At 67.2% G+C, this 54227-nt stretch carries 58 protein-coding genes (1 of these 58 running past the window's edge); 20 read left to right on the top strand and 38 right to left on the bottom strand.

The genetic code is table 11. From position 1 onward, the window contains the following. Positions 1-253, top strand: partial view of an MlaC/ttg2D family ABC transporter substrate-binding protein gene (locus tag HMH01_RS14460; RefSeq protein ID WP_171326468.1) — the 3' portion only. It extends 365 nt beyond the left edge of the window; only the last 253 of its 618 coding nucleotides appear in the window; its start codon lies off the left edge, out of view; it ends in the stop codon at positions 251-253. A 24-nt stretch (positions 254-277) separates the two neighbouring features. On the opposite strand, the gene HMH01_RS14455 is transcribed toward HMH01_RS14460, so the two are convergent. Continuing rightward, positions 278-2344, bottom strand: coding sequence for a transglycosylase domain-containing protein (locus HMH01_RS14455; protein WP_171326467.1), 2067 nt, complete (start codon positions 2342-2344; stop codon positions 278-280). 283 nt (positions 2345-2627) lie between these two features. Between HMH01_RS14455 and HMH01_RS14450 the strand changes: the two genes are divergently transcribed. Continuing rightward, positions 2628-2966, top strand: a complete 339-nt coding sequence (locus HMH01_RS14450; protein ID WP_171326466.1) for a P-II family nitrogen regulator — start codon at positions 2628-2630, stop codon at positions 2964-2966. 49 nt (positions 2967-3015) lie between these two features. Continuing rightward, positions 3016-4371 carry an ammonium transporter family protein gene (locus tag HMH01_RS14445; RefSeq protein WP_171326610.1) on the top strand — a complete coding sequence of 452 codons (1356 nt, stop codon included), beginning with the start codon at positions 3016-3018 and terminating at the stop codon, positions 4369-4371. A gap of 74 nt (positions 4372-4445) precedes the next feature. Here HMH01_RS14445 and HMH01_RS14440 read toward each other — a convergent pair whose 3' ends face one another. Further along, complete coding sequence (locus HMH01_RS14440; RefSeq protein WP_171326465.1) at positions 4446-5054, bottom strand: DUF2238 domain-containing protein; 609 nt, start codon at positions 5052-5054, stop codon at positions 4446-4448. 84 nt (positions 5055-5138) lie between these two features. Between HMH01_RS14440 and HMH01_RS14435 the strand changes: the two genes are divergently transcribed. After that, complete coding sequence (locus HMH01_RS14435) at positions 5139-5609, top strand: GAF domain-containing protein (RefSeq protein WP_171326464.1); 471 nt, start codon at positions 5139-5141, stop codon at positions 5607-5609. Between the two features lie 89 nt (positions 5610-5698). Here the strand turns inward: HMH01_RS14435 and HMH01_RS14430 are convergent, their stop codons facing one another. The 4 genes from HMH01_RS14430 to lgt form a co-directional block, all read right to left on the bottom strand. Further along, complete coding sequence (locus HMH01_RS14430) at positions 5699-6283, bottom strand: ATP-dependent Clp protease proteolytic subunit (protein ID WP_171326463.1); 585 nt, start codon at positions 6281-6283, stop codon at positions 5699-5701. A gap of 79 nt (positions 6284-6362) precedes the next feature. Beyond that, entirely contained in the window at positions 6363-7124 is a 762-nt protein-coding gene (gene pgeF / locus HMH01_RS14425; RefSeq protein WP_171326462.1) for a peptidoglycan editing factor PgeF, read from the bottom strand. After that, positions 7124-8158, bottom strand: a complete 1035-nt coding sequence (locus HMH01_RS14420) for a class I SAM-dependent methyltransferase (protein ID WP_343035322.1) — start codon at positions 8156-8158, stop codon at positions 7124-7126. The genes pgeF and HMH01_RS14420 overlap by 1 nt, the downstream gene beginning before the upstream one ends. Further along, positions 8155-9051 carry a prolipoprotein diacylglyceryl transferase gene (lgt, locus tag HMH01_RS14415; RefSeq protein WP_171326461.1) on the bottom strand — a complete coding sequence of 299 codons (897 nt, stop codon included), beginning with the start codon at positions 9049-9051 and terminating at the stop codon, positions 8155-8157. Before lgt ends, HMH01_RS14420 begins: the two co-directional genes overlap by 4 nt. A 130-nt stretch (positions 9052-9181) precedes the next feature. On the opposite strand from lgt, the gene HMH01_RS14410 reads away from it, so the two are divergent. From HMH01_RS14410 to proC, 3 genes are all read left to right on the top strand, one after another. After that, positions 9182-9436: an accessory factor UbiK family protein gene (locus HMH01_RS14410; protein ID WP_171326460.1), complete on the top strand. Its 255-nt coding sequence runs from the start codon at positions 9182-9184 to the stop codon at positions 9434-9436. Positions 9437-9656: 220 nt separating this feature from the next. Beyond that, entirely contained in the window at positions 9657-10160 is a 504-nt protein-coding gene (locus tag HMH01_RS14405; RefSeq protein ID WP_171326459.1) for a type III secretion system chaperone family protein, read from the top strand. 108 nt (positions 10161-10268) lie between these two features. Then, complete coding sequence (gene proC, locus HMH01_RS14400; protein WP_171326458.1) at positions 10269-11093, top strand: pyrroline-5-carboxylate reductase; 825 nt, start codon at positions 10269-10271, stop codon at positions 11091-11093. Between the two features lie 11 nt (positions 11094-11104). Here proC and ubiG read toward each other — a convergent pair whose 3' ends face one another. Further along, positions 11105-11809, bottom strand: coding sequence for a bifunctional 2-polyprenyl-6-hydroxyphenol methylase/3-demethylubiquinol 3-O-methyltransferase UbiG (gene ubiG, locus HMH01_RS14395; protein ID WP_171326457.1), 705 nt, complete (start codon positions 11807-11809; stop codon positions 11105-11107). A 44-nt stretch (positions 11810-11853) separates the two neighbouring features. Continuing rightward, a complete protein-coding gene (locus HMH01_RS14390; protein WP_171326456.1) occupies positions 11854-12681 on the bottom strand; it encodes an SDR family oxidoreductase in 828 nt (275 codons plus the stop codon). A 106-nt stretch (positions 12682-12787) separates the two neighbouring features. Between HMH01_RS14390 and HMH01_RS14385 the strand changes: the two genes are divergently transcribed. Then, entirely contained in the window at positions 12788-13054 is a 267-nt protein-coding gene (locus HMH01_RS14385) for a hypothetical protein (protein ID WP_171326455.1), read from the top strand. Here HMH01_RS14385 and dapB read toward each other — a convergent pair. Further along, the gene (gene dapB / locus HMH01_RS14380; RefSeq protein ID WP_171326454.1) at positions 13051-13866 is read right to left on the bottom strand and encodes a 4-hydroxy-tetrahydrodipicolinate reductase; all 816 of its coding nucleotides are present in this window, start codon (positions 13864-13866) and stop codon (positions 13051-13053) included. The genes HMH01_RS14385 and dapB overlap by 4 nt on opposite strands. Positions 13867-13970: 104 nt before the next feature. On the opposite strand from dapB, the gene rbfA reads away from it, so the two are divergent. Continuing rightward, complete coding sequence (gene rbfA / locus HMH01_RS14375) at positions 13971-14411, top strand: 30S ribosome-binding factor RbfA (RefSeq protein WP_171326453.1); 441 nt, start codon at positions 13971-13973, stop codon at positions 14409-14411. 5 nt (positions 14412-14416) lie between these two features. Beyond that, complete coding sequence (gene truB / locus HMH01_RS14370) at positions 14417-15325, top strand: tRNA pseudouridine(55) synthase TruB (RefSeq protein WP_171326452.1); 909 nt, start codon at positions 14417-14419, stop codon at positions 15323-15325. 258 nt (positions 15326-15583) lie between these two features. Here the strand turns inward: truB and aspS are convergent, their stop codons facing one another. Further along, positions 15584-17569 (bottom strand): aspartate--tRNA ligase, encoded by a 1986-nt coding sequence (aspS, locus tag HMH01_RS14365; protein WP_171326451.1) that lies wholly within the window; start codon positions 17567-17569, stop codon positions 15584-15586. An 84-nt stretch (positions 17570-17653) separates the two neighbouring features. Continuing rightward, positions 17654-18319 (bottom strand): CPBP family intramembrane glutamic endopeptidase, encoded by a 666-nt coding sequence (locus HMH01_RS14360; protein ID WP_171326450.1) that lies wholly within the window; start codon positions 18317-18319, stop codon positions 17654-17656. Between the two features lie 79 nt (positions 18320-18398). Between HMH01_RS14360 and HMH01_RS14355 the strand changes: the two genes are divergently transcribed. Together HMH01_RS14355 and carB are read left to right on the top strand one after the other, a co-directional pair. After that, on the top strand, positions 18399-19634 hold the full coding sequence (locus tag HMH01_RS14355; protein ID WP_171326449.1) for an SAM-dependent methyltransferase: 1236 nt from the start codon (positions 18399-18401) through the stop codon (positions 19632-19634). 195 nt (positions 19635-19829) lie between these two features. Next, positions 19830-23117, top strand: coding sequence for a carbamoyl-phosphate synthase large subunit (gene carB, locus HMH01_RS14350; RefSeq protein ID WP_171326448.1), 3288 nt, complete (start codon positions 19830-19832; stop codon positions 23115-23117). 50 nt (positions 23118-23167) lie between these two features. Here the strand turns inward: carB and HMH01_RS14345 are convergent, their stop codons facing one another. The 3 genes from HMH01_RS14345 to HMH01_RS14335 form a co-directional block, all read right to left on the bottom strand. Continuing rightward, positions 23168-23953 (bottom strand): DUF4435 domain-containing protein, encoded by a 786-nt coding sequence (locus tag HMH01_RS14345; RefSeq protein ID WP_171326447.1) that lies wholly within the window; start codon positions 23951-23953, stop codon positions 23168-23170. Positions 23954-23987: 34 nt separating this feature from the next. Then, complete coding sequence (locus HMH01_RS14340; protein ID WP_171326446.1) at positions 23988-25280, bottom strand: AAA family ATPase; 1293 nt, start codon at positions 25278-25280, stop codon at positions 23988-23990. A 130-nt stretch (positions 25281-25410) separates the two neighbouring features. Continuing rightward, positions 25411-25743, bottom strand: a complete 333-nt coding sequence (locus HMH01_RS14335) for a BrnA antitoxin family protein (RefSeq protein ID WP_171326445.1) — start codon at positions 25741-25743, stop codon at positions 25411-25413. A 246-nt stretch (positions 25744-25989) separates the two neighbouring features. Here HMH01_RS14335 and HMH01_RS14330 point away from each other — a divergent pair, with 246 nt between their 5' ends. Next, on the top strand, positions 25990-26592 hold the full coding sequence (locus HMH01_RS14330; protein ID WP_171326444.1) for a thymidine kinase: 603 nt from the start codon (positions 25990-25992) through the stop codon (positions 26590-26592). On the opposite strand, the gene HMH01_RS14325 is transcribed toward HMH01_RS14330, so the two are convergent. The 4 genes from HMH01_RS14325 to HMH01_RS14310 all read right to left on the bottom strand — a co-directional run bounded on the left by HMH01_RS14325 (position 26571) and on the right by HMH01_RS14310 (position 30036). Further along, on the bottom strand, positions 26571-27539 hold the full coding sequence (locus tag HMH01_RS14325; protein WP_171326443.1) for a 2-hydroxyacid dehydrogenase: 969 nt from the start codon (positions 27537-27539) through the stop codon (positions 26571-26573). The genes HMH01_RS14330 and HMH01_RS14325 overlap by 22 nt on opposite strands. Before the next feature lie 2 nt (positions 27540-27541). Further along, the gene (locus HMH01_RS14320; RefSeq protein ID WP_171326442.1) at positions 27542-27880 is read right to left on the bottom strand and encodes a tRNA-binding protein; all 339 of its coding nucleotides are present in this window, start codon (positions 27878-27880) and stop codon (positions 27542-27544) included. 107 nt (positions 27881-27987) lie between these two features. Beyond that, entirely contained in the window at positions 27988-28446 is a 459-nt protein-coding gene (locus tag HMH01_RS14315; RefSeq protein WP_171326441.1) for a phasin family protein, read from the bottom strand. A 96-nt stretch (positions 28447-28542) separates the two neighbouring features. Next, positions 28543-30036: a carboxypeptidase M32 gene (locus tag HMH01_RS14310; RefSeq protein ID WP_171326440.1), complete on the bottom strand. Its 1494-nt coding sequence runs from the start codon at positions 30034-30036 to the stop codon at positions 28543-28545. 144 nt (positions 30037-30180) lie between these two features. Between HMH01_RS14310 and HMH01_RS14305 the strand changes: the two genes are divergently transcribed. Together HMH01_RS14305 and HMH01_RS14300 are read left to right on the top strand one after the other, a co-directional pair. Further along, the gene (locus HMH01_RS14305) at positions 30181-30759 is read left to right on the top strand and encodes a nitroreductase family protein (protein ID WP_171326439.1); all 579 of its coding nucleotides are present in this window, start codon (positions 30181-30183) and stop codon (positions 30757-30759) included. After that, complete coding sequence (locus HMH01_RS14300) at positions 30759-31454, top strand: EI24 domain-containing protein (RefSeq protein WP_171326438.1); 696 nt, start codon at positions 30759-30761, stop codon at positions 31452-31454. The genes HMH01_RS14305 and HMH01_RS14300 overlap by 1 nt, the downstream gene beginning before the upstream one ends. A gap of 55 nt (positions 31455-31509) precedes the next feature. Here the strand turns inward: HMH01_RS14300 and HMH01_RS14295 are convergent, their stop codons facing one another. The 3 genes from HMH01_RS14295 to mce form a co-directional block, all read right to left on the bottom strand. After that, positions 31510-31698: a hypothetical protein gene (locus HMH01_RS14295; protein WP_171326437.1), complete on the bottom strand. Its 189-nt coding sequence runs from the start codon at positions 31696-31698 to the stop codon at positions 31510-31512. 136 nt (positions 31699-31834) lie between these two features. Next, positions 31835-32104 (bottom strand): DUF1467 family protein, encoded by a 270-nt coding sequence (locus tag HMH01_RS14290; RefSeq protein WP_171326436.1) that lies wholly within the window; start codon positions 32102-32104, stop codon positions 31835-31837. Next, positions 32101-32505, bottom strand: a complete 405-nt coding sequence (gene mce, locus HMH01_RS14285) for a methylmalonyl-CoA epimerase (RefSeq protein ID WP_171326435.1) — start codon at positions 32503-32505, stop codon at positions 32101-32103. The genes HMH01_RS14290 and mce overlap by 4 nt, the downstream gene beginning before the upstream one ends. Before the next feature lie 188 nt (positions 32506-32693). Here mce and HMH01_RS14280 point away from each other — a divergent pair, with 188 nt between their 5' ends. The 3 genes from HMH01_RS14280 to HMH01_RS14270 all read left to right on the top strand — a co-directional run bounded on the left by HMH01_RS14280 (position 32694) and on the right by HMH01_RS14270 (position 36541). Beyond that, positions 32694-33176, top strand: a complete 483-nt coding sequence (locus HMH01_RS14280; protein ID WP_343035339.1) for a (2Fe-2S)-binding protein — start codon at positions 32694-32696, stop codon at positions 33174-33176. A 187-nt stretch (positions 33177-33363) separates the two neighbouring features. Then, positions 33364-35736, top strand: a complete 2373-nt coding sequence (locus tag HMH01_RS14275; RefSeq protein WP_171326433.1) for a xanthine dehydrogenase family protein molybdopterin-binding subunit — start codon at positions 33364-33366, stop codon at positions 35734-35736. A 16-nt stretch (positions 35737-35752) separates the two neighbouring features. Then, positions 35753-36541 (top strand): FAD binding domain-containing protein, encoded by a 789-nt coding sequence (locus HMH01_RS14270; RefSeq protein ID WP_171326432.1) that lies wholly within the window; start codon positions 35753-35755, stop codon positions 36539-36541. A gap of 116 nt (positions 36542-36657) precedes the next feature. Here HMH01_RS14270 and HMH01_RS14265 read toward each other — a convergent pair whose 3' ends face one another. From HMH01_RS14265 to HMH01_RS14250, 4 genes are all read right to left on the bottom strand, one after another. Beyond that, a complete protein-coding gene (locus tag HMH01_RS14265) occupies positions 36658-37599 on the bottom strand; it encodes a DMT family transporter (protein ID WP_484496821.1) in 942 nt (313 codons plus the stop codon). Further along, positions 37592-38734: a succinyl-diaminopimelate desuccinylase gene (dapE, locus tag HMH01_RS14260; protein ID WP_171326430.1), complete on the bottom strand. Its 1143-nt coding sequence runs from the start codon at positions 38732-38734 to the stop codon at positions 37592-37594. The genes HMH01_RS14265 and dapE overlap by 8 nt, the downstream gene beginning before the upstream one ends. A 41-nt stretch (positions 38735-38775) precedes the next feature. Then, a complete protein-coding gene (locus tag HMH01_RS14255) occupies positions 38776-39768 on the bottom strand; it encodes a TIGR00341 family protein (RefSeq protein WP_171326429.1) in 993 nt (330 codons plus the stop codon). A 61-nt stretch (positions 39769-39829) separates the two neighbouring features. Next, entirely contained in the window at positions 39830-40486 is a 657-nt protein-coding gene (locus tag HMH01_RS14250; RefSeq protein WP_171326428.1) for an HAD hydrolase-like protein, read from the bottom strand. Positions 40487-40654: 168 nt separating this feature from the next. Between HMH01_RS14250 and HMH01_RS14245 the strand changes: the two genes are divergently transcribed. Further along, complete coding sequence (locus HMH01_RS14245; protein WP_171326427.1) at positions 40655-40918, top strand: hypothetical protein; 264 nt, start codon at positions 40655-40657, stop codon at positions 40916-40918. A gap of 4 nt (positions 40919-40922) precedes the next feature. On the opposite strand, the gene pncB is transcribed toward HMH01_RS14245, so the two are convergent. The 9 genes from pncB to HMH01_RS14200 form a co-directional block, all read right to left on the bottom strand. Then, positions 40923-42215: a nicotinate phosphoribosyltransferase gene (gene pncB, locus HMH01_RS14240; protein WP_171326426.1), complete on the bottom strand. Its 1293-nt coding sequence runs from the start codon at positions 42213-42215 to the stop codon at positions 40923-40925. Continuing rightward, a complete protein-coding gene (pncA, locus tag HMH01_RS14235) occupies positions 42212-42808 on the bottom strand; it encodes a bifunctional nicotinamidase/pyrazinamidase (protein WP_171326425.1) in 597 nt (198 codons plus the stop codon). The genes pncB and pncA overlap by 4 nt, the downstream gene beginning before the upstream one ends. Positions 42809-42857: 49 nt before the next feature. After that, on the bottom strand, positions 42858-43745 hold the full coding sequence (locus HMH01_RS14230; protein ID WP_171326424.1) for an NAD-dependent epimerase/dehydratase family protein: 888 nt from the start codon (positions 43743-43745) through the stop codon (positions 42858-42860). Further along, positions 43742-44578, bottom strand: a complete 837-nt coding sequence (locus HMH01_RS14225; protein WP_171326423.1) for a glycosyltransferase — start codon at positions 44576-44578, stop codon at positions 43742-43744. Before HMH01_RS14225 ends, HMH01_RS14230 begins: the two co-directional genes overlap by 4 nt. Before the next feature lies 1 nt (position 44579). Further along, on the bottom strand, positions 44580-45800 hold the full coding sequence (locus HMH01_RS14220) for an NAD-dependent epimerase/dehydratase family protein (protein WP_171326422.1): 1221 nt from the start codon (positions 45798-45800) through the stop codon (positions 44580-44582). Between the two features lie 90 nt (positions 45801-45890). Then, complete coding sequence (locus HMH01_RS14215) at positions 45891-46220, bottom strand: hypothetical protein (RefSeq protein WP_171326421.1); 330 nt, start codon at positions 46218-46220, stop codon at positions 45891-45893. A gap of 29 nt (positions 46221-46249) precedes the next feature. After that, positions 46250-47389, bottom strand: a complete 1140-nt coding sequence (locus tag HMH01_RS14210) for a hypothetical protein (RefSeq protein ID WP_171326420.1) — start codon at positions 47387-47389, stop codon at positions 46250-46252. Between the two features lie 19 nt (positions 47390-47408). Then, entirely contained in the window at positions 47409-48236 is an 828-nt protein-coding gene (gene dapD, locus HMH01_RS14205; protein WP_171326419.1) for a 2,3,4,5-tetrahydropyridine-2,6-dicarboxylate N-succinyltransferase, read from the bottom strand. Positions 48237-48321: 85 nt separating this feature from the next. Continuing rightward, positions 48322-49290 carry a threonine/serine dehydratase gene (locus tag HMH01_RS14200; RefSeq protein WP_425483614.1) on the bottom strand — a complete coding sequence of 323 codons (969 nt, stop codon included), beginning with the start codon at positions 49288-49290 and terminating at the stop codon, positions 48322-48324. A gap of 64 nt (positions 49291-49354) precedes the next feature. Here HMH01_RS14200 and HMH01_RS14195 point away from each other — a divergent pair, with 64 nt between their 5' ends. Continuing rightward, complete coding sequence (locus tag HMH01_RS14195; RefSeq protein ID WP_171326418.1) at positions 49355-50176, top strand: LOG family protein; 822 nt, start codon at positions 49355-49357, stop codon at positions 50174-50176. A 3-nt stretch (positions 50177-50179) separates the two neighbouring features. Here the strand turns inward: HMH01_RS14195 and HMH01_RS14190 are convergent, their stop codons facing one another. From HMH01_RS14190 to HMH01_RS14175, 4 genes are read right to left on the bottom strand one after another with little or no spacing between them, the layout of a single operon-like run. Then, positions 50180-51121 (bottom strand): esterase-like activity of phytase family protein, encoded by a 942-nt coding sequence (locus tag HMH01_RS14190; RefSeq protein WP_171326417.1) that lies wholly within the window; start codon positions 51119-51121, stop codon positions 50180-50182. Next, positions 51100-51954, bottom strand: coding sequence for a penicillin-insensitive murein endopeptidase (gene mepA, locus HMH01_RS14185; protein WP_171326416.1), 855 nt, complete (start codon positions 51952-51954; stop codon positions 51100-51102). Before mepA ends, HMH01_RS14190 begins: the two co-directional genes overlap by 22 nt. After that, complete coding sequence (locus HMH01_RS14180; protein WP_171326415.1) at positions 51951-53294, bottom strand: MFS transporter; 1344 nt, start codon at positions 53292-53294, stop codon at positions 51951-51953. Before HMH01_RS14180 ends, mepA begins: the two co-directional genes overlap by 4 nt. A 9-nt stretch (positions 53295-53303) precedes the next feature. Continuing rightward, positions 53304-54209, bottom strand: coding sequence for a DMT family transporter (locus HMH01_RS14175; protein ID WP_343035314.1), 906 nt, complete (start codon positions 54207-54209; stop codon positions 53304-53306). Positions 54210-54227 lie beyond the last annotated feature (18 nt).

Raw genomic sequence — 54227 nt, 5'->3', positions numbered from 1 at the left:
GTTCAACGTGACCGGCGCCCGCGACGAGGGCGACCGCGGCATCCTGGTCAGCGCGGCGGTGACCTTCCCCGGCAGCGCGCCGATCCGCGTGGACTGGCAGGTCAGCGACCGCTCGGGCAGCCCCAGGCTGTTCAACCTGTTCATCGAGGGCGTGTCGATGCTCTCGACCGAACGCAGCGAGGTGCGCGCCATCCTCGAGGCGAACCGCAACAGCATCGACGGCCTGATCGCGGACCTGCGCAGCCGCGGCTGAACCCGCCCTCGCGGCGCGTGCGGGTCAGTAAAGCCCGCTCGCGCCGAAGATGCCGCCGATGACCTGTTGCAGGATGTTGCCGGCCACAGGATCGTCGCCCATGTCGGGCAGCCGCGTTCCGGGCACCTCCGGCACCACCATCGGCAGCGGCGTGGGCGGCAACCCCTCGTGCACACGAAGCATCGTCTCGCGCCAGATCTCGGCGGGCAGCCCGCCGCCGGTAACGCCGCTCAGCGGCGTGTTGTCGTCATAGCCCATCCAGACGCCCGCGACGTAATCGCCGGTGAAGCCGATGAACCAGGCATCGCGCGCGGCCTGCGTCGTGCCGGTCTTGCCCGCCGCCGGCCGGTCGGGCAGTTGCGCCCGCTGGCCGGTGCCATTGGCGATCACCTCGGACATCATGTAGACCAGCATCCCCGCCGCCTCTGGGTCCAGCACCGGGATCGGGGCCTGGCGGTCGGTGCCCATCAGCACCGTGTTGTCGCCCTTCAGCCGCAGGTCGATCACCCCGTAGGGCATCGACCGCTGACCCTGGTTCAGGATGCCCGCATAGGCGCCGGTCAGTTCCAGCAGCGTCGCCTCGGACACGCCCAGCGCCAGGGACGGCCCGTCGGCCAGGGGCCGCTCGATGCCCAGGTCCTGCGCGATGGCGCGGACGCGGGTGCGCCCGACCTGTTCCGACACCTTGACCGCGACCGTATTGATCGATTCCCGGAAAGCCTCGGTCAGGGTGATCTCGCCCAGGTATTCACGGGTGTAGTTCTGCGGGCTCCATGGCCCCGAGCCGGGCACGTTCAGCGTGATCGGGCTGTCCACCACCATGTCGAGCGGGTGCATCCCCGCCATCAGGCCGGCGGCGTAGACGAAGGGCTTGAAGGCGGATCCGGGCTGGCGCAGCGCCTGCGTGGCGCGGTTGAACTGCCCCGCCTGCGCGGCCCCGGTGTTGCGCCCGCCCACCATCGCGCGCACCGCGCCGTCGGGCGACATCACCACGATCGCCGCCTGCGCCTTCGACCCCTCGCGCACCTTGGTGGAAAATATCTCGGCCAGCGCCGTCTCGGCCGCGCGCTGCAGGCGCGGATCGAAGGTGGTGCGCAGGACCACGTCCTCGCTGGTCTGGTTGGTCAGGAAGCTGGGCCCCGCCGACATGACCCAATCGGCGAAATAGCCGCCCGCCCGCGCCGATGCCGCGTCCGACAGCTGCGCCGGCAGGGCGCGCGCAAGCTCTGCATCCACCCGCGACAGGTAGCCCTGCTCCTCCATCAGCCCGATGATGACCTCGGCCCGGCCCTGCGCCGCCTCGATGTCGCTGGTGGGCGCATAGCGCGACGGCGCCTTCAGGAGCCCCGCAAGCATCGCCGCCTCGGCCGGGGTCACGTTGCGCGCCGACTTGCCGAAATAGCGCTGCGCCGCCGCCTCGAAGCCCTGTGCGCCCGCGCCCAGGTAGGCCCGGTTCAGATAGATCGAAAGGATCTCTTCCTTGGTGTACTTCGCCTCCATCGCCAGGACGTAGGGCACCTGCTTGATGTGCCGCTCCAGCGACCGGGTATTCTCGAAGAACAGCAGCTTCGCCACCTGCTGCGTAATGGTGGATCCGCCCTGCACCACGCGCCCGGCCCGCAGGTTCGCGGCCATCGCCCGCGCGATGCCGATGGGGTCCAGCCCGAAATGATCGTGGAACCGCCGATCCTCGGTCGCGATCACCGCGTTGACCAGGTGCGGGCTCGCCGTCTCGGCGCGGGTGGTGACGTATTGCTGCCCCCGCCAGGCAAAGGTGTTGCCTTCCCGGTCGAGCAGCGTCACCGAGCCGCGCTCGCGCCCGTCGAGCAGCGCCTCCGCTTCGGGCAACTGCGCATAGGCCCAGAGCGTCGCGCCGCCCAGGATGATGCCGCCGATCACGGCGGTGCGCAGCCCCAGCCACCAGAGCACCCGGACGATCAGCCCGAACAGCAGGAATCGCAGCACCCGCTCGAATAGGCCGGGGCCGGATGATCCCCGGCGTGCGGGGGCTGTCGCCTTGCGGGGGCGCGTCGGGGTGCGGCGCGGGCGCTTCGGCGCCCCGCCCCTGCCTGTGCTGTCGCGTCTGGCCATGTGACCGGCCTTTTCTCTGAGCTGCTCGTTTTGCGTGAGTCTATCCGTTCCGCCTGCCTTTGTGGAGAGGCAAGCACGCGGACATGATGTGCACACGAATTAGGCAATGCTGCATTTGTATGCACATTTTGGGCACGGAAACCCGGATTCTGTCGAATCCACCGCCGCGTTCCTGGGCAAATTTCTGGCCAACGGCGCAGTCCCGCTCTCTTTTCCGCCCATCACCCGATGGTGAAGGACGCGCGCCCGCCGAAAGGCAGCCGCCAATGAGCAAGGGGAAACGATGAAGCTGATCATTGCAGTGATCAAACCGTTCAAACTGGAGGAGGTCCGCGAGGCCCTCACCCGGATTGGTGTCCAGGGTTTGATGGTTTCTGAAGTGAAGGGGTACGGCCGCCAGGCTGGCCATACCGAAATCTACAGGGGCGCGGAGTACGTCGTGAACTTCGTTCCCAAGGTGAAGCTCGAACTCGTGGTGGCGGACGAGATGGTCGAGAAGGTGGTCGAAACGCTCTCCGGAACCGCCAAGACCGGCAAGATCGGGGATGGGAAGGTCTTCGTCCTCGACGTGGAACAGGCGCTGCGCGTCCGCACCGGTGAAACCGGTGACGAAGCGCTCTGACCTGCTGCGGGCACTCCAACAAGGATCTGGTGAAATGAACTCGAAAACGATGAAACTTCTGGGGCTTGCCGGTGCCGCGCTGCTGGTCGCCACGCCCCTTCTGGCACAGGATGCCGCCGTCGAGGCAGCCGCGCCGACCGGTGAGGCGGCCGAGCATACGGTCTTCATCTTCAACTCGCTGCTGTTCCTGATCGGCGGCTTCCTCGTGTTCTGGATGGCGGCCGGCTTCGCCATGCTCGAGGCGGGGCTGGTGCGCTCCAAGAACGTCACCATGCAGCTGACGAAGAACATCGCGCTCTTCTCGCTGGCCGCGATCATGTACTACCTGATCGGCTACAACCTGATGTATCCGCTGGGCAACTGGTCCATCGGCACCGACGAGACGGGCGGCTATCTCGGCGCCTTCGGCGTCGCCGTGCTCGAGGCCGTGGGCATCGCGGCCGAGGATGCGGACGACCTGTCCTACGCCTCCACCGGCTCGGACTTCTTCTTCCAGCTGATGTTCTGCGCGACCACCGCCTCGATCGTCTCGGGCACCCTGGCCGAGCGCATCAAGCTCTGGCCGTTCCTGGTCTTCACCATCATCCTGACCGGCCTGATCTACCCGATCCAGGCCTCCTGGAAATGGGGCGGCGGCTTCCTCGACAGCCAGTTCGGCTTCCTCGACTTCGCCGGCTCCACGGTCGTGCACTCGGTCGGCGGCTGGGCGGCACTTGCCGGCGCCATCCTTCTGGGCGCACGCAAGGGCAAGTACGGCGCGAACGGCCAGGTCAACCCGATCCTCGGCTCCAACCTCGCGCTTGCCACGCTCGGCACCTTCATCCTGTGGCTCGGCTGGTTCGGCTTCAACGGCGGCTCGCAGCTGGCGATGGGCACCGTGGGTGACGTGGCCGATGTCAGCCGCATCTTCGCCAACACCAACGCGGCCGCGGCCGGCGGCGCCGTCGTCGCCCTGCTGCTGACCCAGCTGGTCTATGGCAAGGTGGACCTTACCATGGTGCTGAACGGCGCCCTGGCGGGCCTGGTGTCGATCACGGCCGAGCCGCTGACCCCGACGCTGGGCATGGCCACCCTGATCGGCGGCGTGGGCGGCGTGATCGTGGTCTTCGGCGTGCCCTTCCTCGACAAGCTCAAGATCGACGATGTGGTCGGCGCGATCCCGGTGCACCTGTTCGCCGGCATCTGGGGCACGCTCGCGGTCCTGCTGACCAACTCGGACGCGACCTTCATGGGCCAGCTCATGCCGATCATCATCGTGGGCGTGTTCGTCTTCGTGGTCAGCTTCGTGGTCTGGACCATCCTCAAGGCCACGATGGGCATCCGCGTGGACGAGGAAGCCGAGGTCAACGGCCTCGACATGGCGGAACTCGGCATGGAAGCCTATCCCGAGTTCGGCAAGGGCTGACCCCGAGCCTCACCCGGCGCGGCACCGCCGTGCCGGATGCAACCCGGCCCCGGACCACATCGGTCCGGGGCCTTTCATTTGTCCCGCGCCGCGATCACCAGCATCGCGATCATGGCGCCCGCCGCGTTGAACACCAGGTCGAGCGAGGTGTTGACGTAGCCGCCCACATGCGTCTCCGGCACCGACAGCACGGCGGCGAACTCGATCATCTCGTTGAACGATCCAAGCCCCATCGCCCCCAGCACCGGATAGACCCGGATCGTGGTCGTGCCCCGCAGGTCCGGGAAATGCCGCGCCATCAGGTGCCACAGAAGCCAGGCCGTCACGCCAAAGCCATAGGCATGCACCAGCTGGTCGTACTTGAGGATCGTCATCTCCCCTTCCGACACCAGCGGCACCAGCTGCAACGCGTAAAGCACCGAGCCGTTCACCGGCACCGCACCCCCGGCCATGTGCGCAAGCCCCCAGGCCGACAGCGCCCAGAGCATCGGGCGCGGCCAGGCGGCGGTCCGCAGGCTCAGGCCCAGCAGGCCGATGAAGACCATCATCGTGCCCACATACACCATGAACTCCAGGTTCCCACGCGCAAGGAACCAGCTCGTGAACCCCGCGCCATAGGCCAGCGTGAAACCCAGCACCACCCAGTCGCCCGCCTCGAAACGTCTCGCCTGCGTGTCGCCCATCGCGCCCTCCCGCCTGATCTGCGCGCATGCTACGCCGGCGCGGCGCCGCTTGACAGCCGCCGCGCGCCAAGGCACCTGCGCATCATGGACCAGAACATCGCCCCGACCGACAGCGTCACCGCCCGCATCCACGCCCTCTGCGAAGGCGAGGACGACGCCATCGCGAAGATGGCCACCATCGCCTGCGAGCTCTACCACGCGTACGACCGCTTCGACTGGGTGGGGTTCTACCGGGTGACGGCGCCGGGGCTGCTCAAGATCGGGCCCTACCAGGGCGGCCATGGCTGCCTGGTGATCCCGTTCGCGCGGGGCGTCTGCGGCGCCGCCGCGCGCGAGGGGCGCACGCAACTGGTGCCCGACGTGGACGCCTTCCCGGGCCACATCGCCTGCTCGTCCTCGACCCGCTCGGAAATCGTCGTGCCGGTCTTCGACGCGGAAGGCCGCCTCATCGCCGTCCTCGACATCGACAGCAACCGCCCCGACGCCTTCACCAAGGACGATCAGGCCATGCTCGAACGCCTTATGGCGGATATCTTCGCAAGACCCGCCGCCTGAGCGCGCGGCCCCCGCCTTCCACTTTCTTCAAATATCCCCGCCGGAGGCATGCGGCGCCGCGACCCGCGCGGCGCCCGGGGATCAGCGCGTCACTTCAACTCGTCCGCGCTGCGCACCACCTTGTGCAGGATGCCATAGGCCTGCGCCTCCTCGGTGGTCATCCACTTGTCGCGCTCGATGTCCTTGCGCACCTGGTCGATATCGGTGCCCGTGGTCTTCGAGATGATATGCGCCAGCCGCTCGCGCATCCGCTCGATCTGCTCGGCCTGGATCTCGATGTCCGACACCTTGCCGCCGACCCCGCCCGAGGGCTGGTGGATCAGGAAGCGGGTGTTGGGCAGGCAGTAGCGATCCTCCTTCTCCGCGGCCAGGAAGATATGCGTCCCGGCCGAGGCGACCCAGCCGGTGCCGACCATGATCACCCGCGGCTTGATGAACTGGATGATGTCGTGGATCGTGTCGCCCGCCTCGACATGTCCGCCCTGGCTGTTGACGAACATGGTGATGGGGTCGTCGCTTTCCTCGGCCAGCGCCAGAAGCTGCGCGGTGACGCGCTTGGCCATCTTCTGGTCGATGCCCTCGCAGATGATGATCTTGCGCGCGGCCATCAGCTTCGAGGTCACCGGATCGGCGCCCCGGCCTTCGGTCGTGTCTTTCTCGGTCTCGGCGGTCATGTCGCTTCCCTGAAATGCTTTGCATCCGAGGTAAGCCCCTTTGGCACGGGTGGCAAGGGTCGAGCCCCGCGATGCCCGCCTACAGCCGGATCGCAGAGATCAGCCGCCCGTAATCCGGTTCCCTCGCATGGGTGGTGCGGCGGTAGGAATAGAACCGTCCGGGGTCCGAATAGGTGCAGTGCCCGATCCATTCCGCGCTGCCCACGCCCGCGCCCCGCAGCCGGTGCAGCACGAAGCCCGGCAGGTCGAACATCGCCCGGTCGCCGCTGCCGCCCGCGAAGAAGCGGTCATGGTCCGGATCCTCGTCGAGAAAGCGGTCCATGAATTCCGGGCCCACCTCATAGGCGCGCTGGCTGATCGCGGGGCCCACCACGGCGGTGATGCGCGCGCGGTCCGCGCCCAGCCCCTCCATCGCGTCCAGCGTCGCCTCCAGCACGCCGCCGATGGCACCCTTCCAGCCAGAATGCGCCGCGCCGACAACCCCCGCCCCGGGGTCCGCGAACAGCACCGGCGCGCAATCGGCGGCCAGCGCGCCGATGGCGATGCCGGGCGTGGCCGTCACCAGCGCGTCGGCGCGCGGCTTTTCCGCCCAGCGCGTCGTCTCGTCCACCACCACCACATCGGCCGAATGGACCTGGTGCAGCGAGTAAAGCCGCTCTGGCGCGACCCCCAGCGCCTGCGCCACCCGCGCGCGGTTCTCGGCCACCGCCTCGGGCGCGTCGTCCGATCCGGGGCCGCAGTTCAGCCCCTCATAGACCCCTTTCGACACCCCGCCGCGACGGGTGAAGAAGCCATGGGTCAGCCCGCGCAGCGCCGGCGTGGTCAGTATCTCGAGCGTCATCAGCCAAATCCCGGTGTTTGCGGCGCGCCCCGCGGGGTCAGCGCCAGGACCTTGAACAGGGTTCCCATTTCATCCGGATGGGTCAAGCGGCGGTGCTGGCCGGCGATCTCGTCGGCGCGGTCCCCCCGCGCCAGCGCCTGCGCCCGCGCGGTGATCCCCAGCCGTTCCAGAAAGACGCCCTGCGTCGTGAAATCCGCCCGCAAGGGCGCCGCCGCCTCGGCGATCCAGCGAAAGCCCACATGCGCCGTCAGGTCGGCCGTGCCCGCCGTCGCCAGCACGTCCGCCGGCGCATGGCCCGCCAGCGCCTGAAGCGTGTCGCCGTGGCCCGCCCAGTCGCCGTAATCGACGAACAGGCACCGCGCGCCCCGCGCGGCAAGCTCTGCCGCCACCGCCTCGGCGGGCGCGCAGGTCTCGACCAGCGTGCCATCCGCCACGTCCGCAAAGCGGCGGTCGAGTTCGGGGTCCGCCGCTGCCGGCGCCAGCCCGAAGGCAAGCTGGTCCCCCTCCAGCCCGACCATCCGCTCGCGCCACAGGGCGCCCTCGCGCAGGAACTGCCGGATCGGCAGCGCATCCAGGAATTCGTTCGCCACCACGAACAGGGGCGCGTCCTGCGGCAGGTCCGCCACCCGGTCGGCCCAGCGCGCGCCGGGCACCGCCTGCGCCTGCGCGCGGCGCAGCACGGGGCTCGTCTCCACCAGCCAGACCTCGGCGGCCTCCGTGAAGCCCGGCGCCAGTCTTGCTGCGCGCAGCATGTCGGCCATCAGCGTCCCGCGCCCGGGGCCGAGTTCCGCCAGCACGAAGCGGGCGGGCGCGCCCGCGTCGGCCCAGACCTGCGCCAGCCACAGGCCCAGCATCTCGCCGAACATCTGGCTGATCTCGGGCCCGGTGATGAAATCGCCACGCGCGCCCAGCGGGTCGCGGGTGGTGTAATAGCCGTGCTCGGGATCGGTCAGGCAGGCCGCCATGAACTCCGACACCCGCATCGGCCCAAGGCCCGCGATCCGCCGCGCGAGCCTTTCGCCCAAGCGTGTCACGCCCGTTTCCGCGCGACCAGCAGCACCGCCAGCCCGATGCCCACCATCGGCAGCGACAGAAGCTGGCCCATGGTCAGCCCGAAGGCGTCGATCCCGCCCCCGAAGCGCAGCACATGGCCGAACGGGTTGTCGGGCGTGACGAACTGGACATCGGCCTGCCGGAAGCCCTCGACGATGGTGCGCGCAAGCCCGTAGCCCAGCAGGAACACGCCCGTCACGCGCCCCGGTGTGCGTAGCCAGCCCAGCCGGGTCACGCCCCACAGGATCACCAGCCCCAGCACCAACCCCTCGAGCCCCGCCTCGTAAAGCTGGCTCGGGTGCCGCCCGCAGGGATCGCCGAATTCCGGCGGGCAGATCTGCGCGGCCGGGCTGGGAAACGCCACGCCCCAGGGCAGGTTGGTCGGCCGGCCCCACAATTCGGCGTTGATGAAATTGGCGACGCGCCCGAAGAACAGCCCGACCGGCGTGACGGCCGCCACCGCGTCGGCGACCCGCATCACCGGCAGCCGGTTCGCGGCCGAATAGCCGACGATCCCCGCCATCACCCCCAGCAGCCCGCCGTGAAAGGACATGCCCCCCTGCCAGACCGCCAGGATCTCTCCGGGGTTCTGGCTGTAATAGTCCCAGTTGTAGAACAGCACGAAGCCCAGCCGCCCGCCCAGCACCACGCCCAGCACCATCCAGGTCAGCAGATCCTCGGGCTGCTTCGGCGTCATCGGCGGCTTGCCGCCCCACAGCGCGGGCCGCTTCATCATCCGCGCGACCAGCCACCAGCCCAGGCCAAGCCCGGCGATATAGGCCAGCGCGTACCAGCGCAGCGCGAACTCCATGCCGAACAGGCTCAGGCTGAAGATCTCGGGCGCGATGTCCGGAAAGGGCAGGGCGGCCAGCATGGGGGCTCCTTCGGGGTGGCTCGGGTCGCCCGCCGTGATCCCGCGCAGGCTGGCCCAAGTCAAGCGCCGCCTTGGCAAATGCACCGCAGCCGCCATATAAGGCGGACCAACCGACCGAAAGGCCAGACCGATGCAGACCCGTTCCCGGATCCTCGACGACATCTCGCAGCTGATGACCAACGCCATGGGCGTGGCGCAGGGTGCCCGCGAAGAGGCCGAGACCGCGATGAAAAGCCTGATGGACCGCTGGCTGGCGGACCGCGACCTCGTCACCCGCGAGGAATTCGAGGCCGTGCGCGCCATGGCCCAGAAGGCGCGCGAGGAAAACGCCGCGCTCGAGGCCCGGATCGCCGCGCTGGAAGCGGCCGCTGCCCGCGACGCCTGACGCCCGGGCCATCCCTTCCGCAGGACTGCACAAGCCGCAGGCAGGCCCACCGCGCCTGACAGGTTGTCATGCGAAGTTAACGAAAATTGTCTTTACTCGACTCGATTTTCTGCGACGATATGTGGTAGGTCGGGCGCGAAATCGACCCGACCTGTTGATATCCCCACAGCCCCTTGCGGGGTTCTGCTCCGCCAGCGGCCATTTCTAGAGGGACCAGGGCATGAGCACTGTCGAGCACGACTTTCTCACCGAAGATCTCCACCCCATCGACATTGTCGAGACGCTGGCCGAGCGCCACGAGTGGGACTTCGACCGCGTGGCCGAGGATCAGATCGCCATGGCGATCGAAGGCGCGTGGCGGACCTATTCCGTCACCCTCGCCTGGAACGGCCATGACGAGACCCTGCGCCTGATCTGCGCCTTCGACATGGACCCGCCGAAAAAGCGCCGGTCCGCGCTCTGCGCCGCGATGGAAAAGGCCAACGACAAGTGCTGGGCCGGGGCCTTCACGCTCTGGCCCGACCAGAAGCTGATGGTCTGGCGCTATGGCCTGATCCTGTCGGGCGGCGCCACCGCCTCGGCCGAGCAGATCGCCGAGATGATGCGCACCGCCGTCACCAGCTGCGAGCGGTTCTTCCCCGCCTTCCAGCTGGTCGCCTGGGGCGGAGAGACGCCCGAGGCGGCCATGCAGATCGCCATGACCGAAGCCTATGGCCGCGCCTGAGGGCGCATGACCCCGGCTTGACAGGCCGGGGGCAGACCTGCACCACCGGGCATGACGGGCCCCGGCCTTGCGCCGGGGCCTCTGCTTTCAGGCACGGGGAGTAAAGCCATGGGAATTTTCGACCGGATCGCAGACAAGGGGATCCTGCTTCTGGGCTGCGGCAAGATGGGGTCCGCCATGCTCGAGGGCTGGCTCTCCAAGGGCCTGCCGCCCCAGGCGATCCATGTGCGCGACCCGAACCCGTCCGACCGGCTGAAGGCGCTGGCGGGGCAGGGGCTGCACCTGAACGCGGACCTGCCCGCCGCGCCGGCGATCTGCCTTGTCGCCGTCAAGCCGCAGATGATGGGCGCGGCCCTTCCGGATGTGGCGGCATTGGGCGGCGGGCCCACGCTTGTCCTTTCCATCGCCGCGGGCACCCCCATCGCCCGCTTCGAGCAGGTCTTCGGCGCGGCCACGCCCATCGTCCGCGCCATGCCCAACACCCCCGCCGCCATCGGCCGCGGCATCACCGCGCTGATCGGCAACGATGCCGCCGGCCCCGCCCATCTCGACATGGCCGAGGCGGTGCTCGCCGCCATAGGCGAGACGGTGCGGCTGGAGCACGAGGACCAGATCGACGCCGTCACCGGCCTGTCCGGCTCCGGGCCCGCCTATGTCTTCCACCTGATCGAATGCCTTGCCGCCGCGGGCGAGGCCGAGGGACTCGCCCCCGCGCTGGCCATGCGGCTTGCCAAGGCGACCGTCGCGGGCGCGGGCATGCTCGCGATGGAGGCGGACGAGGGTCCGGCCCAGCTGCGCGCCAACGTGACCAGCCCGAACGGCACGACGCAGGCCGGGCTCGCCGTGCTGATGGATGCCGAAAACGGCCTGCCGCCGCTGATCCGCGCGACGGTCGCCGCCGCCGCCGGCCGCAGCCGCGAACTCAAGGGTTAGGGCCTGCCGCCTCAGCCCCCGGCGACCGCGGTGCCCATGTAGATCACCGATTTCAGCGGCACCGTGCCAAAGGTGAAATCGCCGCGCCGGTTCAGCCCGCGCGGCCCCAGCCCGGTGATCGGCCCCGGCGCCAGCCCCGCCTTGCGCATCATCGCGTGCAACTCGGCGGGACGGATGAACAGCGCCGGGTCATGGGTGCCCCTGGGCAGCAGGCGCAGCACGTCCTCGGCCATGCTCACCACCGCCAGCCGCGCAAGCGCCGTGCGGTTGATCGTGTCGTAAAGGAACATGCCCCCCGGCCGCAGCACCCGCGCAACCTCCGCCAGCGTCCGCTCGACCGATGTGACATGCTCCAGCACATCGACGCAGACGACATGGTCGAAGCTGCCATCCTCGTAAGGAAGGGCCTCGCCCACGCCCACGGCATAGCCGATCTCCAGCCCTTCGCCCGCGGCATGGGCGCGCGCCGCCTCGATCGCGCCTTCCGACGGGTCGATCCCCGATACCACCGCGCCGCGCCGGGCCAGCGCCTCGGCCAGGAAACCGCCGCCGCAGCCCAGGTCCAGCACCCGCCTGCCAGCCCAGTCGCCGGCGAAACGCTCGAAATAGCGCAGCCGGGCCGGCACCATGTTGTGCAGCACCCGAAGCCAGCGCTCCGAGCCGTCCCACCATTGCGCGGCGTAGCGGTCATAGATGTCCAGGTCGTTGCGCTTCATGGTCCCGCCTTTCGCCGGCCGAAATGGCCCGTCCCCCGGCGGGGTCAAGGCTCCAGCGTGTTGGCGAACAGATCGATCGGCGCCTGCGCCGACATGCCGCCATCCAGCGGCAGGATCGCCCCCGACACATAGGCCCCCGCCCGCGAGCACAGGTACAGCACCGCGCCCGCCAGGTCATCGGCCTGCCCGATCCGGCCCAGCGGCACGTTGCGCCCGACGCGGGCCGCCCCATCCTCGGTCCCGGTCGCGAAGGCGGTCATCCGGCTGGCGAAGGGGCCGGGCGCCAGCGCGTTGCAGGTGATGTGCCGCGCCGCCAGTTCGCCCGCCAGCACCCGCGTCATGTGGTGCATGGCCGCCTTGGACATGGTGTAGGAATAGGCGCCCTCGGTCACCGGAACCGTGCCCATGACCGAGCCGATATTGACGATCCGCGCCGGATCCCCGGGGCTGGCCGCCGCCGCCAGCAGCGGCGTCAGCTCCCGCGTCAGGGTAAAGGCGCCCGCCACGTTCACGGCAAGGACCCGCTCCCATTGCGCATGGGGAAAGCTCTCATAGGGCGCGCCCCAGCTGATGCCCGCATTGTTCACCAGGATGTCCAGCCGCGCGCCGCCCGCGCGCACCCGCTCGGCCAGCGCCAGGATCGCCGCCTCGCTGCCCACGTCGCCCCCGAAGCCCGTCACCCGCCCCGGATGGCCCAGCGCGTTGATCTCGTCCGCGACCGCCGCGCAGCGATCGGCCTTGCGCGAGACGATCGCGACATCGGCCCCGCCCATCGCCAGCGCCTCGGCGATCATCCGCCCGATGCCGGAACTGCCCCCCGTCACCAGCGCCCGCTTTCCCGCGACCGAGAACAGCTTCGTCAGATCACGCATCCCTCACCCTTTCTTGCTTGAAACGACCGGGGCCCAGGCCTTGGCATGTCACAGTTGGGCCATAATTCCGCATCATGTCCCGTCGAACTAGGTGGTGGCGAGTGATATGATTCTCTTTGCATGCATCCTTTCGGGTGCGATCGGCGCGCAACTGGCGGCAGGCTTGTCGCCCCGACGTGCATTTTCCTTCGGTGTGAACCTCGGGCTGGGCCTGATCGGCGGGACCCTTGCCTGGGCCTCCTTCAGCTGGCTCGCCATGCTGGAGCCGTCGCTCTCCACCTTCCTCGCCATCCTCACCGTCGGCGGAGGCATCGGCGCGCTGGTGACCCTGGGCCTTGGCAGTCTGCGCAACATCCTGCTGCGCGACGCCTAGTCCCGCATCCCCAGCACGTCGATCATGTCATAGGCGCCGGGCTTGCGGCCCTGGCCCCACAGCGCCGCCCGCACCGCGCCCCGGGCGAATATCATCCGGTCGGTCGCCAGGTGCCGCAGCACGATCCGCTCGCCATCGGCGGCAAAGATCACGTCATGCTCGCCCACCACGTCGCCGCCCCTGAGCGCGGCAAGGCCGATATCGCCGCGCCGCCGCGCCCCGGTCTGCCCGTCGCGGCCGCGGTCCGCGACATCCGCGAACGCCACGCCACGCCCCGCGGCCGCGGCCTCGCCCAGCATCAGCGCCGTGCCCGAGGGCGCGTCCACCTTGTGCCGGTGGTGCATCTCCACGATCTCGATGTCGAAATCCTCGCCCAGCGCCTGCGCCACCTTGCGCGTGAGCAGCGTCAGCAGGTTCACGCCCAGGCTCATGTTGCCCGCCCGCACCTGCACCGAATGCCGCTGCGCGGGCTCCAGCGCCGCGATCTCCTTGTCGGTGAAGCCGGTGGTCCCGATCACATGCACGCAACGCGCCTGCGCCGCCAGCGCCGCATTGGCCAGCGTCGCCTGCGGGGTGGTGAAGTCGATCACCGCATCGGCGCCGGCGAACACCTCCAGCGGATCGTCGCTGACCGTGACGCCGCGCGCGGGCCCGCCCATCGCCTCGCCCAGGTCGCGGCCGATCCAGGCATGGCCGGGCCGCTCGGTCACGCCGGTCAGCGTTGCGGCCTCCGCCTCGCCCACGGCGCGGATCAGCATCTGCCCCATGCGCCCGGCCGCGCCCATCACCCCGATCCTGACCTTGCCCTGCATCCGCACTTCTCCTGTCCCTTGGTCCGCTTGGCCCTTCTAAGCGCCATTCCCGCGCTTGGCAAAGCCGGCGCGAGGGCCTAGATGGGGCGAAACGAGGGAAAACCATGCCAAGACACAGCACCGCCGGGGGCGCAGGCCCCAGCCAGCGCCAGTTGCGCGTCGCGGAACTGATCCGCCGGGCGCTGTCGGACGTGTTCGCGCGCGGCGACCTGCACGACCCGGGCCTTGCCGGCGCCTCGATCACCGTGGGAGAGGTGCGCACCAGCCCCGACCTGCGCCACGCCACCGTCTTCGTGCTGCCCCTGGGCGGCGCCGGGGCCGAGGCGCTGATCGGCACCCTCAACCGCAACCGCGCCGAATTGCGCCGCGCCGTCACCCGCTCGGTCGACCTGAAATTCTCGCCCGAGTTGCGCTTCGAGGTGGACACCACCTTCGACCAGATGGACGCCACGCGACGGATGCTTGCGGACCCGCGCGTGACCCGCGACCTCGATCGCGACGACGACGACGACGAAGACGCCGACCGGCGCGACGAAGAGGAATAGGACCCGTGGCACGCCGCAAGAAGGGCCGGGACCTGTCCGGCTGGCTGATCGTGGACAAGCCCGCGGGGCTGACCTCGGCCACCATCGTGAACAAGGCGCGCTGGCTGCTGGACGCGAAGAAGGCGGGCCATGCCGGCACGCTCGACCCCTCGGCCACTGGCCTGCTGGTCGTGGCCTTCGGCGAGGCGACCAAGGTGCTGCCTTACGTCACCGACGCGCTGAAGGAATACGAATTCACCATCCGCTGGGGCGCCGCCACCACCACCGACGACGCCGACGGAGAGGTGACAGCCACCGCCCCCGCGCGCCCCGACCGCGCCGCGATCGAGTCCGCGCTTCCCGCCTTTCGCGGGGATATCCTGCAAGTGCCGCCCGCCTTTTCCGCCGTCAAGGTGGACGGCGAACGCGCCTACGCGCTGGCCCGCGACGGCGAGACGCCGGAACTTGCCGCCCGGCCGCTGCATGTGGCGGAACTGGAATTGCTGGACTGCCCCGACGCCGACACCGCCCGCCTGCGCATGATCTGCGGCAAGGGCGGCTATGTCCGCGCCATCGCCCGCGACCTCGGGCAGGTGCTGGGCTGCCTCGGCCATGTGCTGACCCTGCGCCGCACCTGGTCGGGCCCCTTCACCCTGGCCCGGGGCCCGGTGCTGCGATGGTCGGACGACCTGACGCGCGAGGATCTGGAACCGATGCTCCTGGCCCTCGAGGCGGGCCTTGCCGACCTGCCGCAATGCCGCTGCGATCCGGCGGCGGCCGGGCGGCTGGCCAACGGGAACGACGCGGCCGTGCTGTCCACCGACGCGGACAACGGCGAGGAAGCCTGGGCCTCCGTCGCCGGGCGCCCCGTGGCGCTGGGCGTCTACAAGTTCGGTATGTTCAGCCCCAGCCGGGTCTTCAACCTCGGCGCGTGACCCCGAAGGATCCGGGTCTCAGAAGATCGGCGCCGGGGTCGTGCCCCAGTGCGCGCCCGCAAGGATCAGGATCAGGCTGCCGATGACGGCGACGCGCAGCGCGTCGAAAAGGCCCGAATTGCCGGACATGGGAAACTCCCTCACTCGATAAATGGTGCCGACCTTACGCATCGACCCTGATATATTATCAACTCCCGCGGGATTTGCGATCAGTTTTCATCAATTCCCGCGAGGATTGTCACAATCGGTAAAGGCCGCTCACTCCTGCGGCACGATCCGCAGACCCAGTTCGCGAAGCTGCACGTTGGTGGGCTCCGACGGGCCGCCCAGCAGCAGATCCTCGGCGCGCTGGTTCATCGGGAACATGATGACCTCGCGGATGTTCTGCTCGTCGGCAAGCAGCATCACCATGCGGTCGATGCCGGCCGCGCAGCCCCCATGCGGCGGCGCGCCGTAGCGGAAGGCGTTCAGCATGCCGCCGAAACGCTTCTCGACCTCGGACGGCGGATAGCCCGCCAGTTCAAAGGCCTTGAACATGATTTCCGGCTTGTGGTTCCGGATCGCGCCGGAAATCAGCTCGTAGCCGTTGCAGGCCAGGTCGTACTGGTAGCCCTTCACGCTCAGCGGATCGCCCGACTCCAGCGCCTCCAGCCCGCCCTGCGGCATCGAGAAGGGGTTGTGGCTGAAATCCACCTTGCCGGTTTCCGGGTCCTGCTCGTACATCGGGAAATCGACGATCCAGCAGAACTCGAAACGGTCCTTGTCGGTCAGCCCCAGCTCCTCGCCGATCACGTTGCGCGCGCGCCCCGCGACCGCCTCGAACTTCTCGGGCTTGCCGCCCAGGAAGAAGGCCGCGTCGCCCACGCCCAGCCCAAGCTGCTGGCGGATCGCTTCCGTGCGCTCCGGCCCGATGTTCTTGGCCAGCGGGCCGGCTGCTTCAAAGGGGCCGAAATATGCATCGATCAAGAATTGCGCACTTTCGGTCTCGCCGGACTTCAGATGTTCTGCGATACGGCGGATTGCATCATCGTCTTTTTGACGAAGAAATTCCTCTAGCTGCGCGATCCCCACTTCGAGGGGGATTTCTTTATCCCCCTTGTATATCTTAGAGATATTGAATTCTTCGAGATATTTTTCGACCGCGGTCAGCTCGCGATCTCTTTCGCGCCAGAAGATGTACCCCATCCCCGGCAGCCCTTCCTTCTGGGCATAGGCGTTCATCCGGTCGCAGAACTTGCGGCTGCCGCCCGTGGGTGCGGGGATCGCGCGGATCTCGGTCCCCTCCTGCTCCAGCAGATTGGCGAAGATCGCGAAGCCCGAGCCGCGGAAGTGGTCGCTCACGTCCTGCATTTCGATCGGGTTGCGCAGGTCGGGCTTGTCGGTGCCGTATTTCTTCAGCGCCTCGGCATAAGGAATGCGCGGCACCTCGCGGTTGACGGTGCGGCCCTGCCCGAATTCCTCGAAGGTGCCCAGCATCACCGGCTCGATCGTGGCGAACACGTCGTCCTGCGTGACGAAGCTCATCTCCAGGTCAAGCTGGTAGAAATCCGTGGGCGAGCGGTCGGCGCGCGGGTCCTCGTCGCGGAAGCAGGGGGCGATCTGGAAATACCGGTCGAACCCCGCCACCATGATCATCTGCTTGAACTGTTGCGGCGCCTGCGGCAGCGCATAGAACTTGCCCGGATGCAGGCGGGACGGCACCAGGAAGTCGCGCGCGCCCTCGGGGCTCGATGCCGTTATGATCGGCGTCTGGAACTCGTTGAAGCCGATGTCCCACATCCGCTTTCTCAGGCTCGCCACCACGCGGCTGCGCAGCATCATGTTCTCGTGCAGGCTTTCGCGGCGCAGGTCGAGGAAGCGGTACTTGAGCCGCGTCTCCTCGGGGTAGTCCTGCTCGCCGAAGACGGGCAGCGGCAGTTCCGCCGCGGCGCCCAGCACCTCGATGTCGCGCACGAACACCTCCACCTCGCCGGTGGGGATGTTGGGGTTCACCAGCCCCTCGTCGCGCGCCTTGACCACGCCGTCGATGCGGATCACCCACTCGCTGCGCACCTTCTCGACCGCGGCGAAGACCGGGCTGTCGGGATCGGCCAGCACCTGCGTGATGCCGTAATGGTCGCGCAGGTCGATGAACAGGATGCCGCCATGGTCGCGCACCCGGTGCACCCAGCCCGACAGGCGGACGGTCTGGCCGACATGGGACTTGTTCAGCTCGGCGCAGGTATGGCTGCGATAGGCGTGCATGGTCTGGCTCCATCTCCGGGATCAGACGCCGATACATCGCGCGGGGCCGTGGAAGTCAAGGCTTGGCGCGCGACCCGCCCCGTTTCAGTTGACCGCGCCGTGGTAGAACAGCACCCCCAGCCCGCTGGTGAACACGATCTGCCCCGCCAGCGCATGCAACAGCAGCGCCGCCGGGAAACTGCCCTTCACCGCATAGGCCCAGGCGAATGCCAGCCCCCCCGAGGCGGTCATCGCCAGCACCAGCGGATGGCCATACATCAGATGCGCCAGCGCGAACACGAAGGTGTTGACCGCCAGCGCCACCGGCATCGACGGGAACAGCCCGCCATAGCGCCGGAAGAACAGCGGCCGGAACAGGATCTCCTGCGGCAGCGCCGAGAACACCGGGTAAAGCGCCAGGATCGCCAGCCACAGATCCGTGTTATGGCGCGGCATCGCCAGCAGGTTGCCCGGAAACAGCACCCAGGTCGCGGTGCCCGCGATCACCGCCGTCAGCACCGAGAAGCCCAGCACGAAGCGCCACGGGATCGGCCCGCTGACCAGCTCGCGCCAGGAAAACCCGGGCGTCCGGTGCAGCAGGATCACCCCCACCGCCGTCAGCGCGAAGAGTAGCGTGAACATCGCGTCGGGCGGCAGCACATAGGCCAGCGCCAGCGGAATACCGACGAACAGCGCAAGGAATTCGACCCAGAGCCGCGCATGCAGGACATGGCGGCGGCGCGGATCGGCGGGGCGGATGGTGTCTGTCATGGGCAGCAATATAGTCACGTCATGGCCCCGCGACATCACAGGCTTGTCAACGGCCGCAGGTCGGTTACAGACTTTGCCCATGCTGCTGACATTGAACGACGTTCTGACAAGGCTCATCCGGCAGGACCAGCTTCGCGTGACCTGGCCCGACGGCAGCGCCACCACCTATGGCCCCGGGCCCGGGCGGGTCGCGATCCGCCTCGCGGACGACGACGCCGTGCGCAGGCTTGCCCGCGACCCCACGCTGGCCACCGGGGAACTCTACATGGACGGCCGCCTCGTGATGGAGGAAGGCTCGATCTACGACTTCCTCTCGCTGGTGCGTCGCAACGGCAATGTCTGGGCCGCCACCCCCTGGGCGGTCTGGAACCACCTGCGCCGCAGCGTGACCAACTCCGTGCGCCGCCGCACCGGGCTGGCGCGCGCCCGCGCCAACATCGCCCATCACTACGACATCGACGAACGGCTCTACCGGCTGTTTCTCGATGCCGACATGAACTATTCCTGCGCCTATTTCGAACATGACGGCCAGAGCCTCGAGGATGCGCAGCGCGCCAAGCAGCGCCACATCGCGGGCAAGCTTCTGTCGCAGCCCGGCGGCAGCGCGCTCGACATCGGCTGCGGCTGGGGCGGCATGGGCCTCTACCTGTCCGAGGTGGCGGGACTCGAAACCACCGGCATCACGCTGTCGGCCGAACAGGCCCGCGTCGCCCGCGAGCGCGCGGCCCAGCGCGGCATGGCCGACCGCTTCCGGGTCGAGATCACCGACTACCGCGAAAAGACCGGCCGCTTCGACCATGTCGTGTCGGTCGGCATGCTCGAACATGTCGGCCTGCCGCAGATGGACACCTATTTCGCCAAGGTGGCCGAACTGCTGGACAAGAGGGGCACCGCGCTGATCCATTCGATGGCGCAGACGAAACCCTCGCCCTATCCGCAGCCCTTCGGCGAGAAATACATCTTCCCCGGCGGCTATATCCCGGCCCTGTCGGAGATCATCCCTTCGGTGGAACGCGCGGGGCTTCTGGTCAAGGACATCGAGATCCTGCCGCTGCACTACGCGGAAACCACCCGCCTCTGGCGCGAACGCTTCCTTGCCAACCGCGAACGGGTGCTGGAGTTGTTCGACGAACGCTTCCTGCGCATGTGGGAGATCTATCTCGCCGGGTCCGAAGTGGGCTTCCGCCACCAGCGCATCCATGTCGTCCACCTGCTGCTGGCGAAACACCAGGACCGCATCCCGATCCGCCGCGGCTGGCTGGAGCCGGAAAAGGAAAGGCTGCGCGCGGCCGAGGCGGGGCGCGCGCCGATCTGAGCGCCCGCGCTCCGCTGCCCTCGCCGCGCCCGTGGCGGGGGCCGGATGCCTCCGGCGGGGATATTTGAAGAAAGTGGAAGGCGCGGGCGCGGGCGCAGGGCGGCCGAGGGAAGGCGGGGGCGGAATCCCCTTGCGCAGCGGGATGCCCCCCCGTAAACCACCGCCAATTTGCGCGGACCGTGGCCGGGGGATGACATGCCGAAGAGAACCGACATCAACTCGATCATGATCATCGGCGCGGGCCCCATCATCATCGGGCAGGCCTGCGAGTTCGACTACTCGGGCGCCCAGGCCTGCAAGGCGCTCAAGGAGGAAGGGTACCGGGTCATCCTGGTGAACTCGAACCCCGCCACCATCATGACCGACCCGGCGCTGGCCGACGCCACCTATATCGAGCCGATCACCCCCGAGGTGGTCGCCAAGATCATCGAGAAGGAGCGGCCCGACGCGCTGCTGCCCACCATGGGCGGGCAGACGGGCCTGAACACCGCGCTCAAGCTCGACGACATGGGCGTGCTCGAGAAGTTCGGGGTGGAACTCATCGGGGCCAAGCGCAAGGCCATCGAGATGGCCGAGGACCGCAAGCTGTTCCGCGAGGCGATGGACCGGCTGGGCATCGAGAACCCCAAGGCCACCATCGCCAATTCGCTGCAGGAGGCGATCGACGCGCTGGACCATGTGGGCCTGCCGGCGATCATCCGCCCCGCCTTTACCCTGGGCGGCACCGGCGGCGGTGTGGCCTACAACCGCGACGACTATCTCAAGATCTGCAAGTCGGGGCTCGATGCCTCGCCGGTGTCGCAGATCCTGATCGACGAGTCCCTTCTCGGCTGGAAGGAATTCGAGATGGAGGTGGTCCGCGACAAGGCCGACAACGCCATCATCGTCTGCGCCATCGAGAACCTGGACCCGATGGGCGTGCACACCGGCGATTCGATCACCGTGGCGCCGGCGCTGACGCTGACCGACAAGGAATACCAGATCATGCGCACGCACTCGATCAACGTGCTGCGCGAGATCGGGGTGGAAACCGGCGGCTCCAACGTGCAGTGGGCGGTCAACCCCGAGGACGGCCGCATGGTCGTGATCGAGATGAACCCGCGCGTCTCGCGCTCCTCGGCGCTGGCGTCCAAGGCGACGGGCTTTCCCATCGCCAAGGTCGCGGCGAAACTCGCCGTGGGCTACACGCTGGACGAACTCGACAACGACATCACCGGCGTGACGCCCGCCAGCTTCGAGCCGTCCATCGACTATGTCGTGACCAAGATCCCCCGCTTCGCCTTCGAGAAGTTCCCCGGCGCCGAGCCGTTCCTGACCACCGCGATGAAATCCGTGGGCGAGGTCATGGCCATCGGCCGCTCGATCCACGAGTCGCTGCAGAAGGCGCTCGCCTCGCTGGAGACGGGGCTCACCGGCTTCGACGAGATCGACATCCCCGGCGAGGGGCAGGCCGCCGTCATCTCGGCGCTGTCCAAGCAGACCCCCGACCGGCTGCGCGTCATCGCCCAGGCCATGCGCCAGGGCCTCGACGACGAGACGATCCACTCCGTCACGAAGTTCGACCCCTGGTTCCTCGCCCGCATCCGCGAGATCGTCGAGACCGAGGCCCGCATCCGCAAGCACGGCCTGCCTGTCACCGAAAAGGGCCTGCGCCAGCTCAAGATGATGGGCTTCACCGACGCCCGCCTGGCCAGGCTCACCGGCCGCGACGAGGCGCAGGTCCGCCGCGCCCGCCGCAACCTGGGCGTCCGCGCCGTCTTCAAGCGCATCGACACCTGCGCCGCCGAATTCGAGGCGCAGACCCCCTACATGTATTCCACCTACGAGGCGGACGCCGGCGGCACCGTCGAATGCGAGAGCCGCCCCACCGCCGCGAAAAAGGTCGTCATCCTCGGCGGCGGCCCCAACCGCATCGGCCAGGGCATCGAGTTCGACTACTGCTGCTGCCACGCCTGCTACGCGCTCTCCGCCGCCGGCTACGAGACGATCATGGTCAACTGCAACCCCGAGACCGTCTCGACCGACTACGACACCTCCGACCGCCTGTATTTCGAGCCGCTCACCCTGGAGCACACCCTGGAAATCCTGTCCAAGGAGATGGAGGCCGGCACCCTTCTGGGCGTCATCGTCCAGTATGGCGGCCAGACCCCCCTCAAGCTCGCCCGCGGGCTCGAGGCAGAGGGCATCCCGATCCTCGGCACCACCCCCGACGCCATCGACCTGGCCGAGGACCGCGAGCGTTTCCAGCAGCTCCTCACCCGCCTCGGCCTGAAACAGCCCCGCAACGCGCTCGCCCGCACCGACGACCAGGCCCGCATGGCGGCCGAGGAAATCGGCTTCCCCCTCGTGATCCGCCCCTCCTACGTCCTGGGCGGCCGCGCGATGGAGATCGTCCGCGACCAGGCCCAGCTGGAACGCTACATCCGCGACGCCGTCACCGTCTCGGGCGACAGCCCGGTGCTGCTCGACAGCTACCTCTCCGGCGCCATCGAGGTCGACGTCGACGCCATCTGCGACGGGGACGCCGTCCATGTCGCGGGCGTCATGGAACATATCGAGGAAGCCGGCGTCCACTCCGGCGACAGCGCCTGCTCGCTGCCGCCCTACTCCCTCGACCGCGCCACCGTCGAGGAACTCAAGCGCCAGACCGAAGTCATGGCCCGCGCGCTCGGCGTCGTCGGCCTGATGAACGTCCAGTTCGCCATCAAGGACGGCGAGATCTACGTCCTCGAGGTGAACCCCCGCGCCTCCCGCACCGTGCCCTTCGTCGCCAAGGCCACCGACAGCGCCATCGCCTCCATCGCCGCCCGCGTGATGACCGGCGAGAAACTCTCCGCCTTCCCGCTCCGCGCGCCCTATCCCCAGGGCGTCGGCCCCGACACGCCGCTGCCCATGGCCGACCCGATGACGCTGGCGGACCCCGACATGCCCTGGTTCTCGGTGAAAGAGGTGGTGCTCCCCTTCGCCCGCTTCCCCGGCGTCGACACGCTCCTCGGCCCCGAGATGCGCTCGACGGGCGAGGTGATGGGCTGGGACCGCTCCTTCCCCCGCGCCTTCCTCAAGGCGCAGCTGGGCGCGGGCGTCACCCTGCCCGTGAAGGGCACCGTGTTCGTGTCGATCAAGGACGCCGACAAGGGCCCCGTGATGGAGGAAGCGGCCCGCACCGTTTCGGAACTCGGCTTCCACATCCTCGCCACCCGCGGCACCGCGAAATGGCTGAAATCGCTGGGGCTCGAGGCCGAGATCATCAACAAGGTCTACGAGGGGCGGCCCGACATCACCGACCGCCTGAAGGACGGCGCGGTGCAGCTTGTCTTCAACACCACCGAGGGCGCCCAGGCCATCGAGGACAGCCGCGAGATCCGCGCCGTGGCCCTCTACGACCGGATTCCGTACTACACGACGGCGGCGGGGGCTCGGGCTGCCGCGCGGGCGATGAAGGAAGGTGTCGAGGGCGGGTTGAAGGTGGCGAGCTTGCAGTGAGGGACAGTATAATGAAATCGAGGAATAAAATACACCGAGCTCAATATATTTCACATTTTCGCTATTTTGCTCTTGAGGTAATAGTTTCGCGGATTCTTATCATCTGTTAGGTCTATAGAGCTTAAGGCTACGCTCATAAAGACCTCAAAATGAGGCTTTCTTGCGTTCTGTATGCTTTTTGTTCGAAAAACGAACCAATTGTAAATAAGCTTTGCAATAAATTTGCCAAAGAAGCGTTGAATTCCACAAGTAGTCTTATAGTGATAAGCTGAGAGTGGGGCGGATTGAAAACTTGACATCTGCTTTGCAGAATTTAAAAGAGCTACCCTATTAATTCTTGGCTCTTTATTTTGATCCAATAACATTATCGAAAGAGGTTTTCTTCTATTAAAAAGCGGTTTTACATGGTCAATGTACTTATAGTCAAGGGCGACAATGCGCCTAAGATCCTTAGATTGCTCAGCCCGAAACTGAGTGTAATCACCATGTAGGCTACGGCTGCTATTTGTATTTGCAAACAAAGATAAAACAATGTCGAAATTAAATGAATCTAATGCGTCAGACTCCCAGCTATAACCAAAAGTGTAAATTACATAGCGGTGATCAATTATGTTTCCTTTAAAGTCATCATAGTCCCTATCCATGGCAATTACCACATTGTCAATGTCCTCATCTATAATGGTCCTGGCGAGCTCTTTCAGGGCTGATTTGCTTCCTATGCTTTTGCAGTGAACAACCTTTCCGCACCGGCTAAACACGCGTTCCCAGAAAATTTCATCTGTTGAGGCCCCCTCGCCGTCAACAGTTTTACCTTCACAGTAAACGACTAAGTCCACGTTGTAGAATAGGACTTGGTTCGAAAGCCCAAGTTTAGTTCTTGAAAACATCCTCGATACAGCTCTCTATATTTATTGCTTTGCTGTGAAATCCGCCAACTATGTCTGGCGAGTGTGTTGCCGATATTATTTGACAGGCACCATTCAGGCTGCGAATGTTCTCAAATAGAGAGCTCTGCCAGTTTACGTGAAGTGAAAGCTCTGGCTCATCCGAGATAAAGACAACTGGCCGCTCTTCCTGTAAAAGTGCTTCACCAAGAAGGATGAAGAGCTGCTTTTCACCAGAGGAAAGTGCATCCACATCAACCATTTCTTCTGTATTTAGCTTCACAATTGGCAGATTTCTGGCGTCAAAAACAAGTCGTTTGCCAGAAAACATCTTGTTTATTATTTTCTCAAATTTATTGCGAGGGCCGAATATAAAATTTCGTTTCTCCTGTAGTTTTCTCCACTCGTTTATCATCTCTGATATCCTGCGCGCATCAGATAATGTTATCGCATCGTCCAAACCCAAAGACCCTTCGTCGTCATATGTCTTGATTGCTTTCTGCAGGCGAATGTAATGAGCACTTACACTACGAAGCGCCTTGACGTTCGTTACGCCTAGGTCGCGCAGAACGCCAACTACTGTATCTTTGTCTTCTGGTTCTGAGGACGCCTGTCGGAAAACATCGCTACCAGTATGATTCTGGTCGAGAAGTGAGAGAAAGACATGCTCTTGAAAAATTTTACTTTCCCTCTCAGCGCGAGAGGCAAGTAATGAAAAATACTGTGAGAATGCGCGTGATAGTTCGTGCAGCTTTTGGTCTATTGATGACTCGTAGCTTTCCTCTCTCCGTGTGCGACGCTCAAACTCTGATCCGGCTCTGTGGATAGAGAGCCAGTTCACTTCTACCAGGGACGATAGAATACTGCTTAATCTTGCGCCCGCTTCGATGTGGCGGCGTGTACGCGGATATCTATAATCTTTGTAAATGCGTTCATCATAAGGCCCCTCAACGCCATATATGCGTCCCTTGTCGCTAGATTTTTCGCGAACATTGTACCGTATCTCGAGGCTTCCCATCTTTTGGTCTACAATTTTTGAAACCTCAATTATAGGCTTTTTGTTGGCGCCGATGGTTTTCAAATGAATAAAAATAGTCTCAAATTGGATTGAATAAAGAGCCGGTATATCTGCTCTAAGAACTGCAGAAATCAAGTTTATTATTGTGGTTTTTCCGCTTCCATTTGGCCCGATTAGAAAGTTTATGTCGTCATGGAAGGATATGGAGACATTTTTTCGCCCCCAAAAGCCTTGTATTTTCACTTTCTCAATATAATTCAACTGAACTTTCTCCGATGAGTGTATTCGATTTTTTCTGTCTACTAGGCTAAGCAGTTATTTGGGTTCAAGCAAGTCTCGAGGTGGTGAAATTGCGCGTAGGTCCGCTTTGCAGTGGCTCCCCCAACCACCCTCAAATCGGATCCCCCTTCCAATCCCGATCGAACTCCCCCTCGATCTCCTTCGAGATCACTGACAGCATGTAGGCCTGCAGCACCGCATCCACCCGCGCCTGCCAGCCCGGCCCCATCCGGCGGAACCAGCGCAGCGCCCGGTCGTCCACCCGCAGCGTCACCTTGGACCGTTTCGGCGTGACCGGCACCTTGCGCTCGACCGAATACCAGTCCGACGGGATCAGCGTCTGTTTCTTGCGATAGGCCCGGATCCAGGACTCCTGCTCGTTCAGGTTGATCAGAAGCTGGATATAGGCCTTCTCCTCGGCCCTGGTGCGCTTGCGTTCGGTCATGGCATCCCCCCTGTCCCGGATGGCGCCATTAACCGCATTTTCGGTTAAGATCGGATCACCGTGCGCTGCCATACGCCTGCCATACGCGTGCCATACACCTGTCAGACGCCCCTTTTCACCGCCGCCCCAAGGGGTTAGACCCGGACGAAGCCCCATAAGGACACCCCATGAAACCCGCCCTCCTCCTCCTCGCGCTCCTCGCCCTCACCGCCTGCGACGTGCCCATCGTCCCCCTGATCTGAGGCCATGGCGAAGCTCTATTTCAACTACTCCACCATGAACGCCGGCAAGAGCACGATCCTCCTGCAGGCCAGCTACAACTACAACGAACGGGGGATGGAGACGTATCTCCTGACCGCCGATTTCGACGCCCGGTCGGGGGCGGGCCGCATCGCCAGCCGCATCGGCATCGCGGCCCCGGCGGACACCTTCGGGGCCGACACTGATCTGTTTGAAAAGATTGCGCAAAGACTGGAAAAAGGCCCCGTCGCCTGCGTCCTCCTGGACGAGGCGCAGTGGCTCTCCGAGGCCCAGGTCTGGCAGCTTGCGCGCGCCGTGGACGACCTCGACGTGCCGGTGATGGCCTATGGTCTGCGCGTCGATTTCATGGGTAAACTCTTCCCCGGATCCGCCGCCCTGCTGGCGCTTTCGGACGAGATGCGCGAGGTCCGCACCATCTGCCATTGCGGCCGCAAGGCCACCATGGTCGTCCGCATGGGCGAGGGCGGCCGCGCCCTCACCGATGGCCCCCAGGTCCAGGTCGGCGGCAACGAGACCTACGTCTCCCTCTGCCGCCGCCACTGGCGCGAAGCCACCGGCGACACCCCTCAGACCACCCGCGCCGGGTAATCCCCCGCCCCGAAATGCGCCGCCAGATTGTCGATGGCGAGCATCCCCATGGCCGTGCGCGTCTCGACCGTGGCCGAGCCGATATGGGGCAGAAGGCTGACGTTATCGAGTGCGATCAGGTCGGCCGGAACCGATGGCTCGGCCGCGAACACGTCCAGGCCAGCGCCGGCAATCCTGTTTTCCGTCAATGCCTTGATCAGCGCCGGCTCGTCGATCACGTCGCCGCGGGCGGTGTTGATCAGATAGGCCGATGGCTTCATCAGCGCGATCCGCTCGGCCGAGATGGCGCCCGCATTCGCGCCCCCGCCGGGCAGGTGGAGCGAGATCACGTCGGCCTCGGCCATCACCGCCTCGATGCTGTCGCGGGCCTCGGCCGGCACGCCGGTGTCCGTCACGGCAGAGCGGTTGTAGTAGATCACCTTCATCCCGAACCCCGCCTGCGCGCGCCGCGCCACCGCCTTGCCGATGCGGCCCATGCCGATGATGCCCAGCACCTTGCCTTGCAGCCCGGTGCCCAGCAGCAGCGTCGGGTTGAACCCGGGCCATGTGCCCTCGCGCAGCATCCGCTCGCTTTCCCAGGTGCGGCGGGTGACGTTCAGCATCAGCGTCAGCGCCACGTCGGCGGTCGCGTCGGTCAGCACGCCCGGCGTGTTGGTCACCACCACGCCCCGCGCCTTCGCGGCATCGAGGTCGATGTTGTTCACGCCCACGGCGAAGTTCGCGACGATCTGCGCCCGCCGCTTGCCGCCGGCGTCCAGCACCTTGTCCGATATGCGGTCCACCACCGTGGGCAGCAGCCCGTCGGCCTCCTGCATCGCGGCGATCAGCTCTCTTTCGGTGAAGGCGTGATCGTCGGTGTTGAGCACCGCGTCGAACTCGGCCGCAAGGCGCGTCTCGACGGCCTCGGGCAGCTTGCGGGTGGCGATGATACGGGGTTTGGGGGCCATGTTCAGTGCATCCTCTGTCCGGGGGTCACGTCCTGGTCGGGCGCGATCAGCACGATGCCGCCGTCTTCGTCCGACACGCCGAGGACCAGCACCTCTGACATGAAGGGGCCGATCTGGCGCGGCGCGAAGTTGACGACGGCCATGACCATGCGACCGACCAGCGTGTCCGGGGTGTAGTGGGCGGTGATCTGGGCGGAGCTTTTCTTCTCGCCGATCTCGGGCCCGAAATCGATCCAGAGCTTGATCGCGGGCTTGCGCGCCTCGGGGAAGGGCTCGGCGCGGATCACGCGTCCCGCGCGAATATCGACTGCGGCGAAATCATCGTAGCTGATCGTGGCCATCGCATCCTCCCCGGACATGCGGGCCCTGCAGACACAAAAAACCGCGCAAAGGCAAGGCCCTTGCGCGGTCAGACAGGTCCGATCCCCGGATGGGGAGGAGAGGGGGATCAGGCCTTCATCTTGTCGGAGATGGCGCGCAGCTCGGCGATCGAGTCCTTCACGCGGGCCGACACGATCTCGTAGGCTTCGGTGTTGGCCTTCTGCGCGGTCTCGGCCAGGTCCTTCATGTTGGCGATCGCCTTCTCGAAGGCGGCCTTGGCCAGTTCGGCCTGCGCGGTGGCGGCCTTGCTGTCCATCTTCAGGTCCATGTCCTTGAACTGCTTCTGCGCCTCGGCGACGGTCTGCTCGAAGATCGTCATCTGCTTCTTGAACAGGTCCTGGTAGCCGGCGGCGGCGGCCTTGTTGGCCTCGACCAGGGCGTCCATGTTCTTCTTCTGCGCGGCGAACAGCGCGTCGGCGTCCATCTGGGGCAGCTTGCCCTCGGTGAAGGCCTTGGTGAATTCGTTGTTCTTGAAGAAGTCCATCATCTTCTCCGGGTCGAAGGCATAGGCGGATTTGTCGAACATGTCTGTGCTCCCTCTCTGGCGTTACGAACCAGATATATTGTGCGCTGCACCAATTTCAAGAGAAATGTTGCAGCGCACAATAAATTCCGGATGGCCTCAGAGACCGTAGAGCCGGCCGAACTTGTCGCGCAGATAGGCGATCAGCGGGGCGGCGGTGGGCTTGTGGCCGATGGCCTGTTCGATCAGCGCCTCGGGCTCCATCGCGCTGGCGTGGCGGTGGACATTCCCGGTCAGCCAGTCCAGCAGCGGCCGCAACTCTCCGCGCGCGATGCAGCCGTCGATGTCGTCGATCTGCGTCCGCATCGCGGCGAAAAGCTCTGCCGCGTAGATATTGCCCAGGCTGTAGGTCGGGAAGTAGCCGAACAGCCCCTGCGACCAGTGGATGTCCTGAAGGACGCCCTGCGTCGCGTTGGGGACCGCGATGCCGAAATCCGCCTCGAAGCGGGTGTTCCACGCATCCTCGAGGTCGTCCACCTCGAGCGCGCCGGTGATCAGGTCGCGTTCGAGCGCGGTGCGCATGATGATGTGCAGGTTGTAGTGCACCTCGTCCGCCTCGGTGCGGATGAAGCCGCTGTGCACCCGGTTGACCGCGCGGTAGAGCGCGTCGGCATCCGCCAGCCCCGCCGCGCCGAACGCGTCGCGAAAGCGCGGCCAGAGCCAGTCCGCGAAGGGGCGCGAGCGGCCGATCTGGTTTTCCAGCATCCGGCTCTGGCTTTCATGCACCCCCATCGAGGCGTATCGCCCGCGCGGCTCCAGCAGGGTGTCCTCGGGCATGTTCTGCTCGTAGAGCGCGTGGCCCATTTCGTGGATGGTGGAATAGATGCAGCCCAGCGGGTCGCTTTCGTCGATGCGCGTGGTGATGCGCACATCGCCGCCACTGCCCGAGCAGAAGGGATGCACGGCAAGGTCGATGCGCCCGGCGTCCAGGTCGTAGCCCAGCACCGGGGCGAGCAGCCGCGACAGGGCAAGCTGCCTGTCGGCGGGGAAATGCCCCTCCGGCTGGGGGACATGCGCCCGTGCGTCGGCGATGGCGGCGCGCAGTTCCGACAGCGGGGCGCGCAGCGACTCGAGCAGCGGGATCAGCCGGTCGGCGGTCATGCCCGGCTCGTAATCCTGCAACAGCGCGTCATAGGGCGACTGGCCGTCCTTGGCGATGCAGGCGGCCTCCTGCCGTTTCAGGTCAAGCATCTCCTTCAGGGCCGGGGCGAAATCGGCGAAGCGGCCGGCGGCACGGGCGCGGGACCATGTGATCCGGCCCCGCGACGAGGCGCGCGCCATCGCGGCCCCAAGCTCTGCCGGCAGCCGGGTCGCCCGTTCGTAGCTGCGGCGGATCAGCGTCACGTTGCGCGCGGCCTCGGGCGCCAGCGTCGTGGGGTCGAGCGTGTCCAGCCAGTCCCCCAGCCGCGGATCGGTGCGGCGGGCATGGACCGCGTCTTCGAGCGCGGCCGCCTGCTCGGCCCGCAAGGACGCGCCCCGCGGCGGCATCACCGTCTCCTGGTCCCAGTCGAGCAGGCCCGCGGCCTGCGCCAGCGCGGTGGTCTGGCGGACATGGGAGATCATGGCGTCGTAGGCGGGGGCATTCGTGGTCATTCGGTCCTCGGTCTTGCGGGATGGTTCCGCAACCTTACCCGCGCCCACGCCGGCAGCAAGGCGCGTGGGCGCGGGGTGATTGACAATCCGCACGCAAGGCCGGACTTGTCGGGCGACGCGAAGGCCAGACCAGAGGAGCCCGTGATGCCCGATCCCCGACCCGAAGTGCTGGAATTCCTGCTCACGCGCCGCTCGCGCCCGGCCAAGACGCTGGCGGCGCCGGCGCCCGATGAAGCCGGGTTGGAGCCGATCCTGCGCGCGGGCCTGCGGGTGCCCGATCACGGCAAGCTGGAGCCGTGGCGGCTGGTGGTGATCGGTGGCACGGCCCCTGCGCGGCTGGGCGAGATCGCGCTGAGGCGCGGGCTGGAGGCCGGGATGGAGCCCGAGCGCGCGGAAAAGGCCGCGATGATGTTCATCGGCGCGCCGCTGATCGTGGCGGTGGTCGCCTCGCCCGTGGCCAGCGACAAGATCCCCGCGCGCGAGCAGTTCCTGTCCGCGGGGGCGGTCTGCCTGAGCCTGGTGAACGCGGCGCTGGCCGCGGGCTGGGGCGCAAGCTGGCTGACGGGATGGACGGCGACCGATGCGGGCTTCCTCGAGGAGGCGCTGGCGCTGGCGCCCCATGAGGAGGTGGCCGGCTATGTCGTGATCGGGACCGAGACGGCGGCCCCGCCGGAACGCCCGCGTCCGGACATGGCCGCCCGGATCCGGCGGATCGACGCCTGATGCCCGGCGATATCGCCCACGCGCTGGGGCAACTGGGCGACCGGCGCATCTGGTCGGTGATCCTGCTGACGGCGGCGCTGACGGCCCTGGCGCTGGCGGGGCTTGTCTGGGTCGGCGCGACGCTTCTGGCCTGGCTTCTGCCCGACACGCTGAGCCTGCCTTTTATCGGGGCGGTGGACCTGTCGGGGGGCTGGGTGGCGTGGCTGTCGGGGCTGCCATTCCTGGTGCTGTCGGCGGTGCTGGTCGCGCCCGTCGCGCTGGCGGTGATGAGCCTTTTCCTGGAGCGGATCGCCGATGCGGTGGAGGCGCGGCATTACCCGGGCCTGCCGCCCGCGCGCGGCCTGCCGGTCGCGGCGGCCCTGCGCGAGGCGGTGCGGTTCCTGGGGCTTGTGGTGGTGGTGAACCTGGCGGCGCTGGTGGTCTATGTGGTGTCGGCCGTGTTCGCGCCGCTGGTGTTCTGGGCCGTGAACGGTTTCCTGCTGGGGCGGGAATACTACCAGCTGGTCGCGGCGCGGCGGCTGGGGCTTGCGGGGGCGGACGCCCTGCGGCGGCGGCATCGGGGCGAGATCTGGCTGACAGGGGCGCTGCTGGCGGTGCCGCTGACGGTGCCGGTCCTGAACCTGTTCGTGCCGGTGATCGGGGTCGCGGCCTTCACCCACCAGTTCCACCGGCACCGGATGCGCGGGGCGGAATGAAAAGCGGGACGGCGTACCGTCCCGAAAGGATAGTCGTGGGCCTGGAGGGAAGGTGTCAGCCTTCCTCGGTCTTGGCGCCGTCCTGCGGCAGCAGGATCGAGGGCGTCGCGGTGGCCTTGCCGGCATCCGCGGTCGGCAGAGGGGTCATGTCCTTGGTCGCGGTGGTCATGTCCATGCAACCCGCGCTTGCCATGCCGGCAAGGCCCAGAACGAAGGCGGTCGTCAACAGTCCGGTCAGTTTCATCGTTTGCTCCCTGTTGCACTTGGCCCCCATGAGGGTAGGGAGCGTGGGCCGCCTGTCGAGTCTTTTCGCCACAATTCACGCGGGCGTGCGCAATTATCCTGCGCAAATGCCGGAAAAACGCGCAGATCCTTAGGATTCAGTCGTTGAAGCGGTTGTAGAAATCGAGGTCGGAGACGCTGATCCAGCCCGACGCGATCACCAGGCACAGGGGCGCCCAGAGCAGGAAGGTCACCAGCGTGACCCACATCATCTTGCGCTTCACATTGGCATTCACCGGCGCGAAGGCCGGGTCGGCCTGGGTGTTCTGCCCGGCATCGCCATGGGTGCGCAGCCCCAGCGGCAATGCGACCAGAAGCGACATGAACCAGATGACCGCGAAAAGGACGATGGCCCCGGTGATGGTCATGCCTGCTCCAGTTCGATCAGGGTGCCGGTGAAATCCTTGGGATGGAGAAACAGCACGGGCTTGCCATGCGCGCCGATCTTGGGCTCTCCGTCGCCCAGCACCCGGGCGCCCGCGTCGCGCAGGCGGTCGCGGGCGGCAAGGATGTCGTCGACCTCGTAGCAGATGTGGTGGATCCCGCCTGACGGGTTCTTTTCCAGGAACCCCGCGATCGGGGAATTCGCGCCCAGCGGGTGCAGAAGCTCGATCTTGGTGTTGGGCAGGGTGATGAACACGACCGTGACGCCATGCGCTGGCTCGTCCTGGCGTTCGCCGACCGTGGCGCCCAGGGTCGAACGATACTGCGCGGCGGCGGCGTCAAGGTCCGGCACCGCGATGGCGACATGGTTCAGGCGTCCGATCATGGGCCTGTTATCGGGTGCGAAGGGGCGGCTTGCAAGCCCGCTTGCGGCGCGGCGGAATGTCTCGCGAAGCCGTGAAGAAAGTTTCGCGGGCGGCTCGAAGAAATGGGTTCCAAACGTCCCGATTCCGTTTCAGAGTGAGACGCGACGGGCCCTGCGCCCGCGCGCACCAACGACTATGGGAGGACGGGATCTTGGAAATCTCGCTTAAAATCAACGGCAAGGAAAGACGCGGTTCGGTCGAGGGGCGTACGCTCCTGTCGTCGTTCCTGCGCGACGACCTGCACCTGACCGGGACGCATGTCGGCTGCGACACCTCGCAGTGCGGCGCCTGTGTCGTGCATGTGAACGGCGTCGCGGTGAAGTCCTGCACGATGCTTGCAGCCGAGGCGGACGGCGCCGAGGTGGCGACGATCGAGGGGATGGCCAACCCGGACGGGACGCTGGGCGTGGTGCAGCAGGCGTTCCAGGACGAGCACGGGCTTCAGTGCGGTTTCTGCACGCCGGGCATGGTGATGTCGGCGGCGGCGCTGCTGAAGGAGAACCCCAGCCCGACCGAGGCCGAGATCCGCGACTACCTGGAAGGCAACATCTGCCGCTGCACGGGCTACCACAACATCGTCAAGGCGGTTCAGACCGCGGCCGCGCGGCTTCAGCCGCTGGCGGCCGAATAATCCGGCGCCGGCCCGTCGCACGAGGGGGTGCGCGGCAGGGCCCTGATGGAACGAAGACAAGACGCGCCGGAAAACGGCGCCTGGTGGCGAAAGACGGATCAGTCCCGGCGGTGCGACCCGGGTGGATCATCGAACCACGCAAGGATACGGCCGGGACAAGCGCCCGGTCACTCAGGGAGAACAGGAAATGCCCAAGGATAGCGGTATCGGCGCCAGCTCGAAGCGGCGCGAGGATGTCCGGTTTCTGACCGGACGCGGACGTTACACGGATGACTTCTCGGCGGTGGGCCAGGTGCACGCCGCCTTTGCGCGCTCGAGCGTCGCGCATGGCAAGATCCGGTCGATCGACACCACCAGGGCGGCGGCGATGCCCGGCGTTCTGGCGATCTTCACCGGCGAGGATTTCAAGGATGTGGGCGGCAATCCCGCCGGCTGGTACATCGAAAGCCGCGACGGAACCCCGATGAAGGAGCCCAAGCGCCCGGTGCTGGCCCATGGCAAGGTGCGCCACATCGGCGACGCCTATGCCGCGGTGATCGCCGAGACGGCGGCCCAGGCGCGCGACGCTGCCGAGGCGATAGAGATCGACATCGAGGAGTTGCCCGCCGTCGTGGACATGCGCAAGGCGCTGGAAGGCGGCCCGCTGGTGCATGACGAGATCGAGACCAACCAGTGTTTCGACTGGGGCTGGATCGAGGCCAACCGCGAGGCGACCGATGCCGCGATCAAGTCGGCGGCCCATGTCACGAAGCTTGAGCTGGTCAACAACCGGCTGGTGCCGAACGCGATGGAGCCTCGCGCCTCGCTGGGCGAGTACGACCCGGGCACCGGCGACTACAAGCTGACCACCACCAGCCAGAACCCGCATCTGCACCGGCTGCTGATCTCGGCCTTCGTGCTGGGCATCCCCGAGCACAAGCTGACGGTGATCGCGCCCGATGTGGGCGGCGGCTTCGGGTCGAAGATCTACCATTACGGCGAAGAGGCGCTGGTGCTGGCGGCGGCGAAGAAGCTGGGCTGCCCGGTGAAGTGGACGGCGACGCGATCTGAATCGTTCATGACCGACGCGCATGGCCGCGACCACGTCACGAAGATGGAGCTGGCGCTGGATGCCGATGGCAAGTTCCTCGCCATCCGGACCGAGACGCTGGCCAACGTCGGCGCCTACCTGTCGAACTTCTCGACGGCGACGCCGACCTTCCTGCACGGCACGCTGATGGCGGGCAACTACACGGTGCCCAACGTCTATGTGAACGTGAAGGCGGTCTTCACCAACACCGCCCCGGTGGACGCCTATCGCGGCGCCGGCCGGCCCGAGGCCACCTATTCGATCGAGCGCATCATCGACAAGGCGGCGCGCGAGCTGGGCGTGGATCCGATCGAGCTGCGGCGCAAGAACTTCGTCAAGCCGGACATGTACCCCTACACCACCCCGGTCGGGCTGGTCTATGACACCGGCAATTACGACGCGACCATGGACAAGGTGCTGGAAATCGCCGACGTGTCCGGGTTCGCCGCCCGCCGCAAGGAAAGCGAGTCGCGCGGCAAGCTGCGCGGCATGGGCGTGGTCAGCTACATCGAGGCCTGCGGCATCGCGCCCTCGAATCTGGTGGGGCAGCTTGGCAGCCGCGTGGGTCTTTACGACGCCGCGACCGTCCGGGTGAACGCCACCGGCAACCTGAGCGTGATGGTCGGCGCCCACAGCCATGGCCAGGGCCACGAGACCGCCTTTGCGCAGGTGGTGGCCGACATGCTGGGCATCGGCGAGGATCAGATCGAGGTCGTCCATGGCGACAGCTCGAAGATCCCGTTCGGGATGGGCACCTACGGCTCGCGCAGTCTTGCGGTGTGCGGCTCGGCGCTGGTGCGCGCCACCGAGAAGGTGATCGCCAAGGCCAGGAAGATCGCCGCCCACATGATGGAGGCCGCCGAGGACGACATCTCGTTCGAGAACGGCGCCTTCTCGGTCAAGGGCACCGACAAGAAGGTGGCCTGGGGCGAGGTCGCGCTGAAGGCCTATATCCCCCACAACTTCCCGCTCGAGAACATCGAGCCGGGGCTGGAGGAAACCGCCTTCTACGATCCGGCCAACTTCACCTATCCGGCCGGCGCCTATGCCGCCGAGGTGGAGGTCGATCCCGACACCGGCAAGGTGCAGGTCGTGGCCTTTGCCGCCGCGGACGACTTCGGCAACGTCATCAACCCGATGATCGTCGAGGGGCAGGTCCATGGCGGCGTGGCGCAGGGTATCGGCCAGGCGCTGGTCGAGGGCTGCGTCTATGACGCGAACGGCCAGCTTCTGTCAGCCTCCTACATGGACTACGCGATGCCGCGGGCGGACGATCTGCCGATGATCCATGTGGACCACTCGTGCCAGACGCCCTGCACCCACAACCCGCTGGGGGTGAAGGGCTGCGGCGAGGCAGGCGCCATCGGCAGCCCGCCCGCGATCGTGAACGCGGTGATCGACGCGCTGAACTCGGGCGGGATCAAGGTCGCCCATATCGACATGCCGCTGACGCCGGGCCGGGTATGGCAGGCGATCCAGGCGGCGCGCTGAGAAAGGACTGGGACACATGTACAACTTCGACTTTGCGCGGCCCACAAGCATCGACGAGGCGGTCAAGGCGCTTGCCGCCGAGGATGCGCAGCCGCTTTCGGGCGGGCAGACGCTGATCCCGACGCTGAAGCAGCGCCTGGCGCAGCCTTCGGTGCTGGTCAGCCTGACCGGCATCCCGGAACTGCGGGGCGTCTGCATGGACGATCAGGGGCGGCTTTGCGTGGGGGCGGCGACGCCCCATGCCGTGGTCGCGGCAGAGGCGGCGGCGCATTACCCGGCGCTGGCGCATCTGGCGGGCCATATCGGGGATCCGGCGGTCCGCAATCGCGGCACCATCGGCGGCAGCCTTGCCAACAACGACCCGGCCGCCTGCTATCCGGCGGCGGTGCTTGCCTCGGGCGCGACGGTCAAGACCAACACGCGCGAGATCGCCGCGGACGACTATTTCGAGGGCATGTTCGCGACCGCGCTCGAGGAAGGCGAGATCATCACCGAGGTGAAGTTCCCGATCCCCGAGCGGGCCGCCTACATGAAGTTCGAGCAGCCGGCCTCGCGTTTCGCGATGGTGGGCGTGTTCGTCGCCAAATACGGCTCGATCGTGCGCGTCGCGGTCACCGGCGCATCCGATGCCGGCGTGTTCCGCTGGGTAGAGGCCGAGAAGGCACTGGCTGCCGACTTCTCCCCCGAGGCGGTGGCGGATCTGTCGGTCGATCCCTCGGGCATGATCGGCGACATCCACGCGACGCCGGAATACCGCGCGCACCTGGTGCGGGTGATGACCCAGCGGGCGGTAAAGGCCGCCTGACAAGGGGTCGATACGGATGGAAGAGGCCCGGCACAGTGCCGGGCCTTTTCCGTTTCAGGGCAAGGCGTCCCGATGGTGCACGGCGCGCCCCGGGCCTGACCCGGGGCCTCTGGCTGTCAGCCCCGCACCCGCGCCTCGCGCCAGAGCACGAACAGCCCCGAGCCCACGATGATCGCGATGCCGGCCCAGGTCAGCGGTTCGGGGAAATCGCCGAACAGCCAGTAGCCGAACAGCGTGGCCGAGACGATTTCCAGGTACTGGAGCGGTGCAAGGATCGGGGTTGGCGCCCGCGCGAAGGCTGCCACCAGGAACAGGTGCGAGACGGTGGCCACGATCCCGGTGCCCGCCATCAGCGCCCAGCCCCCCGCATCGGGCCAGACCGGTGCGAAGGAGGCCCAGCCGAGCGACGCCCCCACGACCAGCAGCGCTGCCGCGGTCAGGGTCCCGAACAGCCCCGACCAGGCCTGCATCGCGACCGCCCCCTCGGATCCCGACAGGCGGCGGGTCAGCAGGATATAGGCCACGAAGCAGAGTGCGGTGGCCAGCGGCAGGGTCGCCACCCAGCCCAGATCCGCGAAGGACGGGCGCACCACCAGGATCGCGCCCAGAAAACCCACAAGGCACGCCGACAGCCTTCGCCAGCCGACCTCCTCGCCCAGCAGCAGTCCGCCGAGGGCGGTCAGGATCAGGGGGGTGACGAAGAAGATCGCCATCGCGTCGGCCAGTGGCATCGCCTGCACCGCCGCGATGAAGGCGACCGAGGCCAGCGCCATCAGCACGCCCCGTGCCAAGTGCAGGCGCAGGATGCGGGGCGCGGGCAGCCGCAGGCCGGCGGTGAGTGCGACCACGGGGAAAAGCAGAGCCGCCTGCAACGCGAACCGTGCAAGGCTCATCTGCACCGGCGGGATGCTGCCCGCCGCCATCTTGGCCAGGATGTCGATCCAGGGCGCAAGGGCGGCGAAGGCGATCATCAGGCCGATGCCGCTGGCCGTGGCCGAAGCCCCCTGCCGTGGCGGCGGCGGGCCTGCATTGGGCGATATGGGCTGCGGATCAGGCAAAATAGCCGGTCAGGATCCGCCTGTAGATCGCCTTGAGCCGGTGGACATGATCCACCGCGACGCGTTCGTCCACCGCGTGCATCCGCTCGCCCACCAGCCCGAACTCGACCACCGGGCAGTGATCCTTCACGAAGCGCGCATCCGAGGTACCCCCCGAGGTGGAGAGCACCGGGTCGAGCCCGGTTTCCTCTCGCACCGCGCCGGCGATCAGGTCGGACAGATCGCCCGGCGGGGTAAGAAAGGATTCGCCCGAATTGTGGATCCTGAGCGCGATGCCGACGCCGGTCGCCCCGGTCACGGCGCGGGCGTGCTCGTCCAGCCAGCGGGTCAGGCTCTCGCCGCTGTGCAGGTCGTTGTAGCGGATGTTCACGGTGGCGGTGGCGCTGCCGGGGATCACGTTGGTCGCCGGGTTGCCGGCGTCGATGGTGGTGATCTGAAGCGTCGAGGGATCGAAATGGTCGGTGCCCGCATCCAGCGGCGTTTCGGTCAGCCGCCCCATCAGCGCGACCAGCGCGTGCAGCGGGTTCTTCGCCCGGTGCGGATAGGCGGAATGGCCCTGCACGCCGGTTGCGGTGAAGAAGGCGGTCAGCGATCCGCGGCGCCCGATCTTCATCATGTCGCCCAGGCGTTCGGGGCAGGTGGGTTCGCCCACCAGGCAGACATCCATCCGCTCGCCCTGCCGGTCCATCCAGTCGAGGATGGCGACCGTGCCGTGTTCGGCGCCGCCTTCCTCGTCGCCGGTGACGGTGATGACGACCGATCCGTCGGGCGGGGTTTCCCGCACGAAGTCGATGGCGGCGGCGACGAAGGCGGCGACGCCCGACTTCATGTCCGTGGCGCCGCGCCCGTAGAGATAGCCGTCGATGATCTCGGCCCCGAAGGGATCCACGCTCCATTTCTCGCGCGGGCCGGTGGGCACCACGTCGGTGTGGCCGTTGAAGCCGAAGCTGCGTCCGTTGCGGCCGTCGCCCCAGCGCGCGAACAGGTTCGGCGTGCCGCCTCGGTCCACCCGGACGGTGCGGAAGCCGGCCTCGCTCAGCAGGCGGTCGAGAAGTTGCAGGGCGCCGCCCTCCTCGGGGGTGATCGAGGGGCAGCGGACAAGGCGGGCGGTCAGATCGACGGGGTCAATGGTCATGGCGCCGGAGATTGGCCCCGCCGCGCGCGAAGGGCAAGGGGTCAGATCACGTCCCAGAAGACGATGATCGCGCCCATGATCGCCAGCAGGATCACCAGCGCCACCGTGTTCAGCGCCCACGAGGTTTCGGCCCGCCGCAGTTCCGACCAGCGGCGCGGGCGGATGCCCTTCGCGATGAAGACGGCCTGCGCCGAAAGGGTGATGCAGGCCAGGTTTACGACAACGATGAAGCCCGCGCGCGCCGCCTCGAGAAAGGCGCCGCCCGCAAGCAGAAGACCCGCTGCCGCGATGGGCGGCAGGATGGCGGCTGCGACCATGACGCCCACCAGAGGGCTGGATTTCGCGGTCGCGGTGGCCAGCGCCGCCGCCGCGCCCGAGGCCAGCGCCAGTGCCATTGTTCCAAGGCCCACGGGCTGCGCGTAGTCCAGCAGCTCGCTTTCCATGTTGATGGGCAGCACCAGCGCCATCGCCGCGCTGGAGGCGATGCACGCGGCAAAGCCCGCCAGCAGCGACAGGGTGGCGTGCAGGATCAGCCCCCGCAGCCCGAGTGCGACACCAAGCGCCACGCCCATGACGGGCCCGAGAAGCGGCGCGATCACCATGGCGCCGATCACCGCCGCCATCTGGTCGGAGTTGAGCCCGATCGCCGCGACCACCGTGGCAAGCGCCGTCATCAGCAGGAAGTCGGTAGTCAGCGCCGCGTTGCCGCGCACACCGGCAAGGATTTCCTCGCGGGCGGCGGTCCGCGACCGGGTCGCCTGCGCCTCTTTCTCTTCCTCGCTCAGAAGTTCGGGCGCGACCGCCTCGACGGGCAGGATCACCTGGCGCCAGCCCTCCTCTCCCTCGAGGCTTTCGGCGATGCGGTCCATTATGTCCTGCTCCTCGCCCGACTTGGCCAGGACGAACACCTGTTCGCGCTCGTCCCGGATCAGCTCGCTGCGCCACCAGTTCGCCTTGTCCAGGTCGTCAAGCTGCTGGCAGACCCGGTCAGCAAGGCTGTCGGGCAGGATGATCTGGATCAGGCGCGTGCTCATGCCGGGCGCTCCGTGTTGCGGGGGCTTTCATCATGCATGAGCGGCTCTGCACGCCAAGGGCTCAGTCGGCAAGGCCCATCATTTCCGCGGCGATTTCCGCGACTTCCTCGGGGTGGCCGGCCAGCGCATCGGGTTCCGCCAGGTGCAGCTCGCCCTCCTCGCCATAGCCCCACAGCGCGCCGATCGATGGCATGTGGTTGTTGCGCGCGCCGTCGATGTCGAAGCGGCGGTCGCCCAGCATCACCGCCTTGGCGGGGTCGATGCCGGTTTCGGCCAGCGCATGGGCCAGAAGCGCGCTCTTGTCGCCGCGGGTGCCGTCGAGTTCCGCACCGAACAGCCCGTCAATCCAGGAGGATAGGCCGAAATGATCGGCGATCGTCGTGGCATAGGCATGGGGCTTCGACGTGGCGATCCACAGGCCAGCGCCGGTGTCGCGCAGTTCCTCCAGCATCTCGCCCACGCCGTCATAGACCTCGGCCTCGAAAAGCCCCTCGGTGGTGAAACGCTCGCGGTAGAGTGCCACGGCCAGGTCGAGATCCGCGCCGGGCCCGAGCAGCACGGCAAAGCTGTCCCAGAGCGGCGGGCCGATGCACCAGGTCAGTTCTTCGGGCGTCGGGACTTCCGCGCCCAGTTCGCGCAGCGCGTGCTGGATGGAGGTCGTGATGCCCACCTTCGGGTCGATCAGCGTCCCGTCGAGATCTAGAAATACCGCGTCCATGCTGCACCTGCTCTCCTGCCCTGCGTCTTTCGTTAGCGTCGTGCCGGCGGATCGGCAAGCGGGTGGCGTCAAGCATCCGTTAAGCAATCGGGGAAATCCGGGCGGCCTGCGCATTGCCGCGCCGGGTGGGTGCGCGATATCGTCGGCAGAGGTGGAATGGGGGGCGGCATGTTCCTGTACAGGAGCGAGACGGAAGAGGCCTACGAGCAGGACCGGCGGCGGGTGATGGAAGAGATCTTCCGCGCCGTCCTGACCGAGCGGCACCGGGAGATATGCCGTCTTTACGGGCTGCCCGAGGACTGGGCGACCACGCCCGAGCCCCGTGTCCGGGCGCCGCTGACCGCGCCGCGGCAACTGGCCCTGCCCGCGCCCGAGGCGCATGAACGGCCGAAGCCGCCGCGGCACTGGAACGGGCCGTTGCGCGGACGCTGAGGGGTCAGACGATCAGCTCGCCCTCGCGCTGGCTGGTCATGCCGAACACGCGCTTGTAGCGCGCGATCTCGGCCTCCGGCCCCATCGCCTTGGCGTGGTTGTCCGACAGCTTGACGGTGGGCCGCCCGTTCGCCGCGACCGCCTTGCAGACCAGCGAGAACGGGGCGAGCCGGTCGTCGTCGCCCAGGCCGCGGAAATCGTTGGTCAGCAGCGTCCCCCAGCCGAAGCTGAGCTTCACCTTTCCGTGGAACTCGGCGTAAAGCTCGCGGATCTTGGCCACGTCCAGCGCGTCGGAAAAGATGATGAGCTTCTGCCGCGGGTCCTGGCCGTGCGCGGTCCACCAGTCGATCGCGGTGCGCGCGCCTTCGGCCGGATCGCCCGAATCGATGCGCACCCCGGTCCATTCCGTGACCCAGGCCGGCGCGTTCTGCAGAAACGCCCTGGTTCCAAAGGTGTCGGGTAGGATCACCAGCAGGTTGCCGCTGTAATCCTTCTGCCAGTTCTCGAGCACCTTGTAGGGGCTGGCGGCAAGGTCCGCGTCGCTGTCGGTCAGCGCGGCATAGACCATCGGCAGTTCGTGCGCGTTGGTGCCGATCGCCTCGACCTCGCGCCGCAGCGCGATCAGGCAGTTGGAGGTGCCGGCGAAACGCGGACCCAGCCCCTCGATCATGGCCTGCACGCACCAGTCCTGCCACAGGAAGCCATGCCGTCGCCGCGTTCCGAAATCCGAGATGCGCAGGTCGGGCAGATCGCGCAGGCCCTGGATCTTTTCCCAGACGCGGGTCATGGCGCGGGCATAGAGCACCTGAAGGTCCAGCTTGCCCAGGTGCCTCAGCACCGCGCGCGAGCGCAGTTCCATCAGGATGGCAAGCGCCGGCACCTCCCAGAGCATCACCTCGGCCCAGGGACCGTGAAAGGTCAGCTCGTACTGGTCGCCCACGCGTTCGAGGTGGTATTCGGGCATGCGGAACTTCTCGAACCAGTCGATGAAGTCCGGGCTGAACATGCGCTGCTTGCCATAAAAGGTGTTGCCGCGCAGCCAGGTCACTTCGCCCCGGCTGAGGCGCAGCGTGCGGACATGGTCGAGCTGTTCGCGCAATTCCTGTTCCGACACCAGTTCGGCCAGCGGCACATGCTTCGAGCGGTTGATCAGCGAGAAGGTCACCTCGACATCCGGGTGCCGCTTCTGGACCGTCTGGGCCATCATCAGCTTGTAGAAGTCGGTATCGAGCAGCGAGCGGACGATCGGGTCGATCTTCCAGGTGTGGTCGTGGACGCGCTTGGCCAGATCGATCATGCCAGCACCACGCCCGCGGCCTTCATGTCGGCGATGGCCTTGTCCAGAGAGCCGTCCAGATCGATGGCCCGGCTTGCGCCCATCAGGACGGTGGCGCGGAAGCCTTCCTTCACCGCATCCATCGCGGACCAGGCGACGCAGAAATCGGTGGCAAGGCCCGCCAGCGTCACGTCCGTCACGCCGCGGTCGCGCAGGTAGCCGGCAAGCCCCGTGCGCGTCGCCTTGTCGTTCTCGAAAAAGGCCGAGTAGCTGTCGATCGCGGCGCGAAAGCCCTTGCGCAGCACAAGCTGGGCGGGGTCACGCTCCAGCGCCGGATGGAAGGCGGCGCCGCTGGTGCCCTGCACGCAGTGATCGGGCCAGAGCACCTGGGTGCCATAGGGCATCTGCGTGGTGGAGAAGGGGGCCGCGCCCGGATGCTGCGAGGCGAAGGATCGGTGGTCCGCGGGGTGCCAGTCCTGGGTCAGCACCACCACGTCGAAATCGGCCATGATGGCGTTGATCGGGCCGACGACCTGATCCCCCTCGGCCACGGCCAGCGCGCCGCCGGGGCAGAAGTCGTTTTGCACGTCGATGACCAGAAGCGCCTTGCCCATGGGAAAACTCCGCGTGTTTCAGGGCTTTTCACCGCTGGCGCGGCGCGGGTCAAGGGCAGGCATTGCCGGGCGGGTGGGGCAGAAGCCGCGGCAGCGTCGCCTGGAGCAGGGGCCAGCCGCCGGGCTGCCAGCCAAGCGCGCCCAGTCCCGCACAGTCGAGCGGGCTGACCCGCGTGGCATCGGCGCGGGGCGGCGGCGGGTGCGGGCTGCCGGCAAGGCGCGCGACATGGCTCAGCAGGTCGTGCCGGTCGAGGGTGATGTCCGAGGCATGAAAGGCGCGGCCTGTCACGGTCTGGGCCGAGGCTTCCAGCAGCAGCAGGACCGCAGCGGCCAGATCCTGGGCGTGCAGTTCCGTTCCGACACGCGGCGCGATGGGTTGCCCGCGCAGGAAATCGGCGAACAGCCCCGCCCATTTGTGGGCCCGGTCGGGCGGGGGCGGGCCATAGACGCCCGTGGCGCGCAGCGTGAGAGGGGCGAAGGAGGGCGTGGCCAGGGCTGTGATCGCGGCCTCTGTCTCTGCCTTGAGCCGTCCGTAAAGCGAGGCGGGGGCAGGGGCCATGTCCTCGGTCAGCAGGGTGCCGGGCGCGCAGGCGTCAAAGACGGCGCGGCTGGACAGGAACACCGCGCGCGGGATGTCTGCCGCGCGCGCGGCGCGGAACAGGGCCAGGGTGCCATTCAGGTTGCGCCTGCGAAAGCCGTCGGGATCCTCGCCCTCGCCGCCACGGTAGCGCCCCGGCACATGGTCGAATGCGGCGTGGATCAGGGCATCCGCCGCTGGCAGCCGCTCTGGCGGGGCGTCCAGCGTGAAGTGCAGCCACTCTGCCCCGGGGACGGGGCGGCGGGCCAGATGCGTGACCTGCCAGCCCCGTGCGCGAAGCGCCTGCGTGACGGGGTGGCCGACAAGGCCGGTGCCGCCGGTGATGAGCGCGCGCCTCATGGCGCGGGGTTTTCGAGGCGGTCCAGCGCGGGGGGCTCGCCCGCCTCATAGGCATGCCAGAGGTCGATCAGGGGCTTGAGTTGCGCGCGGCGGGGGTTGTCCGTCTCCCACGGCTTTTCGTACTGGTAGTGCAGCACCCGGATCGAGCGCCAGTCCCACAGCGCGGGCATGTTGAACCAGACATACTGGAGCATGTTGCAGAACACCGGCAGCCCGTGCCAGCCGGGGAAATATTCCTGGAGGAAAGTCTGGTCGGTCCGCCGCCAGAAGGCGCCCGGAACATCGAGCCGCGCCAGCATGTCGCGATAGGTGGCGGACGAGGGGCGCGCCACGAACACGCCGGAGTTCAGCCGGTGAAAGTCGGCAAGGCTTTCATAGACATTGGGCGCGGCCGAGAACTCGGGGTAGTCGAACAGATTGTCGATGTTGCGCAGCACCAGCGCGTCGGCGTCGATGAACACCACGCGGCGGTACTCCTCCAGCTGCCAGAGCCGGAGCTTGATGAAATTGTCGAGCGGCGTGTGAAAGGGCGGCTTGCGGCCCTTGGTGAAGGGGGCCGCGCCATGCACCGCCTGGCGCGCATGGGCCGCGTTGAACGCGTCCGAGGTGGGCAGCACGTCCGCCGCGATCAGCCGCGCGCCCCGGTCTGCCAGCCGCGCGAGGGCTGCGTGCGACACGCCGCCGGTGTGCAGCACCACCAGGTCGGCCTGCGTGCCGGACAGCCGCAGCGCGTTCAGCAGCGCGCCCGCGCCGCGCGCGTAGCCGTCATTGGTGACCAGCGTGACAAAGGCGTGAGGCGCTGCGGCAGGCCGCGCCGGGGTCAGTCCATCCATGTCAGGAGACGGATTTCAGCGCCTTGCCCTCGGGGTCGCGTTCCACCTTGCGGGCGATGTCGCGGGTCCAGGCGGAAACCGACGGGATGCGCGAGCGGTCCACGCGGTAGGCGAATTTCCTGGCCACGTCGACCACCTCCTCCAGAAGCCCCTCCCGAAGCGTGGTCGGGTTCAGGCCCAGTGACAGGAACTGCTCGTTCTTCACCACCAGGTCGTTCTCGGGCGCTTCCTTGCGGGGGTTCGGAAGCCACGCGATCCGGGCGCCGGTCAGGCGCGAGACAAGCTCTGCCAGGTCGCGCACGCGGTGGGTTTCGGTCATCTGGTTGAATATGCGCACCCGGTCGCCCGCCTTTGGCGCGTCAGACAGCGCCAGCTCGATGCAGCGGACCGAGTCCTGGATATGGATGAAGGCCCGCGTCTGCCCCCCGGTGCCGTGCACGGTCAGCGGGTAGTCGATCGCCGCCTGGATCAGGAACCGATTCAGCACGGTGCCGTAATCGCCATCATAATCGAAGCGGTTGATGAGCTGCGGATGGCGGCGTGTCTGTTCGGTATGGGTGCCCCAGACGATGCCCTGGTGCAGGTCGGTGATCCTGAGGCCGTCATTCTGGGCATAGAACTGGAACAGGATCTGATCGAGGCTCTTGGTCATGTGATAGACCGATCCGGGCCGCGTCGGGTAAAGGATCTCCTGCTCTGCCTCGGCGCCGTCCATTGTGGCGATCCTGACCGGCAGATACCCCTCGGGGATGGCGGCGCCCACGGTCGAGTAGCCATAGACGCCCATCGTGCCCAGGTGCACCAGATGCGCGTCGATGCCCGTCTCGACCATCGCCGACAGCAGGTTATGCGTGCCCGAGACGTTGTTGTTGACGGTATAGACCTTGTGCCGGTCGGACTTCATCGAATAGGGCGCGGCGCGCTGTTCGGCGAAGTGGATTATCGCGTCGGGCCGGTGTTCGGCCAGCCACCGCTTCAGGATCTCGTAATCCTTCGCGATGTCGATCAGGTGGAAATGGATCCGCCGCCCGGTTTCCTGGTGCCAGATCCGGGTGCGTTCCTGGATCGAGTCCATCGGCGTCAGTGACTGCACGCCGAGTTCCGTGTCGATCCAGCGGCGCGACAGGTTGTCGAGGATATGCACCTCGTGGCCCTTGTCGGACAGGTGCAGCGTGGTGGGCCAGCCGCAGAAGCCGTCGCCGCCCAGAACCGCGATTTTCATGGTGATACCCCCCTGTTGGCCGGATCGTCGGGAAATCTAGCATTAGCGGCAGGAGTTTACAGCTTCGTGACGGTTCCGTCGCGGCGGTGGTCAGTCTTCCGCCGATCCGTCGAAGGGTGTCATCTGCGCCACGATCACCGAGTTCTCGTCCAGTGCCCGCTGCATCAGCGAGCGTTCCTCGTCGCCGATCTCGGCACCGTCGGCGAGCTGTTCCTCCAGCGTGCCGTAGCCCGTCACGTCGAGCGGCGCTAGGTCCGCCTGTTTCAGGATCGCCACCGTCTCGCGCACGGCCTCTGCCTCGTCCACGCCTGAAGCGTAGCACAGAAGTGCCGCGCCGGTGCTGCCCTCGGGCAGACCGTCGCCGTCCTTGCGGCCGACCTCGACCAGCAGCGTATAGACCTTGTGCTTCTCGCCGGGCATTCTTGTCACCTTTCTGGCAAGGCGTGGTGTCAGGGCATGGTTCCGACATAGGCTCGCCGCAGGGTTTCGACTTGCCGCGCCACTGCGTTTCGCAGATCGCCTTCTGGCAGGTTCTGCATAATGTCCACCATGAAAATCAGATCGTTCCGTATCTTCGACATCTTTCGCGGCTTCGCGAGCCCATCCAGGGCGTCGATGATGGATACTTTCTGCGCGAAGATATCCGGCTCGGATCCTCCGGCGGCTATGAAGTTCAGCCGTGTCCGGATGCATTTCGGGCAAGCGCCGCAGCTGCCACCGCTATCGGTCTGCCAGCAGACCGATAGATGAGGCACAAGTTCGGGCGCCTCTCTCATCAGCACTCCGATCTTGTCGGTTCGGCCGTACTCCGCACCCACCGGGATCATGGGCAGAAGTGCGGTGCCCATCTTCTCCGTCAGGGCGATGCTTGAACCCCAGGGATGCGCGATGTGATCCTGTCCCCGGGTGAAGTCCATCGCGAGAGCGGCCTTGCCGATCAAGGGCGCACAGTAATGGAGCCCCATCGCGAGGCATAATCCGTGCAGGAGTTCCCATTTGACCCCGGTCGCGCGAATGTCGGTTTCCAGCGTTACAAGAGTTATACCCAGAAGATCCGCCTGTGCCTGCACGCGTTGGCGGAGGTCCAGGAATGACGGATGGGTGAAATCCGGATAGTCGAATCCGGCAATCAGTACACCGTGCGTCAGCTCGCCCCGAGCCTTGAGTTCGACGGCGGCCGCAAGCGAGTCGGTGCCGCCTGACAAGCACAAGGCTGTACCGGTCGCCTTGCGCGGTTGTGGCTCTTCAACAACGTGCCGCGCTTCAACACGAAGCGGCGCAAGTCTCGGTATGCTCCAGAGTTCGTAGAGGTTGGCGATGCCTTTGATCGTGTCCACCCCGGCTTGGCTGACCGGGGCATCGAGACTGATCGCCATGTTGCGCGACATGGAAATCGCCGCCAGGCCAAACAGGACGAAATCGAAATGCTCCCGCTGACCGAGGTCATGCTCCGGGCTACGAATCTGAAAGGATGCCGGGCCACATAGAACCCGGACATCATTGCCCGTGGCATCAATCGTTGCGGTGACATGCGCAGGTTTGCGCCTGTTCCTGTGATAATGCCACAGCTTCTTTATGCGATCACGCATGCCGGATCCTCGCGCGTGATCAGTCCCGGAGCAGGTCGTTGATCGAGGTCTTGGAGCGGGTCTTTTCGTCCACCCGCTTCACGATCACGGCGCAATACAGGTTCACGCCGTTCTTCGAGGGCATGGAGCCCGCGACGACGACCGAATAGGGCGGCACCTCGCCATACATGACCGCGCCGGTCTCGCGGTCGACGATCTTGGTGGACTTGCCGATGAACACGCCCATGCCCAGCACCGAACCCTCGCGCACGATGCAGCCCTCGACCACCTCGGAGCGGGCGCCGATGAAGCAGTTGTCCTCGATGATGGTGGGGCCGGCCTGCATCGGCTCCAGCACGCCGCCGATGCCGACGCCGCCCGAGAGGTGCACGTTCTTGCCGATCTGCGCGCACGACCCGACGGTGGCCCAGGTGTCGACCATGGTCCCCTCGTCGACATAGGCGCCGAGGTTCACGAAGCTGGGCATCAGCACCACACCCTTCGCGATATAGGCCGAGCGGCGCACGACGCAGTTCGGAACGGCGCGGAAGCCCGCGGCCCGCCACTCGGCATCGCCCCAGCCCTTCCACTTGCTGTCCACCTTGTCCCACCAGGCGCCACCCTGGGGGCTGCCGTCCTGGCGTTCCATGTCCTTCAGACGGAAGCCCAGCAGAACCGCCTTCTTCGCCCACTGGTTGACCTGCCAGTCGCCGTTCTCGGCACGCTCGGCCACGCGCAGCTGCCCGCTGTCGAGCGCGTCGAGCGTCGCCTCGATGGCGTCGCGGGTCTCGCCCCTGGTGGCGGGGGTGATCTCGGCCCGGGTCTCCCAGGCGGCCTCGATCGCTTTTTCCAGTTGCGCGGTGTCCATGTCGCTGATCCCTCCGGTGCGGGTTTCGCCCAAGTTGGCGCTGCGTATAGAGGCTTGGGGGGCTTGCTGCAATCGCGCGTGCGCCTCAGCCATCCGCAAGCGGATCCGGCGCGATGTTGCCGCCGCAGACCAGCACCGCGACCCGTTCGCCCGGCGCGGGGCGGTAGGCGCCCGAAACGAGCGCGGCGAGCGCCGTTGTGCCGCCCGGCTCTACCAGCTGGCGCATCCCGCGCCAGAGCAGACGCTGCGCCTTGGCGATGGCGTCGTCGGGCACGGTCACGACGGTCGTGTCCAGCGCGGTGGCAAGCCCGTAGGCGATGCGCCCGATGCGTCGCGCGCCCAGCGCGTTGGCCGCGATCCCCGAGACGTCGGTTTCCGTGTCCGGGCCGTGCAGGAGCGCGTTGCGCAGCGTCGCGGCCTGTTCGGGCTCGACCGCCACCACCTTGCGCGCGGACCCGAACCAGCCCAGGGCCCCGGCGATCAGCCCACCGCCGCCGACCGCGATCAGCACCGTGTCGGCGGACAGGCCCTGCGTTTCCCATTCGCGGGCCAGCGTGCCCTGTCCCGCCACGGTGGCCGGCGCGTCATAGGCATGGATCTGCACCGCCCCGGTTTCGGCCTCGAAGGCCTGCGCCGCGGCCAGCGCCTCGGCATAGGCGCCGGGCACAACGGTCAGCCGCGCGCCGCTCTCGCGGATAAGGGCGATCTTTGCGGGGCCCGCTATCTCGGGCACGAAGACCTGGGCCGGGATGCCCAGCCGGGCCGCGGCGAAGGCCACCGCCGCGCCGTGATTGCCGCCCGAGGCGGCGACGATGCCCGCCGGCGGGATCCCGCCCGCAAGCAGCGTGTTGAACGCGCCACGGGCCTTGAAGCTGCCCGAGTGCTGAAGCTGCTCGAGCTTGAGTTCGACGGGCGCGCCAAGGCCCGGCAGCTCGGCCTGGGTCACGGGGGTGCGGCGCACATGGCCCTCGATCCGGGCGGCGGCGCGCGCGATTTCGGCGCGAAGATGCTCTGGCTGCATGTCCCATGCTCCCGCAAGGCTGTGACTGGTCATCGTGCAGGCCAGCCTATAGAGCTTGGCGCAAGCTAGGCGCAATCGCGCGAGAGGGACCAATCGCATGACCGACCAGTTTCCGCAGCACAGGTTTCCCAAGGCCGACGAGGATATCAGCACCGCGCGCCATGTGCCGGACACGCCCCAGACGCGGGCGCCGACCTATCGCCTGGCCTTTGCCGATCCGGAGTTCCTGCTGCGCGACGAACTGCGCCCGGTGCGGTTGCAGCTGGAACTGCTGAAGCCGGAACTGGCGCTGAACGCGGCCGGGATCGTGTCCACCATCGTGATGTTCGGCGGCGCCCGCATCCCCGCGCCCGAGGACAGCCACAAGGCGCGCACCAAGACGCTGGCGGAGCTGTCCTACTACTACGCCCAGGCCGAGGAATTCGCCCGGCTCTGCACGCTGGAGAGCCTGAAGAGCGGGTGCAAGGAGAATGTCATCATCTCGGGCGGTGGCCCCGGCGTGATGGAGGCGGGCTGCCGCGGGGCGGAACGCGCGGGCGGCAAGAACATAAGCCTCAACATCGTGCTGCCGCATGAACAGGCGCCGAACCTGCACGCGACGCCCGAATTCTGTTTCAACTTCCATTATTTCGCGATCCGCAAGATGCATTTCCTGATGCGGGCCAAGGCGATCACCGCCTTTCCGGGGGGCTTCGGCACGCTGGACGAGTTGTTCGAGACGCTGACCCTGGTGCAGACCGGGCGGATGAAGCCGCTGCCGATCCTGTTGTTCGGGCGCAGCTTCTGGGAACGGGTGGTGAACTGGCAGGCGCTGGCCGAGGCGGGGACGATCTCGGACCACGACCTGAGCCTGTTCCACTATGTCGACACGGCGGAAGAAGCCTTCGCTTTCATCCGCGACTGGCAGCCGCCTACCTGACCGTCATTGCGTCGGCGGCGTGGTGTCGCCGCGCAGGATCGGGCGCGGCGGTTGGGGCGCGTCCAGCCGGAATTCCACGATCTCTGTCCGTTGCAGGATGCTGTTGTTGTCGTCGGAAATGACGGTGACGCGGATCCGGCCCTGCGGATCGCGCCAGACCGAGATACCCTCGAGATTGTCATATGTGCCGAGCGGGCTTTCGAGCAGGATCAGCTCGTCCCGGAGTCCGTCCGGGTTGATGCGGAAGCTGCGGATGCGGCTGGAAAAGCTGAGAAGCCCGTTCCAGTGCCGCTCGAGCAGGTAGAGCCTGCCGTCCGGGCCCAGATCGGCCCCCGTCACCAGGTGTGGCGGGCGGCGCGGAACGGTGAAGGCCACGTCCCAGCGCGTGCCGTCGAACCGGTAGACCGGGAAGGGACGGTCCAGTTCGCCCGAGCGTTCTGGGATCGCGTGGATCGCCCCGTCTGGCCCGGTGAACAGCGCCTCGAGGCCGGAATTGTTCTGTAGCGCGCGAAACGCGGCCGGGATCGGCAGCGGGTCGGCCGGGCCGGCCAGGTCGGCATAGGCCCAGACGCGGTGATTGGCCTCGAACGAGATATGCAGCCGCCCGTCGGGCCCCAGCGTGACGCCCTCGGCATCCACGTCGTAGCGGCGCACCGACGCGCCCCGCGGATCGAGCAGCGGCCCCGAGGCAAGCAGCGAGACGCCCGTCAGCCGCCCCTCGGTCCTTTCGAGCTGGCCCGTGACGAAGAACCCCTTGTCGTTGACGGCGACGAAGCGGTTGCCATCAGGATCGAGCGCGAGGCCAGAGAGCGAGGCGACAGCCCGGTCGCCCGCGCGCCAGGTGATCGCCGCCTCCTGAACCAGCGCCGGCGGTGCGGGCTGGGCGTCGGCGCATCCCGCGGCCAGCCAGGCCAGGGCCGCGATCAGCGCAGGATGGCGGCGCATTGCTGGGGCAGGTCGGCAAGGGTCAGGTCGCGCCGCGGCTCGGGGGGTGGGGCGTTCGGGTCGGGCTTGGCGGGCTCCAGCGCCTCGGTCACCCACCAGACCGCGTCGGCGCAGCCATCTCCCGGCGGGATCGGATCCTGCTCGACGCAACCCGCGGCACCCGCGGGGCAGTTCAGCCGGACATGGAAATGGGTGTTGTGACCCCACCATGGGCGGATCTTGCGCAGATAGGCCCGGTCGCCCGTCTCGTCGGCGCACATGCGCAGCTTGACCGGGGGCGTGACGAAGATCCGCGCGACCGCGGGGTCGCTGGCGGCGGCACGCAGCAGGCGGTGATGGCTGTCGGTCCAGTTGCCGTTGACGTTGCGCTGGTCGGGCGTGCGCACGTCGATCGAGGAGATACGCTCGCGCTCGGCCCGGGTCAGGTCGAGGCGGTCGGGCGGCAGCATCCAGATATCCATGTCGAGCCCCATCTGGTGGCTGGCATGGCCGGTCAGCATCGGCCCCCCGCGCGGCTGCGAGATGTCGCCGACATAGATGCCGTTCCAGCCGATGCGCTGGGCGGCAATCGACAGCCGCTGGACGAAGCGGATGGTTTCGGGATGACCCCAGTTGCGGTTGCGCGACAGGCGCATCGCCTGCCAGGAGGGGCCGGTCTCGGGCAGTTCCACGGCCCCGGCAAGACAGCCCGCGGAATAGCTGCCGAACGGGGCGGGCGCGTGTTCCGACGGCGTGGCGGCTGCGCCGAAAAGCTGTTTCGCGGGGGTCTGTGCGCCGGCCGGATATGCCAGGGCAGCGCAAAACGCGAGGCTGGCCAGAAGGGATCGGATCATGCTCGGGCCTCTTGATGGGGTTTGACCCAGTATAGCAGACCCAGCCCCAGCGCGAAGAGCGCAATCACCGGGCTGACGCCAAGGGCCTGGCTGCCGCTGGCCGTGGTGGCAATCCCGATCAGAAGGGGCGCAAGGAAGGCGGTCGCCCGGCCTGACAGCGCGTAAAGCCCGAAGGCCTCGGTCATTGGCAGGCGGTGTTCGGCCAGATGCACCAGCATGGTGCGCGACGCGGCCTGAAGCGATCCGCCCGCCGCGCCGAGCATGGCCCCGCAGAGAAAGAAGGTGATGTCGGGCAGGCGGCTTTCGGCAGCGACCGGGATCAGCAACACCGCCGTGCGCGAGGTGGCAAGGGCTGCGCAGGCGACCGCGATCAGCGCAACGATCGAACTGGCGATCACCGGCCGCGGGCCGAAGGCGCGGTCGGCGCGGCCGCCGACCCATGCGCCAAGCGCGCCGGTCAGGGCGGCGACGATGCCGAAGAGCCCAAGCTCGGTCAGCCCCCAGCCCAGCACCCCCGCGGCATAGATGCCACCAAAGGCGAACAGCCCCGCCAGCCCGTCGCGGTAGACCATCGACGCGAGCAGGTAGCGCCAGAGCGCGGTATGCCGTGGCAGCCGCCCAAGGGTGCCGCGCAGTGACCGCAGCCCGTGGCCGATGGCCGGACCCAGCGCCATCCGGCGCGCCGCGTCGGGGGTGTAGAGGAAAAGGGGCAGGGCGAAGACCAGGAACCAGAGGGCCGAGAGGGGGCCGGTGGCGCGGGCCGGCTCGCCGCTGGCGGGGTCGAGGCCGAAAAGCGGCGGCAACCCGATAAGCGTGACGTCGCTCGCCCCCGCCGGTGCGAGGAACATCAGCACCAGGATCAGCGCCAACACGCCGCCAAGATAGCCCATGGCCCAGCCCGAGCCCGAGATGCGCCCGATTTCCTGCCGCGGGCCGAGGTCGGGCAGCATCGCGTTCGAGAAGATCAGCGCGAATTCCGACCCGAGAAAGGCCAGCACGAAGAACACCATCACCGGCCAGAGCGGCGCCACGCCCGGCGCGGCCAGCCAGAGCCCGCAGCACCCTATGGCGCAGAGCAGCGTGAAACCACCGATCCAGGGCTTGCGCCGGCCGCTTGCATCCGCCACCGCGCCCAGAACCGGCGCCAGAAGCGCCACGCTGAGCCCCGCGACCAGGTTCATGTCGGCCCAGAGCGCCTGGCCCGCGACGGGGTCGCCCACCACCTGCGCGGCGAAATAGGGGCCGAAGATGAAGGTGATGATCAGGGTGTGAAAGGGCTGGTTGGCCCAGTCGAAGAGCATCCAGGCACGCGCGCCGCGGGAAAGGCGGGGGGTGGCCATGCGACGCCCCTAGCGCAGCGGCTGGCGCATGGCCACCGCGCGCCGCGCCACGCGCTGTTCGCGCCAGAAGGTGAAGAGCCCGGTCGCCACGATCAGCGCCGCCCCGATCAGGGTCAGCGTGTCGGGGATATCTCCGAACACGACGACGCCCAGGATCAGCGCCCAGAGCAGGATCGAATAGCGGAACGGGGCGACGAAGGCGATGTCGCCCACCCGCATGGAACTGACCGAAAAGGTGTAGCCGACGATCAGGCAGGCGGCGGATATGGCCAGCGGGATCAGCGTGGCCGGGCCCACCTGCGGAAACGGCGCGGTCAGGCTGCCGATCGCGCCGGTAAGCGTGATGACGACCGAGGTGACGAGCGCCACGAGCAGCGACGGTGCGCCCCTGGAAAGCTGCCGCGTGAGCAGGTCGCGGAAGACGATGGCGATGACGGTGCCCACGGCGAAGATGGCGTAGGGGTTGAAGCTGTCCGCGCCGGGCCGGATGATCAGAAGCACGCCTGAAAAGCCGATCGCCAGCGCGACACCGCGCTTCCAGCCGACGGGTTCGGCCAGGAACAGCGCGGCGGCCAGCGTCACGGCGAGAGGTGCCGATTGCAGGATCGCCGTGGTCGAGGCGATGGGCATGTTCGCCAGCGCGGTCAGGAAGGTGACGGTCGAGGCGACCTCGGCGATGGAGCGCAGGGTGATCAGCCCCGCGTCCCGCCGCTGCGGGCGCCAGCGCAGCGCGCCGCTGGCCCAGGCCAGCAGGAACAAGGCCACCACGGTGAATATCCCGCGGATCAGCATGGCCGGATAGAGCGGCAGTTCCGCCAGCGCCGTCTTCATCGCCGCATCGTTGAAGCCGAATCCGGCCATCGCCAGCGTCATGTAGAGCGCGCCGCGCAGGTTGTCGGAAGTGGGTGTGGTCACGGCAGGCGGCTCCGGGGG

This window comes from Halovulum dunhuangense (assembly GCF_013093415.1).
GTDB lineage: Bacteria > Pseudomonadota > Alphaproteobacteria > Rhodobacterales > Rhodobacteraceae > Halovulum > Halovulum dunhuangense.
Note: the sequence above shows the minus strand (reverse complement) of the source record. Positions and strands in the feature narration are given on the sequence as shown.

Coding starts and splice junctions, on each gene's coding strand:
- HMH01_RS14450 (WP_171326466.1), top strand. CDS start 2,628: ATGAAGCTGATCATTGCAGTGATCAAACCGTTCAAACTGGAGGAGGTC.
- mce (WP_171326435.1), bottom strand. CDS start 32,505: ATGATCGGACGCCTGAACCATGTCGCCATCGCGGTGCCGGACCTTGAC.
- aspS (WP_171326451.1), bottom strand. CDS start 17,569: ATGCACGCCTATCGCAGCCATACCTGCGCCGAGCTGAACAAGTCCCAT.
- HMH01_RS14295 (WP_171326437.1), bottom strand. CDS start 31,698: ATGAAACTGACCGGACTGTTGACGACCGCCTTCGTTCTGGGCCTTGCC.
- HMH01_RS14275 (WP_171326433.1), top strand. CDS start 33,364: ATGCCCAAGGATAGCGGTATCGGCGCCAGCTCGAAGCGGCGCGAGGAT.
- lgt (WP_171326461.1), bottom strand. CDS start 9,051: ATGCTGGCCGCCCTGCCCTTTCCGGACATCGCGCCCGAGATCTTCAGC.
- HMH01_RS14410 (WP_171326460.1), top strand. CDS start 9,182: ATGCAGACCCGTTCCCGGATCCTCGACGACATCTCGCAGCTGATGACC.
- pncB (WP_171326426.1), bottom strand. CDS start 42,215: ATGATCGATCTGGCCAAGCGCGTCCACGACCACACCTGGAAGATCGAC.
- HMH01_RS14445 (WP_171326610.1), top strand. CDS start 3,016: ATGAAACTTCTGGGGCTTGCCGGTGCCGCGCTGCTGGTCGCCACGCCC.
- HMH01_RS14385 (WP_171326455.1), top strand. CDS start 12,788: ATGATTCTCTTTGCATGCATCCTTTCGGGTGCGATCGGCGCGCAACTG.
- HMH01_RS14330 (WP_171326444.1), top strand. CDS start 25,990: ATGGCGAAGCTCTATTTCAACTACTCCACCATGAACGCCGGCAAGAGC.
- HMH01_RS14210 (WP_171326420.1), bottom strand. CDS start 47,389: ATGCGTGATCGCATAAAGAAGCTGTGGCATTATCACAGGAACAGGCGC.
- HMH01_RS14270 (WP_171326432.1), top strand. CDS start 35,753: ATGTACAACTTCGACTTTGCGCGGCCCACAAGCATCGACGAGGCGGTC.
- HMH01_RS14250 (WP_171326428.1), bottom strand. CDS start 40,486: ATGGACGCGGTATTTCTAGATCTCGACGGGACGCTGATCGACCCGAAG.
- HMH01_RS14320 (WP_171326442.1), bottom strand. CDS start 27,880: ATGGCCACGATCAGCTACGATGATTTCGCCGCAGTCGATATTCGCGCG.
- HMH01_RS14390 (WP_171326456.1), bottom strand. CDS start 12,681: ATGCGTGATCTGACGAAGCTGTTCTCGGTCGCGGGAAAGCGGGCGCTG.
- ubiG (WP_171326457.1), bottom strand. CDS start 11,809: ATGAAGCGCAACGACCTGGACATCTATGACCGCTACGCCGCGCAATGG.
- mepA (WP_171326416.1), bottom strand. CDS start 51,954: ATGATCCGATCCCTTCTGGCCAGCCTCGCGTTTTGCGCTGCCCTGGCA.
- HMH01_RS14405 (WP_171326459.1), top strand. CDS start 9,657: ATGAGCACTGTCGAGCACGACTTTCTCACCGAAGATCTCCACCCCATC.
- HMH01_RS14355 (WP_171326449.1), top strand. CDS start 18,399: ATGCTGCTGACATTGAACGACGTTCTGACAAGGCTCATCCGGCAGGAC.
- dapB (WP_171326454.1), bottom strand. CDS start 13,866: ATGCAGGGCAAGGTCAGGATCGGGGTGATGGGCGCGGCCGGGCGCATG.
- carB (WP_171326448.1), top strand. CDS start 19,830: ATGCCGAAGAGAACCGACATCAACTCGATCATGATCATCGGCGCGGGC.
- pncA (WP_171326425.1), bottom strand. CDS start 42,808: ATGGGCAAGGCGCTTCTGGTCATCGACGTGCAAAACGACTTCTGCCCC.
- HMH01_RS14225 (WP_171326423.1), bottom strand. CDS start 44,578: ATGGATGGACTGACCCCGGCGCGGCCTGCCGCAGCGCCTCACGCCTTT.
- HMH01_RS14180 (WP_171326415.1), bottom strand. CDS start 53,294: ATGGCCACCCCCCGCCTTTCCCGCGGCGCGCGTGCCTGGATGCTCTTC.
- HMH01_RS14440 (WP_171326465.1), bottom strand. CDS start 5,054: ATGGGCGACACGCAGGCGAGACGTTTCGAGGCGGGCGACTGGGTGGTG.
- HMH01_RS14305 (WP_171326439.1), top strand. CDS start 30,181: ATGCCCGATCCCCGACCCGAAGTGCTGGAATTCCTGCTCACGCGCCGC.
- HMH01_RS14190 (WP_171326417.1), bottom strand. CDS start 51,121: ATGCGCCGCCATCCTGCGCTGATCGCGGCCCTGGCCTGGCTGGCCGCG.
- HMH01_RS14245 (WP_171326427.1), top strand. CDS start 40,655: ATGTTCCTGTACAGGAGCGAGACGGAAGAGGCCTACGAGCAGGACCGG.
- HMH01_RS14195 (WP_171326418.1), top strand. CDS start 49,355: ATGACCGACCAGTTTCCGCAGCACAGGTTTCCCAAGGCCGACGAGGAT.
- HMH01_RS14335 (WP_171326445.1), bottom strand. CDS start 25,743: ATGACCGAACGCAAGCGCACCAGGGCCGAGGAGAAGGCCTATATCCAG.
- HMH01_RS14360 (WP_171326450.1), bottom strand. CDS start 18,319: ATGACAGACACCATCCGCCCCGCCGATCCGCGCCGCCGCCATGTCCTG.
- HMH01_RS14290 (WP_171326436.1), bottom strand. CDS start 32,104: ATGACCATCACCGGGGCCATCGTCCTTTTCGCGGTCATCTGGTTCATG.
- HMH01_RS14215 (WP_171326421.1), bottom strand. CDS start 46,220: ATGCCCGGCGAGAAGCACAAGGTCTATACGCTGCTGGTCGAGGTCGGC.
- HMH01_RS14310 (WP_171326440.1), bottom strand. CDS start 30,036: ATGACCACGAATGCCCCCGCCTACGACGCCATGATCTCCCATGTCCGC.
- proC (WP_171326458.1), top strand. CDS start 10,269: ATGGGAATTTTCGACCGGATCGCAGACAAGGGGATCCTGCTTCTGGGC.
- HMH01_RS14230 (WP_171326424.1), bottom strand. CDS start 43,745: ATGAGGCGCGCGCTCATCACCGGCGGCACCGGCCTTGTCGGCCACCCC.
- HMH01_RS14435 (WP_171326464.1), top strand. CDS start 5,139: ATGGACCAGAACATCGCCCCGACCGACAGCGTCACCGCCCGCATCCAC.
- HMH01_RS14455 (WP_171326467.1), bottom strand. CDS start 2,344: ATGGCCAGACGCGACAGCACAGGCAGGGGCGGGGCGCCGAAGCGCCCG.
- dapD (WP_171326419.1), bottom strand. CDS start 48,236: ATGGACACCGCGCAACTGGAAAAAGCGATCGAGGCCGCCTGGGAGACC.
- HMH01_RS14220 (WP_171326422.1), bottom strand. CDS start 45,800: ATGAAAATCGCGGTTCTGGGCGGCGACGGCTTCTGCGGCTGGCCCACC.
- pgeF (WP_171326462.1), bottom strand. CDS start 7,124: ATGACGCTCGAGATACTGACCACGCCGGCGCTGCGCGGGCTGACCCAT.
- dapE (WP_171326430.1), bottom strand. CDS start 38,734: ATGACCATTGACCCCGTCGATCTGACCGCCCGCCTTGTCCGCTGCCCC.
- HMH01_RS14315 (WP_171326441.1), bottom strand. CDS start 28,446: ATGTTCGACAAATCCGCCTATGCCTTCGACCCGGAGAAGATGATGGAC.
- HMH01_RS14200 (WP_425483614.1), bottom strand. CDS start 49,290: ATGACCAGTCACAGCCTTGCGGGAGCATGGGACATGCAGCCAGAGCAT.
- HMH01_RS14430 (WP_171326463.1), bottom strand. CDS start 6,283: ATGACCGCCGAGACCGAGAAAGACACGACCGAAGGCCGGGGCGCCGAT.
- HMH01_RS14300 (WP_171326438.1), top strand. CDS start 30,759: ATGCCCGGCGATATCGCCCACGCGCTGGGGCAACTGGGCGACCGGCGC.
- rbfA (WP_171326453.1), top strand. CDS start 13,971: ATGCCAAGACACAGCACCGCCGGGGGCGCAGGCCCCAGCCAGCGCCAG.
- HMH01_RS14255 (WP_171326429.1), bottom strand. CDS start 39,768: ATGAGCACGCGCCTGATCCAGATCATCCTGCCCGACAGCCTTGCTGAC.
- HMH01_RS14325 (WP_171326443.1), bottom strand. CDS start 27,539: ATGGCCCCCAAACCCCGTATCATCGCCACCCGCAAGCTGCCCGAGGCC.